This is a genomic window from Bradyrhizobium jicamae, assembly GCF_018130215.1.
GTDB classification, from domain to species: domain Bacteria; phylum Pseudomonadota; class Alphaproteobacteria; order Rhizobiales; family Xanthobacteraceae; genus Bradyrhizobium; species Bradyrhizobium jicamae_A.
Genome location: NZ_JAFCKQ010000051.1, coordinates 1 through 57671 on the forward strand (window position 1 = coordinate 1; position 57671 = coordinate 57671).

46 protein-coding genes (1 of these 46 running past the window's edge) are annotated in these 57671 nt (G+C 65.2%); 13 read left to right on the plus strand and 33 right to left on the minus strand.

Going from position 1 to position 57671, the window contains the following annotated elements:
* Window positions 1–533 precede the first annotated feature (533 nt).
* Complete coding sequence (gene flbT / locus JQ586_RS33705) at window positions 534–965, plus strand: flagellar biosynthesis repressor FlbT (protein ID WP_212398949.1); 432 nt, start codon at window positions 534–536, stop codon at window positions 963–965.
* A gap of 54 nt (window positions 966–1019) precedes the next feature.
* Here flbT and JQ586_RS33710 read toward each other — a convergent pair whose 3' ends face one another.
* From JQ586_RS33710 to JQ586_RS33730, 5 genes are all read right to left on the minus strand, one after another.
* Window positions 1020–2900, minus strand: coding sequence for a flagellar protein (locus JQ586_RS33710; RefSeq protein ID WP_212398950.1), 1881 nt, complete (start codon window positions 2898–2900; stop codon window positions 1020–1022).
* A gap of 7 nt (window positions 2901–2907) precedes the next feature.
* The gene (gene flgK / locus JQ586_RS33715; protein ID WP_212398951.1) at window positions 2908–4788 is read right to left on the minus strand and encodes a flagellar hook-associated protein FlgK; all 1881 of its coding nucleotides are present in this window, start codon (window positions 4786–4788) and stop codon (window positions 2908–2910) included.
* Between the two features lie 44 nt (window positions 4789–4832).
* Entirely contained in the window at window positions 4833–6641 is a 1809-nt protein-coding gene (locus JQ586_RS33720; protein ID WP_212398952.1) for a flagellar hook-basal body complex protein, read from the minus strand.
* A 182-nt stretch (window positions 6642–6823) separates the two neighbouring features.
* A complete protein-coding gene (msrB, locus tag JQ586_RS33725) occupies window positions 6824–7324 on the minus strand; it encodes a peptide-methionine (R)-S-oxide reductase MsrB (RefSeq protein ID WP_212398953.1) in 501 nt (166 codons plus the stop codon).
* Between the two features lie 59 nt (window positions 7325–7383).
* Complete coding sequence (locus JQ586_RS33730) at window positions 7384–8871, minus strand: FAD-binding oxidoreductase (RefSeq protein WP_212398954.1); 1488 nt, start codon at window positions 8869–8871, stop codon at window positions 7384–7386.
* A gap of 94 nt (window positions 8872–8965) precedes the next feature.
* Here JQ586_RS33730 and JQ586_RS33735 point away from each other — a divergent pair, with 94 nt between their 5' ends.
* Complete coding sequence (locus tag JQ586_RS33735) at window positions 8966–9499, plus strand: histidine phosphatase family protein (protein WP_212398955.1); 534 nt, start codon at window positions 8966–8968, stop codon at window positions 9497–9499.
* A 210-nt stretch (window positions 9500–9709) separates the two neighbouring features.
* Entirely contained in the window at window positions 9710–10135 is a 426-nt protein-coding gene (locus JQ586_RS33740) for a universal stress protein (RefSeq protein WP_212398956.1), read from the plus strand.
* Between the two features lie 82 nt (window positions 10136–10217).
* Here the strand turns inward: JQ586_RS33740 and JQ586_RS33745 are convergent, their stop codons facing one another.
* On the minus strand, window positions 10218–10463 hold the full coding sequence (locus JQ586_RS33745; RefSeq protein ID WP_249148517.1) for a DUF1127 domain-containing protein: 246 nt from the start codon (window positions 10461–10463) through the stop codon (window positions 10218–10220).
* 174 nt (window positions 10464–10637) lie between these two features.
* On the opposite strand from JQ586_RS33745, the gene JQ586_RS33750 reads away from it, so the two are divergent.
* The gene (locus JQ586_RS33750) at window positions 10638–11981 is read left to right on the plus strand and encodes a PLP-dependent aminotransferase family protein (RefSeq protein WP_212398957.1); all 1344 of its coding nucleotides are present in this window, start codon (window positions 10638–10640) and stop codon (window positions 11979–11981) included.
* Between the two features lie 90 nt (window positions 11982–12071).
* Here JQ586_RS33750 and JQ586_RS33755 read toward each other — a convergent pair whose 3' ends face one another.
* Both JQ586_RS33755 and JQ586_RS33760 read right to left on the minus strand, forming a co-directional pair.
* Window positions 12072–12686, minus strand: a complete 615-nt coding sequence (locus JQ586_RS33755) for a YdcF family protein (RefSeq protein ID WP_212398958.1) — start codon at window positions 12684–12686, stop codon at window positions 12072–12074.
* 68 nt (window positions 12687–12754) lie between these two features.
* A complete protein-coding gene (locus JQ586_RS33760) occupies window positions 12755–13381 on the minus strand; it encodes a hypothetical protein (RefSeq protein ID WP_249148518.1) in 627 nt (208 codons plus the stop codon).
* A gap of 70 nt (window positions 13382–13451) precedes the next feature.
* Between JQ586_RS33760 and JQ586_RS33765 the strand changes: the two genes are divergently transcribed.
* The gene (locus JQ586_RS33765; RefSeq protein ID WP_212398959.1) at window positions 13452–13886 is read left to right on the plus strand and encodes a hypothetical protein; all 435 of its coding nucleotides are present in this window, start codon (window positions 13452–13454) and stop codon (window positions 13884–13886) included.
* Between the two features lie 10 nt (window positions 13887–13896).
* Here JQ586_RS33765 and JQ586_RS33770 read toward each other — a convergent pair whose 3' ends face one another.
* The 4 genes from JQ586_RS33770 to JQ586_RS33785 form a co-directional block, all read right to left on the minus strand.
* Window positions 13897–16299, minus strand: a complete 2403-nt coding sequence (locus JQ586_RS33770) for an EAL domain-containing protein (RefSeq protein WP_212398960.1) — start codon at window positions 16297–16299, stop codon at window positions 13897–13899.
* Between the two features lie 150 nt (window positions 16300–16449).
* Entirely contained in the window at window positions 16450–18456 is a 2007-nt protein-coding gene (locus JQ586_RS33775) for a S9 family peptidase (protein WP_212398961.1), read from the minus strand.
* 84 nt (window positions 18457–18540) lie between these two features.
* Window positions 18541–19959 carry an MFS transporter gene (locus JQ586_RS33780; protein WP_212398962.1) on the minus strand — a complete coding sequence of 473 codons (1419 nt, stop codon included), beginning with the start codon at window positions 19957–19959 and terminating at the stop codon, window positions 18541–18543.
* A 271-nt stretch (window positions 19960–20230) separates the two neighbouring features.
* The gene (locus JQ586_RS33785) at window positions 20231–20737 is read right to left on the minus strand and encodes a ferritin-like domain-containing protein (protein WP_212398963.1); all 507 of its coding nucleotides are present in this window, start codon (window positions 20735–20737) and stop codon (window positions 20231–20233) included.
* A 399-nt stretch (window positions 20738–21136) separates the two neighbouring features.
* On the opposite strand from JQ586_RS33785, the gene JQ586_RS33790 reads away from it, so the two are divergent.
* Together JQ586_RS33790 and JQ586_RS33795 are read left to right on the plus strand one after the other, a co-directional pair.
* Window positions 21137–22213, plus strand: a complete 1077-nt coding sequence (locus tag JQ586_RS33790; protein WP_212398964.1) for a YbhN family protein — start codon at window positions 21137–21139, stop codon at window positions 22211–22213.
* An 89-nt stretch (window positions 22214–22302) separates the two neighbouring features.
* Window positions 22303–24258 (plus strand): hypothetical protein, encoded by a 1956-nt coding sequence (locus JQ586_RS33795; protein ID WP_212398965.1) that lies wholly within the window; start codon window positions 22303–22305, stop codon window positions 24256–24258.
* A 175-nt stretch (window positions 24259–24433) separates the two neighbouring features.
* Here JQ586_RS33795 and JQ586_RS33800 read toward each other — a convergent pair whose 3' ends face one another.
* Both JQ586_RS33800 and JQ586_RS33805 read right to left on the minus strand, forming a co-directional pair.
* The gene (locus JQ586_RS33800; protein ID WP_212398966.1) at window positions 24434–25015 is read right to left on the minus strand and encodes a DUF2147 domain-containing protein; all 582 of its coding nucleotides are present in this window, start codon (window positions 25013–25015) and stop codon (window positions 24434–24436) included.
* 125 nt (window positions 25016–25140) lie between these two features.
* Window positions 25141–26169 (minus strand): NAD(P)/FAD-dependent oxidoreductase, encoded by a 1029-nt coding sequence (locus tag JQ586_RS33805; RefSeq protein ID WP_212398967.1) that lies wholly within the window; start codon window positions 26167–26169, stop codon window positions 25141–25143.
* A 154-nt stretch (window positions 26170–26323) separates the two neighbouring features.
* Between JQ586_RS33805 and JQ586_RS33810 the strand changes: the two genes are divergently transcribed.
* On the plus strand, window positions 26324–26785 hold the full coding sequence (locus tag JQ586_RS33810) for a thioesterase family protein (protein WP_212398968.1): 462 nt from the start codon (window positions 26324–26326) through the stop codon (window positions 26783–26785).
* Window positions 26786–26932: 147 nt separating this feature from the next.
* Here the strand turns inward: JQ586_RS33810 and JQ586_RS33815 are convergent, their stop codons facing one another.
* Window positions 26933–27253 carry a 2Fe-2S iron-sulfur cluster-binding protein gene (locus JQ586_RS33815; RefSeq protein WP_212398969.1) on the minus strand — a complete coding sequence of 107 codons (321 nt, stop codon included), beginning with the start codon at window positions 27251–27253 and terminating at the stop codon, window positions 26933–26935.
* Between the two features lie 150 nt (window positions 27254–27403).
* Window positions 27404–27781 (minus strand): Hpt domain-containing protein, encoded by a 378-nt coding sequence (locus tag JQ586_RS33820; RefSeq protein WP_212398970.1) that lies wholly within the window; start codon window positions 27779–27781, stop codon window positions 27404–27406.
* Window positions 27782–28157: 376 nt separating this feature from the next.
* On the opposite strand from JQ586_RS33820, the gene JQ586_RS33825 reads away from it, so the two are divergent.
* Complete coding sequence (locus tag JQ586_RS33825) at window positions 28158–34283, plus strand: negative regulator of septation ring formation (protein ID WP_212398971.1); 6126 nt, start codon at window positions 28158–28160, stop codon at window positions 34281–34283.
* A 182-nt stretch (window positions 34284–34465) separates the two neighbouring features.
* Here JQ586_RS33825 and JQ586_RS33830 read toward each other — a convergent pair whose 3' ends face one another.
* The 3 genes from JQ586_RS33830 to JQ586_RS33840 all read right to left on the minus strand — a co-directional run bounded on the left by JQ586_RS33830 (window position 34466) and on the right by JQ586_RS33840 (window position 37349).
* The gene (locus tag JQ586_RS33830; protein ID WP_212398972.1) at window positions 34466–35335 is read right to left on the minus strand and encodes an MlaD family protein; all 870 of its coding nucleotides are present in this window, start codon (window positions 35333–35335) and stop codon (window positions 34466–34468) included.
* A gap of 107 nt (window positions 35336–35442) precedes the next feature.
* The gene (locus tag JQ586_RS33835) at window positions 35443–36213 is read right to left on the minus strand and encodes an ABC transporter ATP-binding protein (protein WP_212398973.1); all 771 of its coding nucleotides are present in this window, start codon (window positions 36211–36213) and stop codon (window positions 35443–35445) included.
* A 2-nt stretch (window positions 36214–36215) separates the two neighbouring features.
* The gene (locus JQ586_RS33840) at window positions 36216–37349 is read right to left on the minus strand and encodes an ABC transporter permease (protein ID WP_212398974.1); all 1134 of its coding nucleotides are present in this window, start codon (window positions 37347–37349) and stop codon (window positions 36216–36218) included.
* A gap of 126 nt (window positions 37350–37475) precedes the next feature.
* On the opposite strand from JQ586_RS33840, the gene dgcA reads away from it, so the two are divergent.
* On the plus strand, window positions 37476–38471 hold the full coding sequence (dgcA, locus tag JQ586_RS33845; protein WP_212398975.1) for an N-acetyl-D-Glu racemase DgcA: 996 nt from the start codon (window positions 37476–37478) through the stop codon (window positions 38469–38471).
* Here dgcA and JQ586_RS33850 read toward each other — a convergent pair.
* Window positions 38441–39640 (minus strand): MFS transporter, encoded by a 1200-nt coding sequence (locus tag JQ586_RS33850; RefSeq protein ID WP_212398976.1) that lies wholly within the window; start codon window positions 39638–39640, stop codon window positions 38441–38443. The two genes, dgcA and JQ586_RS33850, sit on opposite strands and share 31 nt — an antisense overlap.
* Before the next feature lie 75 nt (window positions 39641–39715).
* Between JQ586_RS33850 and JQ586_RS33855 the strand changes: the two genes are divergently transcribed.
* On the plus strand, window positions 39716–40963 hold the full coding sequence (locus JQ586_RS33855; RefSeq protein ID WP_212398977.1) for a hypothetical protein: 1248 nt from the start codon (window positions 39716–39718) through the stop codon (window positions 40961–40963).
* Window positions 40964–41088: 125 nt separating this feature from the next.
* Here JQ586_RS33855 and JQ586_RS33860 read toward each other — a convergent pair whose 3' ends face one another.
* The 8 genes from JQ586_RS33860 to thiD form a co-directional block, all read right to left on the minus strand.
* Window positions 41089–42078, minus strand: a complete 990-nt coding sequence (locus JQ586_RS33860; RefSeq protein ID WP_212398978.1) for a threonine/serine dehydratase — start codon at window positions 42076–42078, stop codon at window positions 41089–41091.
* Window positions 42079–42127: 49 nt separating this feature from the next.
* Window positions 42128–42892: a hypothetical protein gene (locus JQ586_RS33865; RefSeq protein ID WP_212398979.1), complete on the minus strand. Its 765-nt coding sequence runs from the start codon at window positions 42890–42892 to the stop codon at window positions 42128–42130.
* Window positions 42892–43095: a hypothetical protein gene (locus JQ586_RS33870; protein ID WP_212398992.1), complete on the minus strand. Its 204-nt coding sequence runs from the start codon at window positions 43093–43095 to the stop codon at window positions 42892–42894. The genes JQ586_RS33865 and JQ586_RS33870 overlap by 1 nt, the downstream gene beginning before the upstream one ends.
* Window positions 43096–43100: 5 nt before the next feature.
* Window positions 43101–43589, minus strand: a complete 489-nt coding sequence (locus JQ586_RS33875; RefSeq protein WP_249148519.1) for a hypothetical protein — start codon at window positions 43587–43589, stop codon at window positions 43101–43103.
* Complete coding sequence (locus tag JQ586_RS33880) at window positions 43586–46720, minus strand: CHAT domain-containing tetratricopeptide repeat protein (RefSeq protein ID WP_249148520.1); 3135 nt, start codon at window positions 46718–46720, stop codon at window positions 43586–43588. The genes JQ586_RS33875 and JQ586_RS33880 overlap by 4 nt, the downstream gene beginning before the upstream one ends.
* A 480-nt stretch (window positions 46721–47200) precedes the next feature.
* Window positions 47201–48277 (minus strand): glycosyltransferase family 1 protein, encoded by a 1077-nt coding sequence (locus tag JQ586_RS33885; RefSeq protein WP_249148521.1) that lies wholly within the window; start codon window positions 48275–48277, stop codon window positions 47201–47203.
* Window positions 48274–49086, minus strand: a complete 813-nt coding sequence (locus tag JQ586_RS33890) for a UDP-2,3-diacylglucosamine diphosphatase (protein ID WP_212398981.1) — start codon at window positions 49084–49086, stop codon at window positions 48274–48276. Before JQ586_RS33890 ends, JQ586_RS33885 begins: the two co-directional genes overlap by 4 nt.
* A gap of 292 nt (window positions 49087–49378) precedes the next feature.
* On the minus strand, window positions 49379–50176 hold the full coding sequence (thiD, locus tag JQ586_RS33895; protein ID WP_212398982.1) for a bifunctional hydroxymethylpyrimidine kinase/phosphomethylpyrimidine kinase: 798 nt from the start codon (window positions 50174–50176) through the stop codon (window positions 49379–49381).
* 176 nt (window positions 50177–50352) lie between these two features.
* Here thiD and JQ586_RS33900 point away from each other — a divergent pair, with 176 nt between their 5' ends.
* Window positions 50353–50598, plus strand: a complete 246-nt coding sequence (locus JQ586_RS33900) for an Lrp/AsnC ligand binding domain-containing protein (protein WP_016845986.1) — start codon at window positions 50353–50355, stop codon at window positions 50596–50598.
* 19 nt (window positions 50599–50617) lie between these two features.
* On the opposite strand, the gene JQ586_RS33905 is transcribed toward JQ586_RS33900, so the two are convergent.
* On the minus strand, window positions 50618–51547 hold the full coding sequence (locus JQ586_RS33905; protein WP_212398983.1) for a cytochrome c: 930 nt from the start codon (window positions 51545–51547) through the stop codon (window positions 50618–50620).
* A 164-nt stretch (window positions 51548–51711) separates the two neighbouring features.
* On the opposite strand from JQ586_RS33905, the gene JQ586_RS33910 reads away from it, so the two are divergent.
* Window positions 51712–52134, plus strand: a complete 423-nt coding sequence (locus tag JQ586_RS33910) for a CHRD domain-containing protein (protein WP_212398984.1) — start codon at window positions 51712–51714, stop codon at window positions 52132–52134.
* A gap of 68 nt (window positions 52135–52202) precedes the next feature.
* Here JQ586_RS33910 and JQ586_RS33915 read toward each other — a convergent pair whose 3' ends face one another.
* From JQ586_RS33915 to JQ586_RS33930, 4 genes are all read right to left on the minus strand, one after another.
* A complete protein-coding gene (locus JQ586_RS33915; RefSeq protein ID WP_212398985.1) occupies window positions 52203–52655 on the minus strand; it encodes a cytochrome c in 453 nt (150 codons plus the stop codon).
* A 115-nt stretch (window positions 52656–52770) separates the two neighbouring features.
* On the minus strand, window positions 52771–55080 hold the full coding sequence (locus JQ586_RS33920) for a xanthine dehydrogenase family protein molybdopterin-binding subunit (RefSeq protein WP_212398986.1): 2310 nt from the start codon (window positions 55078–55080) through the stop codon (window positions 52771–52773).
* 130 nt (window positions 55081–55210) lie between these two features.
* Window positions 55211–56740, minus strand: coding sequence for a murein biosynthesis integral membrane protein MurJ (murJ, locus tag JQ586_RS33925; RefSeq protein ID WP_212398987.1), 1530 nt, complete (start codon window positions 56738–56740; stop codon window positions 55211–55213).
* A 41-nt stretch (window positions 56741–56781) separates the two neighbouring features.
* Window positions 56782–57671, minus strand: the 3' portion of a protein-coding gene (locus tag JQ586_RS33930; RefSeq protein WP_212398988.1) for a DegT/DnrJ/EryC1/StrS aminotransferase family protein. The gene runs 262 nt beyond the window's last position; only the last 890 of its 1152 coding nucleotides appear in the window; its start codon lies off the right edge, out of view; the stop codon is at window positions 56782–56784.

The following is a 57671-nucleotide window of genomic DNA, read 5'->3' on the forward strand; positions in this document are numbered from 1 at the left end:
GCGCGGTTGTCGAGCGACTGGGCCGTGAAGAAGTTGGTCGGGTTGTCGAGCGCGCTATTGACCTTCTTGCCGGTGGCGAGGCGGTTCTGCGTCGTGGCGAGCAGATCGGCGGTCGACTGGAGGGAGAGCAGGTTCTGACGAACGGAAGCGGAGAGGACGAGATCGGACATTTTCATACCCTTCTGGTGTGAAACTGAGGAGAAAGCCGCTCCAATCCTTTCTGATCGGGCGGGTGGCCGATCATCACGAACAACGCTCGAAGAAAAGACGAAGCCGCGCGACGGCCTTTGATTCAAATGCAGGAGAAAGGATCTTCTCTGGCTTGGTGGGGCTTGCCGGAGAAATTGCTGAAACCCTTGTACATTCGCGGTACCCGCCCGGTACGCAGGCCCATTTACCAATCGTTAACCATCATGGGAAAGGATCGCAGCCGCATCGGCCCGTCCCGGCAACGGCGGCTGTAAGCAGAGCCGGCATCGATTTCGATTTGCTGCGACGACGTCTCGCGCGACTGCCGCCAAAGGAGAATGGTCATGGCCCTGAAGGTCGAGCTCAAACCGAACGAGCGCATCATCGTCGGCAATTGCGTGATCACCAACACGGATCAGCGTGCCCGGCTCCTGATCGACGGCGACCGCATCCCCATCCTGCGCGAAAAGGACATCCTGACGCCGGAGAGCGCCGACACGCCGGCGAAGCTGGTCTATCTGGCCGTGCAACTGATGTATCTGTCGCCGGATCCGATGGCGCACCACCCGACCTATTTCAGCCTGGTGCGCGATATCCTCACCGCGATGCCGAGCGCCTGGCCGTTCATCGAAGGCATCAACAACTGCATTCTCAATGGCGATGTCTATCACGCCTTGAAGGAATCGAAGAAGCTGATCGCGCACGAGGAGAAGGTGCTCGAGACCGCACGCAGCCTGCAGGCCGCGGCCCAGGACGAGCCCCGGAAGAGCGCCTGACGTTCCACCGCCATGGCGGCAAGAAGGCCTCCGCAGGGAGGCCTTTTGTTTGGCTCAACTGATCGGCAGGTATTTCAGCAACGTCGTCTGGTAGAGCATCGACGTGGTCTGGTAGGAGGCCTGCAGGCTCGTCTGCAGCGCCAGGATCTTGGTCGCGACCTCGTCCTGGTTTACGCCCTCGATGGAATCGAGCATGTTCTGCGCCATCCCCTTGAGCTGGGTCTGGCGGTCCGTCGCCGACTTGATCGACGTCTGGGCTCCGGCGAGCTCGGCCTGCACATCCTGGATCTGCTGCTGGCCGGTCTGCGGCGCAAGGTTCGCTGAAATCCGCTGCGCCAGTGCCGTCGCCTGCGCATTCGCATTCGGGTTGCTGGCGTTGGTCGTGACCGCCGCATAGACCGCGACGTTCTGCAGCAGATAGCGGAAAGCCTGCTCGTTGGCGCGCGCGCCATATTGCACCGAGATCGACTGATCAACCTGCGCGACTGCGGTGCCGCGCGCCGGATCGGTGCCATTCTCGCCGGTGTACCAGATCACGGTGTTCGCGGACGTTCCGGCCACGAGGTTGGTTGCGGTGTTGAATGGCGGGCCGCCGACGCGCAGCGGCGCCGGCGTCGCGGTCGTGTTGTTGGTGATGCCGACCGAGGCGAGCGCCGCCGGATTGGAGCTCGAGATCGACAGGCTCGCACCATCGGCGCCGTGCAGCGTGATCGCACCATTGCTGATGGTCGACGCATTGCCGGTCCCGGTGATCTGGTCGATCTTCGACATCAGCGCCTGGACGCTGTCGGTGACGTTGAGCTGGTTGCCTGTCGCGCCCGAGGCCACGAAGGTGATCGGCGTGCCGTTCACCGTGATGGTGTCACCGGCCGCGAAGCTCGTCGACAGCGAATCGGTTCCCGCCGCACCAGACAGCTGCGTCGCACCGGTGATCGGCGCCGCCGGAGCGGCCTGGCTGTTGACCGCCGAGCCGGAGATCGTCGCCACGGGGTTGAAGAAGTTGTTGGAGGCAGCGATCGCCGATGCTGCGACCAGCGAGGTGTCGCTCAAGGTCTGGATCGAGGATTTCAGCGCCGCCTGCAGGTTCGCGGTCGTGGCCGTGGTGTCGGCGCCGATCAGGAACGAGCCTGCCGGCGGTGGGTTCGTGGTGGTCGCCGTGAGCTGGATCGCTTCGGTCGTGCCGTCGGGCAGCGTGAAGTTGAACTTGATCGTGTCGCCATTGTTCGGATTGACGGCGCCGAGGTCGACCGAGGCCGCGGCCGGCGTGCCGGTCGGCTGCGTCACGGTGGCGCCTGATAGCGACGACTGCACCGACAGCAGCTTCAGACCGAAGGCCGATCCGTCCTGGGCGATGCTGGTCACCGTGGTCGTCGCTGCGGGTGACGAGACCGTCAGATGGCCCATATTGTTGACGCCCTGATCGGCCTGCTTGCGCTCATTGATGAGCTGGGTAAGACCGGCCTGCGTCGCGGTGCCGTTGAGCATGGTGTCGGCGGGAACCGTGGCCGTTGTATCGGTGGCGCGGCCGGAGAACAGATAGCGGTCTCCCGACTGGCTGTTCAGCATCGAAACCGCATTGGCGAACGCGGCCTGCGCCGTGATCTGGCCCGAGGTCTGGCCGCTGTTGTTGAGCGTCAGCGTCGCCGTTGTCGAGGCGTTCTTCACCTGGGCGCCGACGTCGGACAATCCCTGCAAAGCCAGGTTCATCACGCTGAGGCGCGTGTTGACGTTGGTCGCGGTGTCGGAGAACGCGTTGATGCTGCTGATCTGGCCGCGCAGGCTGAGCGCAAATCCACGATCCAGCCCCTGCCCTGCATAGGTCGTCGACACCTTTCCGCTCGCGAGCTGCGTTGTCAGGTCATCGAGCTGACTCCGCAGGTTCATGATCGCGGAACCTATATAGGACGTCCGCGCGCTAACGCCGTCGATCGACATGCAACCCTCACATCACCTGCATCAGCGTGTCGTACATCTGCTTGATGGACGACATCACCCTCGCGTTGGCGGAATAGGCATTCTGCAGCTGAAGCAGATGCGCCATCTCGTCGTCGATATTGACGCCCGAGGTCGCGCTCATCTTGCTCTGCAGCGTGTTGAGCACGACGTCCTGTCCGTCGGACAGCTGCTTGGCGGCGGTGGCCGCCTCGCCCTGCTGGCTGATGAACTGCCGCGCGAAATTCAACAGCGTGCCCGTGAACGGGGCGCTGGTGGTGCCGAGGCCGGTCTGCGGCGAATAGCTGTAGGACCCCGCCGACAGTTGCGACAGCATCATGTTGGCGCGCGTGGTATCGCCGGCCGCGGTGAGTGGATTGGTGGAGAACACGACGGTGCGCGAGGGATCTCCGACCAGCGCGGTGTTGACGCTGATCCGCGCGGCAAGGCCGGTCATCTGCGACCCGTTGGCGGTGATTGCGCCGGTATAGAGCCCGCCATTGTCGGTGAAGAGCGGCAGCTGCGGATCGCCCGACGTGAGCGAGGATACGGTCGACGTCACGGACCCCGATGTCACCGAGGAACGGCCGGTGCCGTCATCGAGCACACGCAGCGTCGATCCGGACGGGTTGGAGAATTGCAGTCCCGCGGCCGAGCCGAGTGCGCCGTTGAGCTGCGTCAGTACCGAGCTCATGCCGCCGGAGAAATCGATCCCGACCACTTCATCGTTCGGATCTGTTGTTGCGCTGTTGCTCAGCGGCAGCACGCTCGGATCGTCGACGCGGACGAGCGACAGATTGTGGGTGACGCCGGTCGTGTTGTCCTTGTAGCTGACATGGACGACGTTGCCGCTCTGCAGTCCCGAGAGATCGAGGTCGAAGCCGGATTGCGGCGCCAGCGAGGCAGGTGCCGCGGTCCCCGCAGTGGTCTTGTCCGACAACGCACTCGACATCGATGCGGCGAACTGGTCGATCTGGGTCTGCGCCTTGACCAGGGTATTGTCGCGCAGCTCGAGATACGCGGCGATCTTGCCGGAGCGGATCGAATTGGTCGACACCAGATCATAGCTGCCGCCGTGCGGGAACGTGACGGTGATGGTGCCGACATTGCTCTTGGTCGGATCGGAGTTGTACAGCGTGTTGGGCGTCATGGTGCCCTGCGCATTGAAGCTCAGCTGCGCCGCCTCGGTGCCGACCAGCTGCACGCCGGAATTGGTGAACACCGTCACCTGGTTCTGGTCATTGGTGACGGTGCGGATGTCCATCAACTGCGAGAGCTGCGTGATGTACTGGTCGCGCTGGTCGAGCAAGGCCGCGGTCGACGCGTCGGTCTGGCCGCCGGACTGCAGCTGCTTGTTGATGGTCGCGATCTGCGTCAGCGCATTGTTGGCGGTGTTGACCGAATCGCTGATGCCGGCCTCGGCGTTGGCGCGCAGGCTCTGGATGCCTTGGGAGGTCGCATTGAGCTGCTGCGCCATCGACTGCGCGGCGTTGACGACGCCGATGCGCGCCGACTGGGAGTCCGGGCTGGTCGAGAGGCCCTGAATCGCCGTCAGGAGCTTGTTGTAGGCGTCCTCGATCGTCCCCGTCGAGTCGGGATTGCCGTAGACGCTCTGCAGATTGGCGAGATAGGTCGAGCGGACGTCGGCGTAGGACGCTCCCGACGTCTCGGTGCGGAGCTGGCTCTGCAGATACTGGTCGAGCTGCCGGTTGACGCCGTTGAGGAGGACGCTCGATCCGTAGTCTCCGGTCGTGCCCGCGACCTGGTTCACCGTCTTCCTGACGTAGCCGGGCGTTTCCGCGTTGGCAACGTTCGACGACACGAGCGAGAGCGAGGCCTGCGTGGCTCGCAGGCCGGACATTGCGGTGGTAAGGGCTTGGCTCAAACCCATGACTTGCTACTCGCCTCTACTTCATGCCGGGTGCGCTTTTCGGATCAGCGCATGACGTTCAGGAGATCCTGCACCATCGAGTTGGTGGTCGTGATCACCTTGGTGTTCGCGGAATAGGCCTGCTGCGTGACGATCAGCTTGGTGAACTCGTCGGCGATGTCGGTATTCGAGGATTCCAGGGAGGACCCGACGATGGTGCCGCCGTTGCCGAACAGCGCCGCACCGGACTCGTCGGTCGCCTCGAACGCGCCGCCGTCGATGCGCTTCAGGAAATTGGTGCCATTGAACGTCGCGACCGAGATCTCGGCGAGGTCGACATTGCGTCCGTTGGTGTAGGTGCCGACGATGCGCCCGTTTGTGGACACGCTGACCGACTGCAATTGGCCGGCCGGGAAACCGTCCTGCTGGATCTGGTTGACCTGGACGTTGCCGTTGACATCGGCAAACTGGGTCACGCCGCCGCTGCCGAAATTGATCACGGGGTTGCCGAGCGACACGCCGTTGACCACCGCGTTGTTGAGTGTCACCGAGCTGACCGCCGGCGACATCTGGCCGCTCGCCGAGAACGTGAAGTTGACGTTGGCGTTCTGCCAGGCGACATCGGTGCCGGTCGCATTGGGATTGACCTGGTAGAACATGTTCCAGGTATCGGCATGTCCGGCCCCGAGCGAAGCACTGTCGGTCTTGGCCCAGCGTAGCTGCAGGTTCACCGGTGCACCCGACACGTCGTAGGCCGTGACCGAGCCGCCTGCGAGGCTCTCGTTGAGGAAGGTCGAGTTGTCGTTGCCGACGACCTGACCGGTGCCGACCGTACCGCCGCCGCCGCGGACCGCGGTGGCCGTGCCGCCGGCAAAGCCGAGTGCCGCGAAGGCGGTCGAGTTCGAGGTCGTGATCGAGAGATCGGCCGAGGTGCCCGAATGCAGGGTGATCGAGCCGCCCGAGATGGTGGAGGCCACGCCGGTGCCGGTGATCGAATCGATCTTGCTCAGCAGGGTCGAGATGTTGTCGGTGATGTTGAGCTGGTTGCCGGTCGCGCCGGAGGCCACGAAGGTGAGAACCGTGCCGTTGACGGTGATGGTGTCGCCTGCGGCGAAGCTGGCGCTGATCGAGTCGGTGCCCGCGGCACCCGACAGCGCGGTGTTGCCGGTGTTCGGCGCCGATGGCGAGGCCTTGTTGCTCTGCGCGCTGCCCGTCGTCGACGAATCGGTGTAGGGCGCGGCCGGCGTGCCCAGCACCAGCGGATTGTGACCGGCGCTGAACGAACCCGGCTGCAGCAATTCCGAACCGGGAACCGAGGTGTCGTGCTTGGTGGTCAGCGGATAGGACGCGAGGTTGACGCGGTAGTCGACCTTGGTGGTCGGCTGCGCGGGCAGGAAGTCGTTCTTGAAGCGGAGCGTTTGCGGCGAAGAGCCCGCCGGATTGCCGGTGGTCGGGTCGATGGGTACGCCTTCCAGATAGTAGCCGGCGCCGTTGACCAGATAGCCGTCCTTGTTGAGCTGAAAGTCGCCGCGGCGGGTGTAGCGGTCGACGCCGTCGAACACCGGCGAGCCGTCGCTGAAACTGGCGGGCTTCTGCACCGAAAAGAAGCCGTTGCCGTTGATCGCCATGAAGGTCGCGACCGACGCGGACTGCACGTCGCCCTGCACCGAGTTGGTGGAGCGGGACTGCGCCGTGACGCCGCCTGCCACCTGTGCCGTCAGCGCGGTTTGCGGCACGAGATCCATGAAGGAGGTGTCGATGCGCTTGAACGCGGTGGTCTGCGAGTTGGCGATGTTGCCCGAGATATTTTCGAGCGCATACGACTCTGCGCGCAAGCCGCCGACGGAGGTCGTAAGAGCGCCGAAGATACCCATGACAAAATCTCCAATTCGATTTTTGGCGGCGCCCACCCGAAAAATCTGCCGCATCGGCGGAGCATGTCGCAATTGCCGTGCCAGGAAACGAAACGTAACAAAATCATGCGCTTGAAAAAAAAGCCCCGGCCGTTAGGCCGGGGCACTTTTGCCGGGCGGGCAACAATTGCCGGGAAGAGTTGTCAGGTGGCCGATGGAGCGGCCGGATGAAACACCAGCGCGAAGCCGTCCATGCAGTAGCGCAATCCGGTCGGCTTCGGGCCGTCGTCGAAGACGTGGCCGAGATGGCCGCCACAGCGCCGGCAATGAATCTCGGTGCGCAACATGCCGAAGGTGCGGTCTTCCGTCTTGCCGACCGCGTTCTCCAGCGGCTGATAGAAGCTTGGCCAGCCGGTGCCGCTCTCATACTTGGTCTCGGACGAGAACAGCGGCAGGTCGCAGCCCGCGCAGGCGAAGATGCCCTTGCGATGCTCCTTGAGCAGCGGACTCGATCCCGGCCGCTCGGTGCCCTGCTTGCGCAGGATCTCATATTGCTCCGGCGTCAGCTGCGCGCGCCACTCGGCGTCGGTCTTCTCGATCTCGAATTTCTCGGCGGCTTGCGCCGGCGAGGCGCGGAGCCAGCGGAACGCGGCCAGCCCCAGCAGGCCGGCAGCGGACGCGAGCAGGATGCGGCGATCGATCATCATAATTCTCCGGGTTGGGCCCATTGTTCGCCATAAAATACGGGCGCCCGCGCCAGACGTTACATCGGTCCGCCGGAGATGTGCTCACTTTCCTGCGAGGAAGCCGGACGCGGCTCGGCTGCCTCCCGCACCGGAGCTGGCGGAGCCGGTCGCACGGCCCCCGGCGGTGGGCGGCGCCGCGGCGGCCCCCGGGTTCCCGCCTTCAGATTGGCCGCCGCCAGCCGCGCCTCGCGGACCCGCTCCTTGGCGCGCACCCCCTCCCGATAGCGGGCCAGCGCGCCTGCTGCGGACGAGGCGCCCCGCGCCCAAAGGCCGATGAAATGGCCGGCGATACGGCCGGTGGTTCCGCCCGCCCAGACCAGCTCGAACGGCGAAAACAGCCGCCAGCGATCGTCGCCCCACAGGATGCTGCGCGCGATCAACTGTCCGGCCATCGCCGAGGTGTTGAGCCCCTGCCGGCCAAAGCCGCTTGCGACCCACAGCCCTTTGCGGAGTTGCCCGATCTGCGGCATGCCGTGCACGGTGACGCCGAGCGCGCCGCCGAAGATTTCAGCGATCGGCACCTTGCCGAGCTGCGGAAACACCGTGGCAATCCGGCGCTGCACCGCGGCGCCGAATCGCTTCGGCCGCGCGTCCCAGGTGGTCTCAGGGCTGGCCCAGAGCAGGCGGTCGCCGTCGACAATTCGGAAATGGTCGATGCCGTCGCTGTCGGTCACCGAGCCGCGGAATGCGATCACATCCGCCAGCGCTGCGCCGAGCGGCTCGGTCAGCGCCGCATAGCGCCAGACCGGCAGCAGCGTATCCGACAGCCGCTTCAGCGGCGCGCCGAGATGGATGTTGCCCGCCAGCACGATATGCGTGGCGCGCAGCCGCGCCGACGGCGTGACGATGCGCTTGCGGATTCCCGAGAAGTCGATGTTGACGACGGGCGTCTCCTCGAAGATCCGGGCGCCCATCCGCGTCGCCAATGCCGCGAGGCCATGGACATATTTGCGCCCGTCGAGCTGGAAGGCCTTCGGATAATGGATGCCGTGGAAGTAACGGCCGGTCCGGAGCGCGCTGCGCACCCGGTCGACCTGCCAGCCTTCGACCTCGGTCGCGAAATCCCCGGCCAGGGTGTGCAGTCGCCTGATCAGGGTCTCGCCGGCATCGACATTGGAGACCTCAAGGACGCCTTCGCTCATGCCGATGCCAGGGATCAGTTCCTCTGTCGCCGTGGCGCGAACATATTCGGCACCCTGCTTCGACAGTGCCCAGAGCTCGCGAGCGCCCTCGAGGCCAACGCGCTCGATCAGGTCCGCGACCGGGAGGCCGAAACCCGGCATCACGGTACCGAGATGGTGGCCGGAGGCGTTCCAGCCGACCTGGCGGCCCTCGAGCACGGCAACGCTCGCGCCGAGCCGCGCCGCCTCGCGCGCCACCGTCAGGCCGGCCAGGCCCGCCCCGACCACGCAGATGTCGACGTCGAGGTCGAATGCCAGACGCGCACGGAACGGCGAGGTCGCCGCATCGGGGCCGTCTGCCGCACTTGTGGAAGTCTCGTCCATGGCGTTTCTTACGAACCGCCGCGGCGCTTGTCACCTTGTCCCGGACATGAGCCTGTAGAATTAATTCCGGTTGAACGAATCGAGATGGAAGTCCATGCGCCGTTTGCTGCTGCTGCGTCACGCCAAGACCGAAACTGACGCGCCGTCCGGGCAGGACCAGGACCGCCGCCTCGACGAGCGCGGCCACCGCGACGCGGCCGAGATCGGCGGCTGGATCGCCCGCCACAAGCCCCTGCCCGACCTGGTCCTGGTGTCGCCGGCGGTTCGTGCAGCGCAGACCTGGGAGATCGCGCACGAGGCGATGAAGGACGTCAGGCCGCGGCCGAAGGTCGAATTCCTGCCGGAACTCTATGGTGCCGATCCAGCGCAGTTGCTGATCACGATCCGGATGGCGTCGGCCATCGATCCGAAGCGGCTGATGCTGGTCGGCCATAATCCGGGGATGCACGAGCTCGCACTGGCCTTGGCCGGCAGCGGCGACGAGGCCGCGAAGAAAGCGCTGAGCCACAACCTGCCGACCTCGGGGCTGGCGATCATCGACTTCGCGACCGATGACTGGAATGAGGTGTCATTTCGCCGCGGCAAGCTGGTCCAGTTCGTCAGCCCGAAGCTGTTGAAGCAAGCGTGACGCGACCGACAGCGGGCGGACAGCGCAGCTCGGCCGTGCTATGTTGCGCCCGCGCGACAGGGGACCGTTCGCGCCGGAGCGGGTCAGGAAGCGACGCGAGACCGATGTAACGACATAAGACGGCAAGAGAAGACTTCAACAACGAGAAGGCACGCGCCCCCGCAACCGGGACGAAGCGGCTCCGGACCAATCGCGGACAGGAGGGCGCCGATGTACAAATCGATTCTCGTGCCGATCGACCTCGCCGACACCGATCTGGCGAAGCCTGCGATCGCAACCGCTGCGACGCTGTCGCAGACCTGGAGCGGCTCGGTCCGCCTGCTCAACGTGCTGCCGATGACGCCGGTCATGCTTGCCGAATACGTGCCGGCGGATTTCGACAGCCAGCAGCGCGAAACGTCGGAAGAGGCACTTGCGATCGTCGCCCGCGAATCCGGCATCGAGCCGGGACGTATTTCAGGCGTCGTTCGCCAGGGCGGCATCTATCACGAGATCCTCGAAGAGGCCGCCGCGATGAAGGCCGACTTGATCGTGATGACCTCGCACCGCCCCGCGATGCGGACCTATTTCCTCGGCTCGAACGCCGGGCACGTCGTGCGCTACGCCAAGTGCTCGGTGCTGGTGGTGCGGCACTGAACCGCTTTCATGCGAAGTGGATACCGGTTCGCGTGAAGAAGACGCGTCGAGACAAGTCGAGGCCGCACCACTGCTGACCGGGTCAGCGCAAACGCACCAGCTCCAGACCATCGACGTCACCCGCGACGGCGCTCTCGATTTGGCAGCGCGAAATCCCGATATCGTGCAGGGCCCGGTCGTCGAGCTGGCGCAGGGTCTTGATCGCATCGCGGCGCATCCAATAGGTGGCGAGTGCATCGGCCCATGATCGGAGCAATCGGAGCAATCCGCTCCACAGGCTGGGCCGCACGGGCAGCGACATGGCTGAATACAAGGTGGTCATTGTCATCTCCTTCCGGGCCCACGCGGCAACACGATGCCGTTGATACAGATGCTCTTTTCAGGATCCGATCTTGAGACCTCGGATCGCTTGCGCTGTCCTCGGTACAATCGCGGGCTTGTCCTCTCTTAAATGGTCCGGTACATTGCTCGGAGCAAGTAAAACATTGCTCTCGGTGCAATAATGTCGAAATTCGAGTATCTGAAGCTTGCCGATACCGTCGCCGCCGAGATCGCGAGCGGGGCGCTGAAGGCCGGCGACCGGCTGCCGCCGCAGCGCCATTTCGCATATGACCGCAAGATCGCCGTCTCGACCGCGAGCCGGGTCTATACCGAGCTGCTGCGGCGCGGGCTGGTGGTCGGCGAAGTCGGACGCGGCACCTTCGTGTCCGGCGAGGCACGCCGCGGCGTCGCCGCCTCGAGCGAACCCCGCGGCGCCCGCATCGACCTCGAATTCAATTATCCGCTGCTGCCGCATCAGGCGACGATGATCGCCAAGAGCCTGGAAGGGCTGGAACGGCCAGAGGTGCTCGAGGGCGCCCTGCGGCCGGGCACCAGCGTCGGCACGCGGGCGGCACGCACCATTTCGGCTGAATTCCTGGCGCGCAGGAGCTGGGCACCGAATCCCGACCAGATCGTGTTCACCGCCAACGGACGGCAATGCATCGCCGCCGCATTCGCAGCCGTCGTGCCGCCGGGCGGACGCTGCGGCGTCGAGGCGCTGACCTATCCGTTCGTGAAGGGCATTGCCGCACGGCTCGGCATCTCGCTCGTACCGCTCGCGATGGATGAGCACGGCGTGCGGCCCGACGCGGTGCAGAAGGCGCACCGCGAGGCGCATCTGTCCGCGCTCTACATCCAGCCAACGATCCAGAATCCGCTCAGCATCACCATGCCGGCCGAGCGCCGCGCCGAACTGCTGCGTGTGGTGGAGAAGCTCGGCCTCGTCATCATCGAGGATGGCGTCTACGGCTTCCTCGACGACGAGGTGCCGCTGGCCGCACTCGCGCCCGACAGCTGCATCGTGCTCGACAGCCTGTCGAAGAAGGTCGCGCCGGGACTCGCGCTCGGCTTCCTCGTCGCACCGCCGCGGCTGCGTGAGAACATCATGGCCGCGGTGCGCTCGGGCGGCTGGACGGCGTCGGGCTACGCCTTCGCCGCGGGGCAGCGGCTGATGGCCGACGGCACGGCCGCCGAATTGTCACGGCTGAAGCGGATCGATGCCGGCCGCCGCCAGCAGCTGGCGGCAAGGCATCTGGCCGATTTCGAGATTCAGACCAACGCCAAATCCTACCATCTGTGGCTGACCCTGCCGCAGCACTGGCGCTCCCAGACCCTGGTCGCGGCCGCAGCCCGACGCGACATCGCGCTGACGCCGTCGACGACCTTCGCCGTCACGCCCGGGCACGCGCCCAATGCTGTACGGCTCGCGCTCGCGGCACCGCCGATGGAGCAGCTCGAACTCGGCTTGCGGACGCTGGCGGGCATGTTGAGCGCGACCGAAGAGGATTTCGACTCGACCGAGTGACAAGCCTCAGAGCGCGTTTTTGAGCGACGTGGATACCGGTTCGCGTGAAGAAAAAGCGTCAAAACAGGAATCCGGAGCTTCGGTTCTGATTCAATCGGAACCGAAATTGCTCTGGTCAACAGGCCATTCGGCGATAAAGCCCTTCGCCTTGTAGGGTTCGATCTTGTCCCATTCGCTCAGGATGCGGCGGCGAAACTCCGGATCGGTGTGCCAGAGCGCACGCGGCGTCGCGAAACTGTCGACCATCACCAGCATCTTCTCGACCTCCGGCCAGTGCCGCTGCAAGGTCATCGGATAGCGCCGTGCCGTCCAGGTATTGCCGAGGCAGATCACGCTCCTGATCCTGGCGAGGCCGAGTGCGGCGTCGATCACCGGCAGCGAAAAGATCACGTTCTCGCCGGTGTTCTGCGCGCGGTGCTCCTCGAGGATTCGTTCAGCAGGCAAACCATGCGCGACCATCGCCGCCTTGATGACGGCACATTCGGTGCGGTGATCGCCCGCCGTCACGCCGCCGCTCACGATTGCCCACCGGGCGAGCCCGGCGCGCCAGAGGCGGACCGCCGCCTCGACCCGCTCGGCGACATCCACGCGGGTGCCGAACACGAACAACAGATCGGCGGGCCGAAGCGGCGTCTCGACCAGGTGCCGCGCATTGATCGCGCCGATCTCCTCGTCCGACGGTATCCGCAGACTTCGATCCTCCACGCCCCTGCTCCCCGGCCACGGCCTCGCGCGGACGATGCCGCGCGGTGGCGCAAGCACGAAGTCACATTTCATTGCGCTTGATTGCGCCCCGCCCTCGGCAGCAGCGCATCGGGCAGACCATCGAAGCTGTAGCGCCGCGGCCGGTTGCGCGTGACGAAGCCGCCGACCTGCCAGGCGAACAGCGCGGCGAAGCCGACCAGGAACAGCGCCCCCGTCCATTCGGCGGTCAGGAGCGCACGCAGCAACAGCCCGGCCATCGAGACGGCCAGCACCGCAAGCAGCGCCAGTGCGGCAGTGTAGGTCTTCGGCCCAAGCCCCGCTGTCAGCACCGCGTTACTGCCGGCTGCGCGCATCCGGCGATGCAGTTCGACGATGAAGTCGCGATAGAGCTGCCCTTGCGGGGCCATCAGCGTCGCGGTCTGCCAGGTGGTCGACAGGATCGCGATACGGCCGCCCTTGACGTTGTCGACGTCGGCGCGAAATCGCTGCTGCTGCATCGACACCGGCCGATAGGACAGTTTCACGGCGGAGATCTCGGTGTAGCTCCACACCCCCGACTGGCCGGCGATGCGCCACGACAGCCCGGCATCGGTCAACTCGAACGCATGCGCGGAACCGATCAGGGAGGCCTTGTAGGCATAGCTGACGACCGGGCCCCCGCCCTCCTCTGGCCGCTGCTGCAAATCTGTCGGCAATCCGCAGGTCCACCATAGAAATGCGCGTGCAAGGTTGCGCGGCAGGTCGGGCTTATCCTACAAGCGAAGCATGCCCGAGACGACCTATTTTCCGCGTCACCTCATTCTCGGCGGCGCGATGATCACAGGAGTGCTGCTCGCGCTCGCCGTGCACATGCTCGGCGCGCGTTACGGGCTTGATCTGGGCGGCCTGTGGCGTTCGGACACGCATGAATTCATGCCCGCAGGTGCTGCGATCGCGTGGTGGCTGATCGCGACGGTTGGATTCTCGGGCGGCTACTTCACGGCCAATCTGATGCACAGCGCGGTGGCTGGCCAGATCCCGCAGCGGATGCGTCAGTTCCTGATCGTGGTCGGCGTGCTGATCCTCGCCGGTGCCGGCCAGGCGGCATCGGCGCCGAGTCCGATCCCGACCATCTCGGGCGTGCTCGCAGGCCTCGCCGCACTCTGCCTCGGCGCGGTGATGGCGTTTTGCGGCGCCTATTTCGCCCTGCGCAAGGCCTGAGGCCGTTCGATCAGGCCACCGACCGTTCGGGGGCCGGGCGCAGCATCTTGGCGACGTCGGCGGCCGGCCGCGGCGGGCTGAACAGATAGCCCTGAGCCTGGGTGCAACCCTCCTGCCGCAGCAGATCGAACTGCGCGTCGGTCTCCACGCCCTCCGCCGTGGTCACGATGCCGAGGCTCTTGCCGAGACCGGTGACCGCACGCACGATCGCCATCGATTCATCGCGGGTCGCAAGATCCGTGACGAACGAGCGGTCGATCTTGATCTTGTCGAACGGGAAGCTGCGCAGATAGCTCAGCGACGAATAGCCGGTGCCGAAGTCATCGAGCGAGATGCGGACGCCGAAGCCGCGCAGCTCGTGCAGCACGGCGAGCGTGGCCTCGCTGTTCTGCAGCAGCACCGATTCGGTGATCTCGAGCTCGAGGCGGTCGGACGACAATGCGGATGCCTGCAGCGCCGCCTTCACCGACGTCACCAGATTTGGATTCTTGAACTGCACCGGGGACAGATTGACGGCAACCGCGACGTCGTCGGGCCAGCCTGCGGCATCCGCGCAGGCCTTGCGCAGCACAATCTCGCCAAGGGGCACGATGAGCCCGGTTTCCTCGGCCACTGGAATGAAATTGTTCGGCGCGATCAGGCCGCGCAGCGAGTGGTTCCAGCGCGCCAGCGCCTCGAATGCCACGATCCGGTCGCCCTCGAGATCGCGGATCGGCTGGTAGTAGACCTCGAACTCGTCCCGCTGCAGCGCCAGCCGCAGGTCGCGCTCCAGCACGCGCCGCGCCTGCGCGCGCGCATCCATGCCGGTCTCGAAGAAACGATAGGTGCCGCGGCCGTCGGCCTTGGCCCGATACAATGCGAGATCGGCCTTTTGCAACAGTTCGTCGGGACCCTTGCCGTCCTCGGGCGCGAGCGAGATGCCGATGCTGACGCCGATCACCAGCTGATGGCCGCCGATCTCGTAGGGAGCCGCGACCCGCTCGACCACCTGGCTGGCGAGCGCAGATACGACCGACGGCTCGCAATTGCTGCAGAACTGGACGATGGCGAATTCGTCGCCGCCGAGCCGCGCCACGGTATCGTGCTCGGTCACGCATTCGCCGAGCCTGCGCGCGACCTCGCGGAGCAGCGCATCACCGATCGGATGTCCCAGCGTGTCGTTGATCTCCTTGAAGTGGTCGAGGTCGAGGCAGAGCACGGCGAGCTGGTCGGCGCGCCTGGCAAGCCGCAGCGCCTTTTCGAGCTGCTCACGAAACAGCGTCCGGTTCGGCAGGTTGGTCAGCGCGTCGTGCCGCGCCATGTGCGAGATCTGGTCCTGGGCCTGCTGCCACTCGGTGATGTCCTCGAAGGTCGCGACCCATCCCCCGCCCTTCATCGGCTGGTCGACGACACGGATCGAGCGGCCGTGGCGATTGACGATCCGCGTCGCAGCGTTGCCCGCCTTCGCTTCCGCGATCAGGCCGGTGCAGAACTCGTCGGGATCGCCCTCCCACTCGCCGATCGAACGCAGATCCTGCAGCACATCGATCAGGAGGCGCCCATGCAACGGCATGCGGCTGCGGCCCATCATCTCGCCGTAGCGCTCGTTGAACAGCACGATGCGCCCGTCGGCATCGAACATGCACAGCCCCTGCGACATATTCTCCAGCGCGGTGTCCAGTACCATCTTCTGCTTGTGGATCTCGCTCTTGGCGCGGCGATCCAGGATCGTCGCGATCAGCGCAACACTGAGGATCGCGAAGGCCGCGACGGCCGTCATGAACGACAGCACCAGCGGCGAGATCGTCAGGGTGTCGAAGACAACTGTCGGATCGGGCACCAGCGTGATCGCACCCATGCCGGTGAAATGATGCGAGACGATTGCGAGCGTCATCAGGCCGGCTGCGGCCAGCGCGCGGCCGATGCTGTCGCCGCCGACGGCGACGACAAGCGCGGCAGCGCCGAATACGCTGCCGAACACGACCGAGGTCGCGACAATGCCTGGCGACCAGATGATCCGCGCGGGCAATTCAAGTCCGGACATGCCGGTGTAGTGCATGGCCGCGACACCGATGCCGACGATCGCTCCACCGGCTGCAACGGTCGACCAGCGCTCGTCGAGGCAGGCAACCGCAAGGCCAACGGCCAGGATCGCCACCGCAATGAGCAGCGACAGCACGGTGATGGGAATGCTGTAGCCGGCGCCAATGCCCGGGTCGTAGGCCAGCATGGCGATGAAATGGGTAGCCCAGATGCCGCAGCCGCCGACGCCGGCGTCGAGGGCGATCCAGATATCCCTGGAGCGTCCCTTCGCGGCACGCGCGCGATGAAACAGGCTGATCGTGACCGCGCTCGCCAGCGTGCAGATCACCCCGCCAAGGACGACCAGCCGCCAGTCATGTTCAAAAGTGAGACAGGTCAGAACGCGATACATTATAGGTCCCCGTTATGGACCTATAAAAGCGAGCCTAATCGTGTACCAACGGTAACCGGGGCATGCCGGGCCTGCCCGCATGGTGAAGAAGCGTTGAACGCACCGCAGGATTGCCGAAAAGAACGGCGGCTTCGGCACACATCATACAACTCATCCGCGCAACCCCGGCACCAGTTCGCCTCCGACCTCGATCTTCAGCGAGGAACCGGCGAAATCATTGCCGATCGGCTGGCAACGGCCGCCGAGATGCTTGGCAAGAAAAGCCTCGGTCACGCCGTAGCAGGCGAGCCGGTTTTCGGGCCGGACAAAGCCGTGCCCTTCGTCGATAAAGGTGATGTAGGTCACGGGCACATTGCGTGACTTCAGCGCCGCGACCATCTGCTCGGACTCGGCAGCAACCACCCTGACATCCCGCATGCCTTGCGCGATCAGGATCGGCTTCGTCGCGCGCTCGATATGCGTCAGCGGCGACCGGTCGACCAGGAAGGCGCGGCCGGCTTCGGTGCCGGGGTCGCCGAGCCGGTTCTTCCAGATACTGATCCACGGCCCCCAATAGGGCGGGATCGACGCCATGAAGGTGACGAGGTTCGAGATACCGAACAGGTCAACGATACAGGCGAACACCTCGGGCGTCTTGGTCGCAGCCATCAGCGCTGAATAGCCGCCGTAGCTGCCGCCGAAGAAGCCGACGCGCTTGGGATCGGCGATGCCTTGCGCGACCGCCCAATCGACCGCATCGATCAAATCGTCGTGCATCTTGCCGCCCCATTCGTGGTCGGCGGCGGTCACGAAGGCCTTCCCGAAGCCGGTCGAGCCGCGGTAATTGACGCTGAGCACCGCATAGCCGCGACTGGCGAGCCACTGGTGCACCGACATGAACCCCCAGTTGTCGCGCATATACGGCCCACCATGGATCACGAGCACCAGCGGCACGCGTCCCGCTTCGGCCTCCACCGGACGGGTCAGATAACCGTTCAGGCGCAGACCGTCGCGCGACGGGATCGCGACCGGCTCCAGCTTATGCAGCGCGACGCCGCCCAGTGATTTGCGCTGGATGAACAGCTTGTGCACGTCACGCGTCTGGCGGTCGAGCAGCGCGTATTCGCCGCTTTCGGTATCGCGTTCGTAGTAGATGGTTCCGAAGCGGAGATCGTCGCTGTTGCTGACGAAGGTGATGTCGCCGCCGCCATGGCGGGTGAGATCGGCGAGATCCCGCGTCACGGATGGATCGACCGCGTGCCAGCGCGCCCGGTCGGTCATGGCCATCGCGGCCAGCGGCCGCCGGTTCTCGTCGAAGATCGCGCGCGAGATGTCGGCGTCATCGTCCGCCGCGAGCAGCGTGGTCTCGTGCGTCGCCATGTCGAGGGCGAAGAAGGCCGCCTTGTCGCGGCCACGTGAATCGATCAGGTAAAGGGTCTTGCCGTCGGCGCTGAAATCCAGAAGGTCGGTCGTATCGCTGTCGGCAATCGGCACCGTCGCGAATGCCACCCAATCACCGTCCTTGCGCTCGAACACCTCGGTGGTGCCGTCCGCCGCGATGCGCGCAGCCAGCCGCAACTGAAAGGCGCTGTCGGTGACGAAGCCGATATACTGGCTGTTCTCGTAGACGAGTTCGCTCTTGCCCGTCACGATATTGACGCGGAACAGATCGAAGTAGCGCTTGTCGCGCTGGTTGTGCCGCAGCAGCATCTCCTCGGGAAACTTGCGGTCGGCCTCCTGCACGGACGACGAGACGCCCTCCTCCGGCGTCAGCGGCACAATCGCCCCGCTCACGATGTCGACGCTGGCGGCGCGCCAGTTCTCGTCGCCGTCGTGATCGCGGAAGAACACCAGATAGCGGTTGGTGTAGCCCCATCGATGGTACGTACTGATATTGCGATCGGTGGCTCGGGTCACCGGTCGCGCCGCGGTGAGATCGGCAATCGGCGCGACCCACAGATTGTTCACCCCGTCGACCGGCGCGATGTAGGACAAATGCGTGCCATCCGGGCTGAGACGAACATTGAGGTAGTCGGGATTGTCGAAGAAAACCCGGCGCGCAACCAGATCGGGCGCCTGCGCACCGGCTGCTGCATCGCCCAGGTTGATGAAAGGCAGGCACAGGCCGAGCCTGGCGGCGCGGGACAGCAACAGGCGACGGTCGATCGGCGCATGCATCTGATCAGCCCTCCGCCGGCGACAACAGTCGCCGGCGGCGGGACAATAGATGTGCGTCAGCCCTTCCGCAATCGACGGCTCACGTCACTGCCGGGCATGTGATCGGCCGCCGATCCAGATCATCGTGGCCGCGGCGATCAGCACGCCCGCCGAGATGCCAAGCGCTGCGTGAAGGCCGGCGATGAAGGCCGAGGACTGGCCGACCAGCGACCCGAACAGCGCGACGCCGAGCACGCTGCCGGTCTGCCGTGTCGCGTTCAGCACGCCGGCCGCAATGCCGGCGCGCCGTGGCTCGACGCTGCCGAGCAGCGTCGACGTCAGCGGCGGCACCAGGAGGCCGAGCCCTGCGCTCATTGCGATCAGTTGCAGGCAGATCGCTGGGTATCCGGTGTCGCGGTCGACGCCGAGCATCGCCAGACACCCGGCGGCCGCGATTGCGGTGCCGAGCGCGATGGTCGCGGGCGCCCCGAACCGTTCGGCGACACGCGGCGCGATCAGGTTGACCGGCAGGACGGCGCCCAGCATCGGCACGAAGGCGAGGCCGGTCTCGAACGCCGAAAGGCCGTTGACCTGCTGGAAGTAGAGACTGACCACGAAGATCAGCCCGTAGAAGGCGACATTGACGAGAAGGCCGACCAGCGAAGTCAGCGCGAACATGCGCTGCCCGAACAGCGACAGCGGCAGCATCGGCTGCGGTGCGCGTGCCTCGCGCCAGACGAACAGCACCGCGAAGACGGCCGACCCGACGAAGCCCGCGATCACGAACGGATGGCCCCAGCCGAGCGCGCCGCCCTCGATCAGCGCGCCCGCGAGCGTACCAAGGGCTGCGATCGCCGTGACCTGGCCGGGCAGATCGACCTCCCGCTGCGCGCTGCGCGGGGTCTCGTCGGCGAAGCGCCAGGCCAGCCAGAGGCCGGCGAGGCCGATCGGCAGATTGACCAGGAAGATCGCGCGCCATCCGACCAGCGTGATCAGCCCGCCGCCGACGAACGGGCCTGCGGTCAGGGCCAGACTGGCGCCCGCAGCCCAGATGCCGACGGCACGCCCCCGCGCCTTCTCGTCGACATAGGCATGACGGAGCAGCGCGAGCGAATTCGGCACCAGGATCGCCGCCGCAAGACCTTGCACACAGCGCGCCGCGATCAGCGTCACGGCATCGGGCGCGAGCGCGCAAGCAACCGAGGCCGCGGTGAAGATCGCAAAGCCGGACATGAAGATGCGCTTGGCACCGATGCGGTCGCCGAGCGCGCCCGCGGTCAGGATGAAGGCGGCAAAGGCGACGGTGTAGGCGCTGACCACCCATTGCAGTTCGGCAATGCCGCCACCAAGCGAGGTACCGATCGCATTGAGCGCGGTGTTGACGATGGTGACGTCGAGTTGCACGACGCCGTAGCCGAGGCTCATCGCGGCGAGGGTCAGGGTCGTGGCCAATCCGGTCCGTTCGGGGCGGGCAGCCGCCCGTTGATCGAGCGCCGGCAGGATGTTCGTCGATGCCTGTCGCATGGGTTCCACTCCGTGTGCCAATCCAATGCGAGAGATAGGCGCGCATTTCGCTCTGACACTTCGTTTCAGGTCGAACTGTGATGTGAAGAGCCTTGGTGCCAAAACGCCACGCGGAGGGCCCGCGCGGCGTTTTGTCTCAATAGACCTACTGACTAGCGGGCCGCCCTTTGACCAGTGCGTCTGGCGCGAAGCGGATACCCGTTTCGCGTCAGGAAAACGCCTCAGAACAAGAGCTTTGAGCTCGTTCCAATTCCATCGGAACGAACAGGCTCTAGCCGGCGGCGTGCATGTTGACCTGCCCCTCGGCGAGCGAGGTCAGCTTCTGGTCGGTCTTGCGCTCCTCGTCGAGAGTCTTCTGCAGAACGGCGGCGCAATCGCTGCGGCCGAGCTGACGCGCCCAGGCGATCAGACTGCCATAGCGGGTGATCTCGTAGTGCTCGGCGGCCTGCGCTGCGTTGATCAGCGCTGCGTCCAGCACGCGCTTGTCCGCGACCTCGCCCGCGACTTCGTCCGCTTCTTCGATGATACCGTCGATCGCGGGACAATTGACCGCCTTGACCTCGGCATTGTGCATCTGGAAAACCTGCTCGAGCCGCTGGACATGGGTTTTGGTCTCGTCGAGATGCTTCAAAAAGCCTTGTTTGAGCTGTTGGTCGGTCGCCTTGTCGGCCATCTTTGGCAACGCTTTCACGAGTTGCTTCTCGGCGTAGTAGATATCCTGAAGCTGATGCACGAACAGGTCGTTCATGGTTTTGATGTCTTTGGTAAACAGTCCCATCGAGTTGCCTTTCGTTCCAGGAACAGGTGCAAGCCTTCTTCGCCCCGCTGCGCGCAGCCATGTCCGATTGCCGATGCCGGCTAACCGGCGCCGGCGGCAGCCGTTCCTGTGAAACCCGTGAAATCCCGGAAAACGCATCGGGAACGGCGGTGTCCCGGAGCGGGAATGTCAGCAATGCCGATCGGGAATGCCTTGGGTTGCGACTCACAATGGCTGCTGCCCGCACCATATGTAGGCCGTATGACAATGACCATCGACGAGGACTGAAGCTTGGCTTGTCAAGGGCTGCACAACGCATCGGTTTTGCCTTATGGGTCATTGCGCACGGTGCGTTTGCCCGTCACCCGTCGCCATCCGTGACCGGGTCTCACTGAAATCGCCGCCCTGCCGGGAGGATGAATGCATCGACTGCTGACCACGCTCGGGCGTGGCTTCAAGGGAAAGATCGGCTGGAAACGGCTCGGTATCGCTGCGAGTGTGCTGATTATCGTGTTTGCGGTCACGACGCTGGTCCGGACGCTGAAGGGCGTCGACACCAGCATCATCCTTACCGCGCTGACCGATATCGCGCCGCACCGGATCGCGCTCGCGGCGCTGTGCGTGGTCGGAGCCTTCTGCACGCTGACGTTCTATGATTTCTTCGCGCTGCGCACGATCGGCAAGAACCACGTCCCCTATCGCATCGCGGCATTGTCCAGCTTCACCAGCTACACGATCGGCCACAATATCGGCGCCACCGTGTTCACCGGCGGCGCAATCCGCTTCCGGATCTATTCCGACTACGGCCTGAGCGCGATCGACGTCGCCAAGATCTGCTTCCTGTCGGGGCTGACCTTCTGGCTCGGCAATCTGTTCGTGCTCGGGTTCGGCATGGCCTGGCATCCGGCTGCCGCATCGGCGATGGACCTGCTGCCGCCGGCGATGAACCGGCTGATCGCGCTCGGCTGTCTTGCCGGCATCGTCGCCTATTTTGTCTGGCTGCTGACCGGCGAGAAGCGCCGCGAACTCGGCCAGAACGGCTGGAAGGTGGTGCTGCCGTCCGCCAACCTGACGCTGCTGCAGATCCTGATCGGCGTCGTCGATCTCGGCTTCTGCGCGCTTGCGATGTACCTGTTGATGCCGACCGAGCCGCATATCGACTTCGTGTCGCTCGCTGTCGTGTTCATCCTGGCCACCCTGCTCGGCTTCGCCAGCCATGCCCCCGGCTCGATCGGCGTGTTCGACGCCGCGATGCTGGTAGCATTGCCGGAGTTCAGCAAGGAACAGCTGCTGGCGACCCTGGTGGTGTTCCGCATTCTCTATTTCCTGATCCCGTTCGGGATTTCGATCTCGATCATGGGCATGCGCGAGCTCTGGCTCAACGTGGTGCAGCCCTGGCAGGAACGAAAGCGACTAAGCATGGCCTGCACGGCTTCGGCGACCGTGCGGCAACCGATCGATAGCCGGCAGCAGCGTATCAAGCAGCTGAAACGGTAACAGCGACGTTATCGACCCACGGCGCGGATTTTCGGTCCCACCACACCCCATTCTCATATTTTCGCCTTACCGCTGACGTGAAACGCGCCATGCTTAGCTCTTTGGCTCGATTTTCGTTTCGCTTGATGGTCTGCGGTGCGCTGCTCGGCTGCGCACTGCTCGGGGTATCGGCATCCACTGCGCACGCCCAGGAGACGCTGCAGATCTCCTGGGAGGTGAAGAACCGCTTCCGCCTGTTCCGCGAGGAACGCGACTTCCGCCTCCATGTCGAAAGCGGCCTCGGCCGCAGCGTGCTGGCCTCCGAGCAGGCGCTGGAAGTGCAGAGCGACGGGCGCGGCTGGGCGCGCAACATGGTCAATCGGCTCTGCATCGACACCCAGGGCCGCGTCAGCGAGCCCTGCACCCGCGACAACGTCAAGGAAAGCTACCTGACGCCGATCGATCATCCGATCGTGGTTCGCCTCACCGGCCCGGTGCCGGTCGGCGCGACATGCGCCTGGTCGTTCGACGACGGCGACGGTCCGCAAGCCTCGACCTTCGATTGCGCCGAACCGGTCAATCTGCGCGTCCGCTACGGCCGTACCACGGTTGCAACGGTCGACGTCGCCAGCGGCTCGGAGGCAAACCAGCGCGTCTCGACGCAAATCGCGGTGCGCGATCTCTTGATCGCCGGGCTCGGCGACAGCATCGCCTCCGGCGAGGGCAACCCTGACCGTGCGATCGCGCTGTCCGACGAGGGCTTCTGCTTCCGCTCCTATCTCGGCGGCGCGCAATACTACCGGCCGAGCCGCGCCGGCTACAAGGGCGGACGGGCCTGCGAAGCGCCGGACACCCTGTCGAACTGGCAGCGCCACAGCGCGCTGTGGTTCAATTCGGCCTGCCATCGCTCGCTCTACAGCTATCAGACCCGCACGGCGCTGCAGCTCGCCGTGCAATATCCGCACATCGCGGTCACCTATTTGCCGCTGGCCTGCACCGGCGCCACCATCGCCGACGGCCTGTTCGGCGCGCAGCAGGCGCGCGAATGCCTGCCGACCAAGTCGGCCAACACCTGCGCCGGCACCGTCAATGGCCAGCTTACCGAGCTGCGTGCGGCGCTCGCCGCTGCCAAGCGCCGCCAGCCGGACCGCACGCTCGACCTCGTGCTGCTGTCGGTCGGCGCCAATGACATCTACTTCTCCGGGCTTGTTGCCGACGTCATCGTCGACACGCCGACCGAGCGCACCTTGTTCAAGCGCGGCGGCTCGATGGCGACCGTCGACGATGCGCGCTCTGCGCTGACGCGCGATCTGCCGTCGGGCTTTGCCAGGCTGCGTGATGCGCTGAAGCCGCTGGTCGGCGGCGACCTGTCACGCGTCATCTACACGACCTACGCCAACCCGGCACTGACCGATGGCGGCGCGCCCTGCCCCGGTGGCCGTGCCGGCTTCGAGATCCACCCGTCCTTCAATGCCGATCCGCAGCGCCTGGCGGCGGTTTCAGGCTTCGTGCAGAACGAGTTCCTGCCGCAGCTCAAGGCGCTCGCGCTGTGCCAGTCCGGCGTCATCTGCGGCCATCCCGACAGCGACCGCATGACCTTCGTCGATGCGCATCAGGACGCGTTTGCCAGCCACGGATTCTGCGCGCGCGCATCGACCGATCCGGAGTTCGACCGCGAATGCTTTGCCGCCAACGGCGACAGCTTCGACCCGGATATCGTCACCGCGGCCAACCAGCCCCTCAAATGCGGTCGCAGCGCCGGCGAATATCGCGCCTATCTGCCGCGCGCGCGCTGGATTCGCGACGCCAATGACAGCTATTTCGCGGCGATGACCTACCCGCAGGCCCTGCCCTCGTCGATGCAGCCGACCGACATTCACGACGCGACCTGGGGCATCCTCTCGGCAGTCTACGGCGGCGCGGTGCATCCGACCGCCGAAGGACACGCGGCGATGGCCGACGCCGCCGTGCCCGCGGCCGCCGGCGTGCTGCAGCTGGACACCGTTGGCCCGGAGGTGCTGTCGCAACCGGTCGCGCCGCTGCCGGCAGCGCCGGGGCAGCGCTGAACTGCGTTCGCGTCAAAACAGGAACCTGGAGCTTCGGTTCTGATTCAATCAGAATCCAAATCGCTCACCAAAGCGCGACATCGCGCTAAAGTGCCTTGTTTGACATGATCTCCGCGCAAACGCGTTCCGCGCTTGTCACGAGGGAAACCCGCTACAATTTTTTCCGGATCATGCTCTAGTGCCGCTTCGTCGCGGGCACGGGCGCAGCTGCCGCCGGCGCCGGCTTGATCGCAGCGGCCTGTGACGGCAGGTATTTGGCGATGATCGCGGGGTCAACCTGCGCAATCATGCTGTCCGGCAGCCGGGTCCAGACCTCGTCCTTGCCGAACAGCGAGATGCCGAGATAGCCACGCATGGTCAGTGTCTGCCCGTCGGCGCTCAGCGTCATCTTCGCGCGGTAGACCTTGCCGTCGCGCGGATCGAGCACGTTGCCGTTCTCGTATTTCAAGCCTTCGCGCTTCATGTCGCGGATGAACGACAATCCAAGCCACGGCGCGTTCTTGCGATCATCGGTGCATTTCGAGCAGATCGGGTTGGGCGGATCACTGGGGTCCGAGAACATCTTGGCGATCACGCCTTCGAAAATGCCGCTGTGATCGATCACCAGAAACCAGCCGTCAGGCCTGCCGTCCACGGTCTTCTGCCAGAGGCCGGCCGCGCTCGGCTCAGCGGCCCTGCTGGCAGCAAGCGGGGCCGCAACAACGAGCGTCATCGCGATCGCAAGGATCAGCCGAAATTGGGATAGCGTGTTCCGCATCGTCATCACCTGATCAATCAACAAAACGAAAGCCGGAGTCTAAGGCCATTTCACGACGTATGAAAGTACCCGCGTGACACCGGACACGGCGGCGCCACGCGAGATTGGCCATAATTCGGTTGGAATTAGTTGACTCCGAGCTTCTTCTGCAGGCTCGACGACGACGTCGTATACTGGAACACCAGTCGTTTGTCCGGATAGACATATCGGTGCGCCTTCTGCGCCATCAGCGCGCCCTCGTGGAAGCCCGACAGGATCAACTTCAGCTTGCCCGGATAGGTGTTGATATCGCCGATCGCGAAGATGCCGGGAACGTTGGTCTCGAACGCCGCGGTGTCGACCGGGATCAGATTGTTCTCCAGCGCCACGCCCCAGTTCGCGACCGGACCGAGTTTCATCGTGAGGCCGAAAAACGGCAAGATCGTATCGCAGTCGACCTTCGACATTGCATTGTCGTTGCCCTTGACGTGAGCGCCGGACACCTGGCCGCTCGCGCCTTCGAGGCCCGTGACCTGGCCGATTTTCAAGTCCATCTTGCCGTCGGCGACCAGCGCGCGCATCTGCTCGACACTGTGGGGAGCGGCGCGGAAATCATCGCGCCGGTGCAGCAGCGTGATGCGCTTGGCGATCGGATGCAGATTGAGCGTCCAGTCGAGCGCCGAATCGCCACCCCCGACGATCAGGATGCTCTTGTCGCGGAACTGCTCCATCTTGCGCACGGCATAGAACACCGAGGTGCCCTCATAGGCCTCGATGCCCGGCACCGGCGGCCGCTTCGGCTGGAACGAGCCGCCGCCCGCGGAGATCACCACGACCTTGGCCTCGAACTCCTTGCCGGCGTCGGTCTTCACGCGGAACAGCGGATCGCCGATCTTCTCGATCGTCTCCACCATCTCGTTGATATGGAAAGTCGGATTGAACGGCTTGATCTGCTCCATCAGCTGGTCGGTGAGGCCCTGGCCGGTGACGAAGGGAATGCCGGGAATGTCGTAGATCGGCTTCTCCGGATAGAGCTCGGCACACTGGCCGCCGATCTTGTCGAGGATGTCGACCAGATGCGTCTTCATATCCAGCAGGCCCAGTTCGAACACGGCGAACAGTCCGCAGGGACCTGCGCCAATAATCAACACATCGGTTTTGATCGCTTCGCTCATATCCGCTTCTTTTCAGTTGAGGTCGACCGGCTTTCGCCTGTCCAGCCAGGGTGCCGGATCGGGTCATGCATAATAGGGGCAGAGGCTGGCGCGGCAACCCCTTGCCGAGATCAGGCAAGTCGGCTGTATGGACGGAAACCGACGGAGATCCCTCTTGAACGCCCCTGTCAGAGCTGACGATACGCCGCGCCTGGAAGACTTTCCCTACCGGCTCTCGGACAATGTGCGCTTCGCCGATCTCGATCCGAACGGCCACGTCAACAATGCGGTCTATGCCACCTATTTCGAGACCGGCCGCGTCACGCTGGTGAAGGACCCCAGCATGGGGCTGATGCCGCCGGGACTCGGCTGGATCATGGTACGCCTCGATATCCATTTCCGCGCAGAGTTGCACTGGCCGGGCCAGATCGAGCTCGGGCTCGGCCTCGTCAAATTCGGGCGGACCTCGACCGCATTCGACCAGGTGGTGTTTTCGGAAGGCAGATGCGTGGCGTCGGCGCGAGCCGTCACCGTGATGATCGATGAAGCCACGCGCAGGCCGGCGCCGCTGCCGGCCGAGGTCAAAGAAAATTTTCGACGCTGGGTTCGCCGCGGGGTCAATCCCGACAGCGACTAGCCCACGATCCGGACCTGCAACGCAGCGTCAACGCGAGCCCAATGCGGCGACCCTTCGCGACGAGCGCGAGGCATTCGCAACGAAGATCATGGTCGAGCAGGACGGCTAGGCGCGACGACGATCGAAGCCTCATCGCGCTTGAAGGCTTCAGGCCTGCCGCTCCGGCGTCGACACGACGAGGCCGTCAAGCTCGTCGGTCACCTTGATCTGGCACGACAGCCGCGAGTTCGGCCGGACGTCGAATCCGAAGTCGAGCATGTCCTCTTCCATCGGCGAGGGGGCACCGACCTTCTCGCGCCAGGCTTCATCGACATAGACGTGGCAGGTCGCGCAGGCGCAGGCGCCGCCGCATTCGGCTTCGATGCCGGGGACGGCGTTGCGGATCGCCCCTTCCATCACGGTCGCGCCGTTCTCGATCTCAATTGTGCGTTGCTCGCCGGAATGGTCGATAAAGTGGATTTTGGCCATGATCGCTCGTGCTGCCGGAATACGCCGGGCTTTAGATGGAAGGTCCCCGGCAGTCCTATAACGGGTCGATCCGCACAGCGCCAGCGTCGGGCGGGCGAAAACCTGCCGACCGTTCGGATCGGGACAAGAGCCTGTGGAGGCGCCCGGAGTCTAGGACCGGCGTACCATCAGGTCGATGGCCGCCCGCGTGTTGGCGATCGCAGCCCCGAGCTCGGCGAGCGCCTGGGACGGGTCGGAACCGCTGGAAAAAACCGCCTCCAGCCGTGCCGCCGCGTCGGCCACTGCGAATGCGCCGATCGCGCGGGCCGATCCCTTGAGAGTATGGGCGTGCATTGCGCCCTCGGCCGGCAAGCCGGCCAGTTCGCCGATAATTCGGGCCGACTGGGCCGAAAACATCGCCAGGACCTCCTGCTCGAGGCCGGCGTCGCCGAGCGTCATGCGCCGGAGGTGGTCAAGATCGATCGGACCGTCATCGGGGGCGAGTGGCGGCGATGGCATCCATTCAATCCGTTCGAGATGAAGCGACATGACCTGTCCCGGTTATCCCGCCCGGAGACGCATTTGGCGGTTGTTGGGACTAGCCAATCACGAAACTGGTTAACGGATTCTTGTCGGGAAGAACTGGAAATCCGCCCGATTTCAGACAAGATCCCGACACATTCGGCCTGACGGCGCGGGAATTTCGTGTACCCATAAGGCCTTATGGCTTAAAGCTGTTAACGATGATTAAGAAAGTCTTAATCGCAAGCATTTCATTCGCTTCGCTCAGCCAATAGGATGTTTGCGGATGTAGCGGACAAGCCGCCGACGGGCAGCTTGCGCTCCGCTGTGGGCACCGGCTTCGAGCTTGCGGGGGACGTTCGCAAGGTCGCCGACGCGTAGATAGTAAGAGGGCTTAGGGAACATGGCGAACACTCCCAAGAAGGTCAAAGATCCCACCGAAGTCGCGCTTTCTGCCATCCAGGAAGCCCTCAACATCAGCGAACAGGGCACGGAGAACCGCAGCCCCGACAACGAGGAGGTCGCTTCGCCGGGCCTTCCGCCCGGCGCGTCCGATTTCTCGGCAAGTTCCTTCGAGCCTCGCCCCGCGGCGGACCGTGCAGTGTTCGAACCGATCGAGGAGACGCGCAGCCCGCGCCGCCCCGCCAACGATGATCGCGCCACCATCGGCCAGCTGCTGCAGACGCTGCAGAACGGACGTCCGGCCCGCAACGCCTTCACGCTCTTCTTCATCTGCTCGGGTGTCTGGCTGATCGGCTGCGGTATCCTCACGCTCGCCTTCCTGCCCTCGCTGCAGGCCGCGATGGCCCAAGGCACCGCGGTGCTCGTGCTCGCCGGCCTTTGCGCCCTCTTCCTCGCGCCGATCCTTCTGTTCTACTTCCTCACCAGCCTCGCCTCGCACGGTCAGAGGATGCAGGCGATCGCGCAATCGATGGCGCAGATCGCGATCCGCTTCTCCGAACCGGAAAACGCCGCCGCCGATTCCATGGTGACGGTGGGCCAGGCGATCCGCCGCGAGGTTGCGGCGATGGGCGACGGCGTCGAGCGCGCGATCGCGCGCGCCGGCGAACTCGAGACCCTGGTCGCCAACGAGGTCGCCGCGCTGGAGCGCGCCTATTCCGACAACGAGGTGCGCATCCGCGCCCTCCTGCAGGACATCGCCCACCAGCGCGACAATCTGGTCGGCCAGGCCGAGCAGGTGCGCAGCGCGATCTCCGGTGTGCAGATCGACCTGCGCCACGACATCGCGCTGATCTCGGACGCGATCGCCTCGCGCGTCGACGAAGTTGCCAAGAGCATCACCGGCGCACTGGAAGAACGCGGCCAGCACATCACGACCGCGCTGAGCCATGCCGGCGACAACATGATCCTCGCGCTCGGCGAGCGCGGCGGCGACCTGCTCGACCGCCTCGAGGAAGCCAGTGCCGAAACCACCCGGGCCGTGCTCGATGCCTCCGAGCGGCTGACCACCAGCCTCAACTTCAAGACCGGGCACGTCCACGACGAGTTCGTCGATCTCGCCGACCGCGTCCACGAGATGCTGAACGAGCGCATCGACCGCATCACCGGCGAGTTCGAGCAGCGTTCGTCGACCATCGTCGACGGCATCTCCGACCGCACCGAGCAGATCCACGACTCCCTGAAGAACTCCTCGGACTCGCTGCTGCTGGAGCTCGAGCTGCGCAGCAACGATCTCGTCGGCAAGATCGACGACGCCGGCAACCGCCTCGCCGGCCAGATCATGACGAGCGGCGACAGGGCGAGCGAAGCGCTCGACGTCACCGTCAACTCGCTGGTCGCCAAGGTGGTGAGCCAGACCGAGACTGCGCACGACTCGCTGTCGCTGCAGATGAGCGCCTTCGACGAGCTGGTGAAGAACCACGGCAGCGAGCTTGCCGAGAAATTCGCCCGTGACTCCGGCACGCTCGGCGCGCTGATCACCCGCCACATCTCGGAGTTCGACCGCACCGTCAAGACCTTCGGCGGCGACATCGTCGAGCGCATGGGCCAGCGTACCCAGGACATCGCCGACAGCCTGAAGAACTACGTCGAAACCTTCGACCATCGCGTCAGTTCGAACGGCGGCGAGATCACTGCATCCCTCGACCAGCGCCTGCTGCAGTTCGAGACCACGCTGGGCAGCCGCGTCACCAATCTCGACTCTTCGCTCAACGACAAGCTCTCGACCTTCGACAGCTCGCTCGCCGGCAGGATCGGCTCGCTCGACGGCCGGCTCCAGTCGCTGGATGAAGCGATCGATGGCCGCATGCAGACGCTCGCAGTCACGTTCGAGAGCCGCGCGAAATCGGTCACCGACACGATCGACGGCCACCTCGGCACGCTCGTGACCTCGCTGACCGATGGCGCCAGTCAGGCGATCCAGTCGATCGACTCGCGGCTCGGCCTCCTCACCACGACCCTGACCGATGGCACCGTGCAGGCCATCGCCGCGATCGACCACCGCATCAACAATGTCACCGAGACGATCGACGGCCACAGCGCGCGCCTTGCCGAGACCATCAACGGCCACAGCACGAACCTCGCCGAGACCATCAACGGCCACAGCGCGCATCTGGCCGAGACCATCAACGGCCGCAGCGCGCACCTGACCGACACCATCTCGGCGCGCTTCGTCGACATCCAGCAGGGTATCGAGACCCGCGTCGGCGCCGTCGCCAGCGACATCGACACCCGTGTCGCGCAGTTCGAGGACCTGCTGGGATCGCGCGTCGAGGCCGTCGCAGGCCGCATCGAGAGCAGCGGCCGCCATGCCAGCGAAGACCTCATGGCCCGCGCGGAGCTGTTGTCCTCCGGCATCAAGTCGCATGTCGAGGATGCGGAGCGCTCGCTGACCAACCTCGTGGTCAACACCAGCGAGACCATCCAGACCGGCGCGCGCACGGCTCAGCAGGCGCTGCTCGGCGTGTCCACCGACGTCAGCGCACAGCTCAAGCTGACCTCTGCCGAGGTCGAAGGCGTGCTGACGGCCGTCGGCACCAGCGCCGCCAATTCGATCCTCACCAGCGCCCGCGATGCGCAGGCCTCGCTGGTCTCAGCCTCCGGCGACGTCACCTCCCAGATCAAGGCCCTGTCGGCCGATGTGGAGCGCACGCTGCAGGCCGCCGGCAGCGCCACCGCCGCTTCGGTGGTCTCGGGGGCCCGAGAAGCGCAGACCACGCTGGTCAGTGCATCCACCGATGCCGCAAGCCAGGTCAAGTCCCTGGTCGCCGACGTCGAGCGCTCACTGACGATGACCGGCAGCGCCACTGCGGAAGCCCTGATGAACGGCGCACGCGAAGCCCAGACCACTCTGGTCAGCGCATCCGCCGATGCCGCGAGCCAGGTCAAGTCACTGGCCGTCGATGTCGAGCGTTCACTGTCGATGGCCGGCAACGCCACTGCCGAAGCCCTGACGACCGGCGCACGCGAAGCCCAGGCGACGCTGATCTCGGCGTCGACCGACGTCACGAGCCAGGTGATGTCGCTCGCCAGCGACGTCGAGCACTCGCTTTCGATCGCCGGCACGGCCACTGCCGAGGCCGTCGTCGCCAGCGCCCGCGAGGCCCAGAGCACGCTCGCGCTTGCCTCCACCGAGGCTACCAACCTGGTCCGCTCGCTGGCCGCCGACATGCAGCACTCGCTGTCGACCGCCGGCACGGCCACCGCCGAATCCCTCGTGGCCAGCGCGCGCGAGGCCCAGAGCACTCTGGTCGGCGCGTCCACCGAAGCGACCAACCTGGTCCGCACGCTGGCGGCCGACATGGAGCGCTCGCTGTCGATCGCCGGCGCCGCGACCGCGGAAGCGATCACATCAGGCGCCCGCGACGCTCAGACCACCCTGGTCAGCGCGTCCAGCGACGCCGCAAGCAAGGTGACGGCGCTTGCCGCCGACATCCAGCGCTCGCTGTCGATCGCCGGCAGCGGCACCGCCGAGACGCTCACGGCCGGCGCCCGCGAAGCCCAGAACACCCTGGTCGCCGCCTCGTCCGATGCCGCCAACCACGTCAAGTCGCTGGCGGTTGACGTCGAGCGGGTGTTGATCGCGGTCGGCACCAGCACGGCGCAGACCATTCTCGGCAGCGCGCGCGAGGCCCAGACCTCGTTCGCGGCCACCTCCGCGGATGCGGCCAGCCAGATCCGCGCGATCTCCGCCGATATCGAGCGCTCGCTGACCACCGCCGGTGCCGACACCGCGCAGACCATCCTCGGCAGCGCGCGCGAGGCCCAGAACTCGTTCGCGGCCACCTCCTCCGAGGCGGCCAGCCAGATCCGCGAGCTCTCCATCGAGATCGAGCGCTCGCTGACCACCGCCGGCGCCGACACCGCGCAGACCATCCTCGGCAGCGCCCGCGAGGCCCAGAGCTCGTTCGCGGCGACCTCGGCCGACGCCGCCGGCCAGATCCGCTCGCTTTCGACCGACATCGAGCGTTCGCTCGGCGCGGTCACGGCGAAGACCACCGACAACATCCAGACCTCGGCGCTGGCCGCGCAGGCCGCACTGGTCAGCATGTCCAACGAGGTCACGACCAAGGTCAAGACCACCTCGGCCGACATCGAGCGCTCGGTCATGGCTGCGTCCAGCACCTTCGGTTCGACGATGACCGGCAAGACCGACGAGATCGTCACCTATGTGCAGCAACAGGCCGATCGACTCTCGCAGATGGTCGACAGCCGCCGCGGCTCGCTGGTCGATGCGCTGACCACCAAGTCAATGCAGCTTGTGACCGACATCGATCGCGCCACCGCTGACGCGCTGAAGGCGATCGAAACCCGCGGCCAGGCTTACTCGCAGTCGATGGCGGCGCACGGCAACGACGTCGCGCGCAACATCACCTCGGCCGGCGACCAGGCGACCGGTGCGGTGGCGAAGTCGCTCAGGGATCTCGAGCAGGCCTCGCGCGCGGCGATCGACCAGTCGCGCCAGGTGTCGATCTCGGCGGTCACCGAAATGCAGGAGACCAGCAAGATCCTGCGGACCGACACGGTGGCACTGTTCGAGCGGCTGCGCGAGGGCAACATCCTGCTGCAGGAGGTGTTGACCGGCGCCCACGACAACCTCAACTCGCTGGAGCGCGCGCTGGTGACCCGCGTCGCAGACTTCGTGTCCGCGATGAACGACGTCACGTCGCGCAACGGCGTGGCGACCCAGACGCTGGAAGACCAGCTGTCGGTGTTCAACAGCAAGACCGGCAAGGCGCTGGAGGATCTCGGCGAGCTGTCGAGCCAGTTCGAAACCCACGGCAAGGCGCTGATCGAGGCGGCGGCCGTGGTCGAGCAGGCCAACCGCTCCACCACCGCCTCCGTCAGCGAACGCAGGTCCGCGCTGGAATCGCTGGTCACGACCATCGACCTGCGCACCACCGATCTCGACCAGCGGCTGTCCCGCTTCACCGGCCTGCTCGATGAATCGCTCGCCGCAGCCGAGGAACGGGCACGCGACATCGCCCGCGTGGTGGCCGAGACCGCCGGCGCCGGATCGGCGGCGATCAGCCGGCAGTTCGAGGCAGTGCGCCAAGCGGCGGAAAACGAGCGCCAGCAGACCATCGACGCGATGAACGACCTCTATCAGCAGAGCAACGCCGAGACCGACTCGATGTTCAAGGAATCGACGGAGAAGTTCTCCACGATGGTCACGGCGATGAAGCAGATGGCCGCCGAAATGCACAACGAGCTCGAGGCGACGCGCAACGAGCTGCGACGTGGCGTGCTCGAAATGCCGCAGGAGGCCGCCGAGAACACCGCGCAGATGCGCAAGGTGATCGTCGACCAGATCGAGGCGCTTGCCGAGCTGAACCGCATCGTCGCCCACCATGGCCGCGGCCTTGACGTGGTCAGCGCGGGCCGCAGTGGCGTCCGCTCGGAGGAGTCGGTGGTGGCGGCCACCGGCGGCCGTGGCGAGGCGCGCATGCGCGATACCGGCATGCGGGACACCGGGATGCGCGACACTGGCGTGCGCGATACCGGCATCCGCGATACCGGCATCCGCGACAACGGCAACAGCGCCTCGACGCTGCCGCCGCCGGATCTGGGCATGCCGAGCTCGCGCCGCACCGAGGCGCCGCCGGTGAGCCCGGCGGGCTCCGACAATGGCCGTGACGGCTGGCTGTCCGACCTGCTCAACCGCAGCGATGCGCAGCCGCCGGCGCCGAGCCGCGAGGCCCCGCGGCCGCGCCCCGCGCCGCAGGCTGCCGCCAATCCGCTGGAGTCGCTGTCGCTCGACATCGGCCGGCTGATGGACCGCAACCTCGCGGCCGAGATGTGGGACCGCTACCAGCGCGGCGAGAACAAGGCGTTCTCCAAGCGCCTCTACACGCCGGCCGGCCAGAAGGCGTTCGACGAGGTCGCACGCAAGTATCGTTCCGACCGCGGCTTCAAGCAGACGGTCGATCGCTACGTCGCCGAGTTCGAACGCCTGCTCGACGACGTGGCCCGTGACGGCCGCAGCCCGCAGGAACTGCGCAACCACCTGACCTCGGAGACGGGCCTGGTGTACACCCTGCTCGCGCACGCGGCGGGGCGGCTCGGGTAAGTTGGCGAGTAGCCAGTGGCGAATATAGAAAACGGAGGCCGAGAGGCCTCCGTTTTTGCTTGTGCGAGATTGACCCGCAGATTCTGCGTCGCAAAGGACTGGATAGTTTCAACTGCATTATTCCGGGGCGTTGCGAGCAGCGACGCCAATTCGCTATTCGCCACTCAACATGCACAATCAATTCACTGCCGCCGCCTCGGCCCTGGCGCTGCTGGCGGCGCGGGCGCCGGCTCCGGCGCGCTGTTGTTGCTTCCGCCGAAGATCACCCGGCTTGGGTTGCGATCGAAATTGTTCACGGCGCGGCTGATGTCGGACAGCGTCTTGCGGCCGTCGGTAATCAAGGCGCCCGAGCGCTTGTCGAGGTCATCGGCGAGTTCGCGGATCGACTTCACCATCAGACTGAGCTCGCTGCCATTGTTACCGCCGGCGATCGCGTTGAGCCCGAGCATCAGATTGTCGGCCTTGCCCATCACGCCGTCGACCTTGAGCATGACGTTGTCGATCTTCTCGGAATTGCGCGCCAACGCCTGGGTGAAGGTCTCGAGATTGCGCAGCGAGTTCTTCACCGATTCCTGATTGTCAGCCACGATGCGGTTGACGTTCTGCAAGGTGGCGCGGATCGCCTCGGTGACGTCCTGCAGTGCGTTCGGGTCGGCGGTCAGCACCGGAATGCCGTCCTCGTCCAACGGCACCGGCGGAGCGGATTCCTCGCCGCCCTTCAGCGATATCGCGGCGACCCCGGTCAGGCCCTGGAATTCGAGGCCGACGAGGGTGTCCTTGCGGATCGGCGCGTTGTTCTCGATCATCGCCAGCGCGACCACCCGCCGCGGGTTGTCGAGCTTCACCGAGACGACCTCCCCTATCCTGATACCATTAAAATTGACATTGCCGCCATTGCGAAGGCCCGAGGCCGGCCCCTCGAAGATCACCCGGAGCGGGCTGCGCTGCTTGGTCGTGTGCAGGCTCTGGAACCAGAGCACGAAGCCGAAAGCCGCCGCGATCACCGCCAGCGTGAAGGCTCCGATCAGCACGTAGTTCGCCCGCGTTTCCATCAATTGCTCCTAGGCTCTGTTGCCACTGCGGGCACAAGAGCCTGCCGAATTTCCTGTTGGCTCATGATCTCGTCCGAGAACCGGTCTCCACTTTGCGGGATCATTCGCTAGCCCGTAACGGCCCGGGCGCGCTTGCCGTTGAAATATTGTTGCAGCCATGGATGCTGAGACGCCTTCATGTCGGCGATCGATCCTGCTGCAATGATCTTACCGCTCCCCAAGACGGCGATACGGTCGCAAGCGGTATAAAGACTGTCCAGGTCGTGGGTTACCATGAAAACGGTCAGCCCCAAAGTACGCTGCAGCGTGCGTACCAGCTCGTCGAAATCGCCGGCGCCGATAGGATCGAGGCCCGACGTCGGCTCGTCGAGGAAGACGAGTTCCGGATCGAGGGCGAGCGCGCGCGCCAGCGCGACGCGCTTGATCATGCCGCCCGACAGCTCCGACGGATAGCGGTCGGCGACCTCGGGCTTCAGGCCGACCATCACGAGCTTGGCGACCACGATTTCGTCGAGCAGCCGCTGCGACACGCGCAGATATTCGCGCACCGGAAACTGGATGTTCTGCCGCACCGTAAGCGAGGAGAACAGCGCGCCCTGCTGGAACAGGATGCCCCAGCGCCGCTCGACGGCGCGGCGCTGCGCCGAGTTCGCGGCATCGAGATCGACACCGAACACCTCGATGCTGCCTGCGACCTTCGGCACCAGTCCGATGATGGTGCGCGTGAGCACGGACTTGCCGGCGCCGGACGGGCCGACGAAGCCGAGTATCTCGCCCCGCTTCACGTCGAGGTTGAGCCCGTCGAGCACGCGTGTCTTGCCGAACTGCACGGTGATGTCGCGGACCCGGATGATGGCGTCGGAAACCTGCTCCGCCATGGTCACATCCCGATCGAGGCGAAGAAGATCGCGAACACACCGTCCATCACGATCACGAAGAAGATCCCCTTCACCACTGACGCGGTGGTGTGCTGTCCGAGCGACTCCGCGGAGCCCTGCACCGCGAGCCCCTCGACGCAGGCGACGATGCCGATCACCGCGGCCATGACCGGCGCCTTGACGATACCGACGATGAAATGATCGATCGAGATCGCATCGCGCAGCCGCAGCAGGAACGCCTCCGGATCGACGCCGCCATAGAGCCAGGCCACCAGGCCGCCGCCATAGAGCGCGGCCATCGCGCCGAGGAAGGCCAGGATCGGCAGCGCCAGCACCAGTGCGAGCATCCGCGGCAGGATCAGGACCTCGATCGGATCGAAGCCCATGGTGCGAAGCGCATCGATCTCCTCGCGCATCTTCATCGAGCCGAGTTCGGCGGTGTAGGCCGAGCCCGAACGGCCCGCGACCATGATCGCGACCAGCAGCACGCCGATCTCGCGCAGCACCAGCACGCCCAGCATGTCGACCACGAAGATGTCGGCGCCGAACTGCCGGAAATGGAAAATGCCCTGCTGCGAGATGATGCAGCCGATCAGGAAGGTGATCAGCACCACGATCGGCACCGCGCGCCAGCACACCTGCTCGAGATGATGCACGGTCGAGGCGAGCCGGAAGGTGCGCGGATGGATCAGCACGTTCCCCGCCGCGGCGATCACGGCACCAAGCATGTCGACCAGGCTGACGATGGTGCCGCCGATGCCGACCACGGTGAGGCCGATCTGCTCGAGCATGCCGCTGAGCGACAGCGACGTGCTGTCGACCGTGGGCGCAGGACCGACGCGGCTGACCTCGTCGACCAGGCTGGAATAATTCGCCGAGAGACCGGCGATCTTGGCTTCCGCACTGGCATCGCTGAGGCTGCGGCGCAGGCGCTCGATCAGCCATGCGCCGAAGGTGTCGAGGCTCGCGACCTGCGAGACATCGATGAAGAAGTGCGTACGGCTGCCGCGCAGTTTCTCGGCATCGGAGACGATCCGCTCCAGCGCGGGAGCAAAGCGGGCGGTCCAGTTGCCGGCCGCGCACAATGCCAATCCCTCGCCTTGGGCTATCCGCTCCAGTGTCGGGTCACCGTTCACGTCTGCCCATCCCTCGGCTGGCTGGCCGTCCGGTCCCCGGTATGCCCCGATCGCCTTGTCGAATCTGTCATTAACCAGCCATAGTTGGTTGCGGGTCGCAAGCATACGGAAATAGTAGACTTTAAAATGACTTCCAGCCCCTCTCGAGCCCTGTCCGCCGGTATCGAGCGCTGGCCGATCGCAGGCAGCTTCACGATCAGCCGCGGCGCCAAGACCGAGGCATTGACTGTGGTGGCCGAGATCAGCCAGCACGGACTGACCGGGCGCGGCGAATGCGTGCCCTACCCGCGTTATGGCGAGACGCCGGAGGCGACGCTCGCCGCGATCCAGGCGATGCAGGGACCGCTCGCCGCCGGCATGGACCGGACCGCACTGCAAGCCGCGATGCCCGCTGGCGCCGCCCGCAATGCACTGGATTGCGCGCTGTCGGACCTCGAGGCCAAGGTCGCCGGCCAACGCATCTGGAACCTGCTCGGCCGCCCGGCGCCCGCGCCCTGCACCACCGCCTACACCATCTCGCTCGCCGTGCCCGAGGCGATGGCCGAGGCGACCGCCAAGGTCGCACACCGTCCGCTGCTCAAGATCAAGCTCGGTGGTCACGACGACGGGGCGCGGATCGCCGCCGTGCGCAAGGCCGCGCCGACATCGGAGTTGATCGTCGACGCCAACGAGGCATGGACCGAGGCCGATCTTGCGGCCAACTTCCGGGCATGCGCCGATGCCGGCGTCACGCTGATCGAGCAACCGCTGCCGGCCGGCAAGGACGATGCGTTGTCGCGAATCGAGCGACCGGTCGCGGTCTGCGCCGACGAAAGCGTGCATGACCGCGCCTCGCTCGCCGGCCTGCGCGACCGCTATGATGCTGTCAACATCAAGCTCGACAAGACCGGCGGGCTGACCGAGGCGCTGGCGATGGCTGATGCCGCCCGCGCGCTCGGCTTCGAGATCATGATCGGCTGCATGGTCGCCACCTCACTGTCGATGGCGCCGGCGATGCTGATCGCACAAGCCGCGCGTTTCGTCGATCTCGATGGCCCGCTTCTCCTGGCGCGCGACCGCGACAACGGCCTGCGCTACGATGGCAGCCTCGTCTATCCACCGGATGCCGCGCTCTGGGGGTGATGAATGAACTTGTGCCGCGCCAGCCACATCACGACCCCGCTGGTCGCAGCCATCGCTGCCATCATGTAGTAGACGCCCTGCCCGTAGCGCGCATAGACCATGCCACACAGGATCGAGGTCGCGCTCGCGACAATTCCGCCGCAAGCCGTGAGGTAACCTTGCCCGCGTGCGATCATGTGGCTCGGAACCTGGCGCACCATCAGCCCCATGATGGCGACCTGGGTCAGCCCGAAGGTCAGGCCGTGCGCAAGCTGCACCACGGCAAGGATCGGAAGCGGCGGATCCTGCGCGGTGACGGTCCAGCGCGCCACAGCGCTTGCCGCGGCGATCACGACCAGTAACGCCGACGGCAGCGTGAAGCGTGGCGAGAGCGCGAACAACACGATCTCGGCGATCACGCCGAGCGTCCAGAGCACGGCGATGGTGAGGCCGCTGAAGCCGGCCTGCTGCCAGGCGATCGAAGCGAAGATGTAATAGGCCGAGTGGCTGCTCTGAATCAGCGCCGAGCAGGCGATGATGATGAGGAAGCCGGGATCGCGCAGCAGCCTGCCGCCGCCCGGCGCAGGGGTTGCGGCGCCGGAGGCCTGCTCCAGCGGCCGCAACGTCAGCCCGACGAGCGCTCCGAGCACGGTGACGCCGGCGATGATCCAGATCAGGTGAACCGGCACGACATAGCCGAGCGCAAGCCCGGCACCGAGCGCGCCGACCACGAAGGCCGCCGAGCCCCACAGCCGCAGCGGCCCGTAGTTCAGCCCGTGGTGGGCGACGCCGCGTAGCGCATAGGCGTCCGTCAGCGGCACCATCGGGGTCCAGACGCAGCAGGTCAGCGCATAGACCGCGAGCACGGCGAACACCTCGCGCTGGGTACCGATGATGAGGAAGCCGACCGCGGTGGCAAAGCCCGTGAGCATGATCGCGCCGCGCAGCATCTTGTGCCGTTCGGCCGCGCCGGTGATCAGCGGCAGCACGGTGAAACGCGTCACCGCCGGCACCGCCGTGATGGTGCCGATCCAGGCGGAATCGATGCCGATCGCCTTCAGCCACACCGTGAAAAACGGCAGATGAACCCCGGTCATCCCGAACAGCGTGGCGTAGAACGCCGCCAGCCGTCTCGCGAATCGCCTCGCTGCAACCTCGGCAGCAATGGGGATTTGTGATTCGATAGACATCAATTCAATTGCGATTCGCGCGATATCGTGATGATCGTTAGCCTAACGCGCAGTGATTTGCGCGAAGAGATTGTGATGGCCGAAGAAGCATTCGCCCTGTCGCCAATTTCCGCCCGCGCCGCCCAGCCGAGCGAGGAGGATTATGCCGCGATCAGCCAGGCGTTCATGGAGACGTCGCGCGGCCGCTGGTTCCTTGGCGAATATGCCAAGCGCAACCGCAACGCCGACACGCGCATGGTGCTGGACGCAGTGGCGCGGATCGAGGAAAGCCTTGCCGCGCAGCGGCTGTCCGCCGCAGAGGCGTTCAGGGACGAGCAGCTGGAACAGGCGCTGAACGCCCTGCGCGGGGCGGTCGAGGCCGTGCAGGCCTCCGCCGTCGCCGCATTGGACGATCTCGGATTCGAGCAGCGACTGGCGCCGCTGCGCAGGGGCGTGCGGGTGATTCGGGAAATCTCCTGGCGGCTGCGCGAGATCGGCAATGATGGCCGGATCTGCGACATCATGGATTCGCAGGCCGGCGCGATCGAGGCGAGCGCCGCCCAGCTCTCGCTCGACGACGCCAAGACCGTGCTCGACAACGCCTTCGCGACGCTGGCGCGTCGGCTGGCCGGGTTCAGCATGGACGAGGCGACGCAGCTTGAAGCGGACGCGCCCCAGGCCACAGCGCCGATTGCAGAAGCGGCGGTTGCAGAGCGGCCTGCGGCGCCTCCCTCGCCCGTTCCGAGCGTCGCCGTTGCCGAGACCATGCTTGCGCAGGAGGAGGCCCCTGCAGCGCCCAGCGCCGAAGCCTCCGCGGCCACGACGCTCCGGGCGGACGACGCAGCGCTCGCGGCAGCCGAGGCCGCATTGGCCGAGGCGGAGGCCGCGGAACTTGCGCACGTCGCCGACGAGGCGGCAGCCGACGCGCATGATGAGGCCGTGCTCGACCTTATCGCGATGGAGATGGGCGCGCCCGATCCGATCGACGACGAGATGATCGCCGAAGAGACGCGAATCGCAGCGGCCATGGCCGCCGAGCCGGAGACCGCGAGTCAGCCCGAGCCCGTTGCCGAAGTCGCGCCGCAGGCGGCGGACATCGCACGCGTTCCCGAGCCGGTCGCGTCGATCGAACCGCCGGTCGAGACGCCGGTCGCCGCAGCACCGGCGAGTGAGCCGGCGCCGCAACCCGATCCCGCTGCCACGCCCGAGCCGCCGATCGAGGTATCGCTCGGCTCAACAATCATCGCGAACGGTCTGGTCAAGAAGCCAAGCCCGGCGGCCAATGATCCACTGGCCCCGATCCGCCGCATGAGCCAGGCCGAAAAGATCGCGCTGTTCTCGTGATCATCAGTCATTGCCGGGTGTGCCCCCGCAATCCATCAATCATCAGGCGTTCTGTTTTTGACGGATGCGCGGGTCAAGCCCGCGCATGACAGGGGCCGCGGTCGTTCACCGCATCCGCGTGTGGTTCAAGCCACCAGCTTTGCAAACAGGTCGGCGTCGACATTGCCGCCCGAGAGCACGATCACGACATTCTTGCCCTTGGCATCGATCCGCCCGGCGAGCAGCGCGGCGAGCCCGATGGCACCGCCCGGTTCGACCACGAGCTTCAGCTCGCGATAGGCAAAGGCAACAGCCGCGCCGACCTCTTCGTCGGTGGCGTTGACGCCGTCGGCCAGAAGCTTGCTGTTGATCGCGAAGGTGAGCTCGCCCGGCATCGCCGCCATCAGCGCATCGCAGATGGTGCGCGCGGCCACCGGGTGCGGCTCGCGGTGCCCGACCTTCAGCGACAAGGCGTGATCGTCGTAGCCAGTGGGCTCGGCCACGATCACCTGCGCCTGCGGAAATTTCACCTTCACCGCGGTGGCAACGCCCGCGATCAGCCCGCCGCCGGATGCCGGCGCCACGACGATGTCCGGCGCAAGACCGAGCGACGCCATGTCCTCGGCGATCTCGCGACCGGCGGTGCCCTGACCGGCGATCACGAAGGGATCGTCGTAGGGACGCACAAGGGTCGCGCCGCGCCTGTCGGCGATGCCGTTGGCGATCGCCTCGCGGTCGTCGCGCTCGCGGTCGTACAGCACCACCTCGGCGCCATACGACTTGGTGCGCTCCCGCTTGGTGAGGGGCGAATCGGCAGGCATCACGATCGTGGCCTGCATGTTGAGGATCTTCGCCGCCGCCGCGACGCCCTGGGCATGGTTGCCCGAGGAGAACGCGACCACCCCGCCGCCGCGCCTCTCTTGCGGGATCGAGGCCAGCTTGTTGAAGGCGCCGCGGAACTTGAACGATCCGGTCCGCTGCAGCATCTCGGGTTTCAGGAAGACCTGGGTGCCGATCCGTTCATTGAGGACCGGGAAGGTCAGGAGCGGCGTGCGCACCGCGAACGGCGCGACCACCCTGGCGGCGGCATCGATGTCCGCGGCAGCGACGGGTGGATTGAGAGCGGTGTCCGTCATCCGCATTTTCTATCGCGGCAGTGGGTTGCTCGGCAAGACCCGCGGCGGCTCAGCCGAGAATGCCCTTGAAGCCGGCATACAGCGAACCAAACACGGTTACCGCCACGCCGGCCAACGGCCCCACGGTCTGGATCAGATCCTGGATCAGGCGAGCGCGACGCCGGAGTTGCTCTTCCCCGACATGTTGCCCCAGCAGGCGTGCGATCCTGTAGGCGGCCGCATTCGGTCGTCCGCCCTGCGCCAGCGTCTTCGGCAACGCGTAAAACACCACCAGCCCCAGGATGTTACCGGATACGAAGGCGAGGAAGATGCTGGAACTGTATTCGAGCACTTCGCGCCATTCGACCCACGGCCCCGGCAGGATCGGAACATGGTCGTGCAGCCCCGTGACGGTCAGCATCGCGCTTACGCTCAGGGCCGCCGTTGCAACGCCGAGAACCAGCGCGCCCGTGACGCCGAACTTGCCTACGCGAAAGCTGGCAAATCCGAACAAGACCGGCACGATCACCGAGGCGAGCCGCAACCCGATCTGGGAGACATCGAGTACGATAGTAACAAGGATGTGCGCGAAGACGAGCAGGACGGACGGAACGACCACGTAAAGCAGGATCAGGGAGGCAAAATAGCTGATCGGACGTTTGTGCCGCTCCAGGCGGACGTTCACGCGGTCGAGTTCCTGCCGCAGCCTGTCCAGGTCGGCAACGATATCCTGAATCTCAAGCAGGATGGGACGAACGACGCGCAGATCGCGCGAACAGTGCTTGCATGCGATCGCCTCGTCCTTGATCGTCTCGGCGCAAAAGGGACATTCCATCAGTGTTGCCGTCGCTGACGGCGCTTGCTGATTGCATCAAGCTCCCGTCGCGCCTCCTGTAACTCCGCCCTGATCTGCTCGCGCTTTCGAACCAGGTTGTCACGCTCGACGATCAGGGATTCGGGCACCGCAATATCGCGTGCACAGCCGATGCAGACGAGCGCGCCCTCGCAATTGCCGGACATGCAGAAAGGACAGTTCATCGCGTTCAAGGTGCAATCTTGAGAGCAAAGATCGTACTGCCGATTCGACCGTCGCTATCCTTCAGATCGACTCGGACGAGAAAATCGCCGGATGGAACTTCCGCATCGGGCATGTCGACGCCTGACGGCTGCAGATACGCCTTGACGCGAGGCGTCAGGTCGACGTTCGGGGTTCGAAGAAAGGTGATCTTGACCGAGTCGACATCGATTCTAGCGCCGCCGAAGGCCTCGAACTTCAGCTGAAGGTGTACCGGCGACCGTGTGGGTTGGGCGGGCGAGATAACTTCGATCTTCGGCGACCGGAGAATTCCCCGACGGTCGGCAACGACGGCTCCTTTCGGCGGCGGGAGCTTCGCTTCGTCGTCCGAAATCAGCCGCGTTGCCCATGCAGGGTCAAGGCCGAGCAACGTGATGGCCACCAGCACCACCACCCCCGGCAGCCGCAGCCTCCCTGACGTCTTCACGCGTGCTCGCTGCAGATTGGCAACCATCATCGAGCGCCTCCATCCCCGATGATCGAATATGGCGCCCAGAACAAGGGATGGGCATAGGAGAATTCGGTCTTTCCCCCGTTCACGTAGCCGGGCCCGTCGACCAACGCCATCATGGCCTGTCGCAATGCTTCGCCACGCGTGATCGCCTTGTCCTGCGCCTGCCGCCGGAAAAGGTCAGTGACGAGTTCGCGGGCAGATTGCGAGTGGACCGACCAGTTCGTCACCAGCAAGGCACGCGTGCCGGCGTAGAAGAACGCCCGACCCAGCCCGGACGCAGCCTCGGCGCCGGCAGATGCCGCCGAGCCGCTGTTGCAAGCCGACAGCACGACCCAATCGGCATTGAGCTTCAGCGAAAGAATCTCATCCATTGTCAACAGGCCGTCGCCGTCGATGTCCGCGACCGACGGTGCCGAGAGTGCCAGCGCCGGCTGGGTCAGACCGTCCAGATCGCCAGGCAGCAGCCCGTGAGTCGCAAACGCTATCACCTTGACGTTCGAAAGATCGCTGGTCTCGACCTTCCGTTCATTGGCGTCCTTGCCAAGGTTGAGCACCTTCTCCGGATCGGCGTGCAATGCCAGCGCGATCGACCTGAGCTCCTCGGCGGTATCCGGAAGGCGCGGCAACATTCCGAGCTGCGCGCTCTCAACCCCTTCAAGATTTGGCTTGTTGCGCAGCTTCAGCATGACGCCGCGCGTGGTGCCGGAGGCGCTCGCCTCCTGGACCCAACTTGTGTCGGCTTCATCCGCCAATTGCTGGCGACTGAATATCGGATCGCCAAAGCCGACGAATTCCTGCCGCTGGCTCGTGACCGCCGGCAGTTTGCGGAGCGTCACCAGCGACGACGTGGACGGCACGCTGGTGACCGCATGTGTTCGCGCCAGCCACGGCACCTTCCTGTAGCTCGAGAACAGGGGATCGTCGTTCTGGTCCACCTCGGACGGTGCGGTCGGCAGCAGCGACATCGGCAACAGGCCAAGCGCCCCGTTGGTGATGACGATCAGGTTCTTCGCGGGCTTCCAGTCCGCTTCGGACGGCTTCAGCAGGGTTGAATAGAGCCCATAGGCCCGCTTCAGATCGAACGGTGGAATGTCGGAAATGATTGCGGCATTCGGCTCGAGGCTCTCGCGCAGCTTCGCTACCGTCGCATTGACATCGCCGAGCGTCGTGTCAAGGGACGAGAATTGCACCGCCTTGTCCCTGGACAAGACCCACAGGAAGCTACTGAACCTCCCGAAGTAGAAGGAGAGGATCACCTCATCGTCGCGCAGAAGTTTTTGCGTTTCCGACGGTGTCGAAAGCGGTGGTCGCGTCAGGCTGCTGTATTCAGGGAATTTTTTCGCGATCTGCTGCAGCGTTTGCGACCTGGTTTGCTTCAACCGCGCGATTTCTGCCTGCGTTCGTGCAAGCGCGGATCCGTCGCGCTCGGATGCGGGCAAACTCAAAAGGTTGTTCAGCGTTCCGACGGCAGCGCCGATCTCCTTTTCACTATCCTGCGCCGATCTCACCAGTTCCGCGAGAGCGCTGTCCTTTGCCCTCTCACGAAGGGATGAGGCCTGCAGCGCCCTCTGCACGGCCTGCCCACGCAAGACATCCGCATAGCCGAACGTCTGATCGATCTCGGCCGCAGTCGCGAGCGATGGGTTGCGGCTCAGAACCCGGAGATAGATTTCGATGATCAGCCGGACCCGGCCCTCCTGGGCCGCGGCGGTCGCTCCGCTATCGTCGTCGCCCGGCGGATTGTCGGAACTCAGCAGCGCCGGTATCACGGCCCGGAAATCCGTCAGAGCCCCACTGGTGTTGTTGGCGCGCGCCTCGGCGATCGCGACGAACCCGCGCGCCGTGAGCGTATTCAGGCTGTTGTCGCCTGATCTCTGTCGCTCACGTTCATAGGATCGCTGGGCGATATCGAGGGCATCTCCCGCCTTTCCCTCCATGAGCAAAACCGAAACGCGCGCCAGCCCGCCCGATACGAAGGCGCGCCGAGCCGGTTCCCATTTGGCGGTCAAGGCGTCGATCTGGTCGTACAGGCGCGCGGCCGCGGCGTAGTTTCGTTCCATATTCAGAATCTGTGCAAGGAACAGCTGCGCATGGACCAGTTGCGCCGAGTCGGTCGCGTAACCGAGCCCCGCAAAGATCGCGATCACCTCTCGCTGCAGCCTCTCCGCTTCGGCGTACCGACCTTGCTCCTGCAGGACGTACACGAGCACTTCGAGCACCCCGGCGGTATCTGCGTGAAACTTACCGGACTTGCTCAGCCGACTGAGCAGGGCGCGCCTCACATCGGCTTCGCCCTCGCCGACCCGCCCTTGCTTGACCTTGACCCGCCCTTCAAGAGCGAGCGCCCAATCCGAAAACCTTTCCAGTTCGCCTTCGGACGGCTTGGACTCCCATTGCGCAACGGTCTTCAGCGCGCTGAGATAGAAGATCGAAGCCTTGTGATAGGCGGCCTCCGCATCCGGATAGCGGCCGCGAGCCTCGTCGACCCGGGCGTTCCCGTCCTCGACAAGGGCTTGCCAGCTCATTCCATAGACGGGAAAAACCGGCCATCGCTGCGCTTCCGCCAGCAACGCGCGATTCTTGGCGACATAGCTTTCGGCGGTGCCGAGATCGCCATTTCTGAGAGAGCCGACGGCGATTGCATAATGCAGGCCGAACAACTTGCCCTTCTTTTGCTTTGCGAATGCCGAAAGCTGCTTCGCAAGCAAGGCGTTGGCGCGCTTGTGCTGGCCGACGTCGCGCAGGCGACGCATCAGAAGTTGTTCGTAGCGACTGCCGAGATTGGCATAGTCTGCGCCCGCCTCGTTGCTGACCGCCAGCTCTGCATCATCGAGGGCGTCGGCGCGACCAAGCAGCGTTCTTGCCTGGGCACGCTTGTAATAGAAGGCGGCCAGGTCAGGTCCCTTCAGATTTGCCGGAACCGGCTCGTCGGCGGTCGCCGCCTGGGTCGCAATCGCGGTGGGATCCGGCTTTTGCTGATCGAGGATCGCGGTGATGTCGTCGACGTTTCGCGGCGGCGCGACCAGCGCAGGGGCACCGCTTTTGGCGGAGCCAGGGTCCGGCTGTGCGGGGACGGGAACGGTCGACAGCTTGTCGGCAGAGAACAGCGGCGCTTTCGGGTGGGCCGCGATCATCGCACTCTTGGCGCAGGCGCCGACGATCGACCTCGCCCTCGAGAAACAGGCCTCGTGTGTTCCGCCGTTCTGCCGACAAGCCATATAGGCGGGCCTGCCGGAGCTGTTGCGGCAGTTTTCAATCGCCTGATTGAGCTCCAGCGCGCGGCTTGTTTGCGGAAGCAGCACTTGTCCGGCAATGAACACTGCAATGACAAGACAAAAGCGGGCAGCGATGAAACGCATGACCAGCCCCATCAATGAATTGATTATGCGACCGTCTTGAGCTCTTTCCAGCGCCGGCGTCCACGCTGGAGCGCCTGACTTATTCCTTCAAAAACAGCATCTTGCTCCGAAATACAGCCCATCAAACCGCATTGGATGAGCGAAAGCAAGCCGGGTTTGACCGGTGTCGGGCCCAGCTTTCGTATAACCGGACGCAGACAGGGGGACCGCGAGTGTCGTTGCGTGCTGCAGGGAGAATCTGCGACCGCCGCGCCGTCAGGCGATGAAGTGAGGATCTTCGGCGATGAAGTTCATCGCCGTGACCTCGCGCTCGTGCTCCGACTCCGGATCGACCGGGCGATTGTTGGTAGCGCGGTCGATGAACACCCGTGCCGAGGCCTGCCAGGTGTGGAGGGCGGCGAAATCGACACAGGCCTGCCGCGGGATGCTCAGCGCTTCCATGCAGGCATGCTGCAGATCGTCGTCGAGCACGCCAACCGGCGCGGCACCGATCACGTCGCGGGGACCGGTGACCGGAAAAGCGGCAACCGGCAATCCGCTGGCCAGCGCCTCGAGCAGCACGAGGCCGAACGTGTCGGTCCGGCTCGGGAAAACGAACACATCGGCGGCGGCATAGATTTCGGCCAGCTCCTCGCCATGACGCGCCCCGAGGAACACGGCTTCCGGAAACTTCCGCTCCAGTGCCGCACGCGCCGGCCCATCGCCAACCACGACCTTGGTGCCCGGCAGATCGAGCGCAAGGAAAGCCTCGAGGTTCTTTTCCACCGCGATGCGGCCGACGCTCAGATACACCGGCTGCGGCAAGCAAAGATCGACATCACGCGGATGGAACAGCGTGGTATCGACGCCGCGCGACCACAGCACCACGTTGCGGAAGCCGCGCTGACGGAGCTCGGCGGCCAGCGCAGGGGTTGCGGCCATCACCGCCTGGCCCGGCTTGTGGAACCAGCGCAGCATGCGCCACACCCAGCCCTCCGGGATCGGCGACCGCGCCGAGACGTATTCGGGAAAACGGGTGTGGAAGCTGGTCGTGAACGGCAGGCCGCGCCTGCGGCAGTAGCGACGGACCAAAAGGCCGATCGGACCTTCGGTCGCGATGTGGATACTGTCGGGCTTCGCCGCCTCGATCAGTTTCGCGATCTTCGCTGGGCTCGGCAGGGCCAGCCGCAGATCGCGATAGCTCGGCATAGCGAAGGTACGGAACGAGTCCGGCGTCAGGAAAGTCACCTCGACGCCGAGCGACTTCGCCGCCTGTGCCATCGTGGTCAGCGTGCGGACAACCCCGTTGACCTGGGGATGCCACGCATCGGTCGCGACCAGGATGTGCGTCATGCAGCGCGTGCCGTCACTCGCGGAACCGGGGCAATGCTGCGCACCGGATCGGTCCAGGTGATGATCTCGAAGTGACCGTCCTCGTGCTCGGCGAGCGCGGTGCAGCTCTCAACCCAGTCGCCGCAATTCATGTAGCGGATGCCATGCTCGTCGTGGATGGTCGCGTAGTGGATGTGGCCGCAGATCACGCCATCGCAGCCATGGCGCCGCGCCTCGCCGGCGAGCGTCGATTCGAACGCGCCGATATAATTCACCGCCTTCTTGACCTTCAGCTTGGCCCATTGCGACAGCGACCAGTAGGGCACGCCGAACATCTTGCGGAAGAAGTTGACGAAGCGGTTCATCTGGATCGCGAAGTCGTAGGCCTTGTCGCCGAGATGGGCGAGCCAGCGTGCGTTCTGCACCACGAGGTCGAAGATGTCGCCGTGGATCACCAGATAGCGCTTGCCGTCGGCGCCGGTGTGGACCGTGTTCTCCACCACGTCGATGCCGCCGAAATGCGTGCCGTAGTACTTGCGGAGGAACTCGTCGTGGTTGCCGGGGACGTAGATCACCTTGGCGCCCTTGCGCGCCTTGCGCAGCATCTTCTGCACGAAATCGTTATGCGTCTGCGGCCAGTACCAATTCGACTTCAGCGCCCAGCCGTCGACGATATCGCCTACCAGATAGATCGTGTCGGCATCGTGAGAGCGGAGGAAATCCAGCAGACGGTCGGCTTGCGAACCGCGGGCTCCGAGATGAACGTCGGAGATGAACAAAGTGCGAAAGTGCCGCTCGGGGCTCTCTTCGCTCAAGGAGTCACTTCCCATGCCTGTGCACCTACAAGATTCCTGTGACAAGGCGATGACGATCCCCGCGACCCAAGGCCCCACAAAGAGTTAACGAGAATCAGTTGCACGCCCCATCACTGCCGATAACAGCGCGATGCGACAATCTGGCGACATGGGACCCGCCCTGTGTGCGGAACATGTGACGTGTTGCGCGAAACCGACGCGTTATGCGTAGCCCGGATGGAGCGAAGCGCAATCCGGGACTGTATCCGCGGATCAACATCGGGCGCGCGGGCGCGTGACCCGTCGGCTCCATCCGGGCTACGGAGCCTCAATAATACTTGTGAAAATGATGCACAGGTCCGTGACCATGCCCGACAGCGAAACGATCTGCCGCCGCGATCGCATCCGTGATCCACGCCTTGGCGTTGCGCACAGCGCTCTCGAGCTCGTCGCCCCTGGCAAGGCCCGCGGCGATCGCCGACGACAACGAGCAGCCGGTCCCGTGCGTGTTTGGCGTAGCGACGCGCGGCGCTGACAGTGCGACAACGCGCGCGCCGTCGAACAGATAATCGATGCTCTCGGCGCCCGTGCCGTGGCCGCCCTTGATCAGCACCGCGCGACAGCCCAGCGCCAGCAGGCGCCTGCCCTGGCTCTCGACAGCGGCCTCGTTCCCGGCGACGGGCTCGCTCAGCAGCGCCGCCGCCTCGGGCAGGTTCGGCGTGATCAACGACGCCAACGGAAACAGCCTCGTCTTCAGTGCATCGACCGCCCCGGCTGCGAGCAGGCGATCGCCCGAGGTCGCAACCATCACCGGATCGAGCACGACATGCCGCGGTGACCAGCGCGCCAGCCCGTCGGCGATGGCCGCGATGGTCTCGGCCTGCGCCACCATGCCGATCTTGACCGCACCGACGGCAAGGTCTGCGAAGACTGCGTCGATCTGCGCGGCGACGAAGACGGCCGGAACCGGGTGAATGGCGCTGACACCGGTGGTGTTCTGGGCCGTCAGCGCCGTGATCACGGAGGCGCCGTAGACGCCGAGCGCGGCAAAGCTCTTCAGGTCGGCCTGGATGCCCGCGCCTCCAGAGGAGTCCGAGCCCGCAATGGTCAGCGCGATCGGCGTCATTTCGCTGCGCCCATGGCTGGTGGGAACGGGATCATGACCTGTCCTAGCGCGGGCGCCTGCCGGCGGCAAGTTTGCTTGGATTTGCCGTGACTTGCCTCTCGTTCTTCCTGCACTTGGCCTTGCCTTGGTGGCCTGTTTTTGGCCTATAGTCGCGGAAATCCCCGGAGACGACAGCGATGGTTCCCTTCTTCGTCCAGATCAAATGCAAGCTAGGCCAGTCCTACACCGTCGCCAACGCTTTGGCGGAGGCCGAGATTGCGTCGGAGATCTATTCCACCGCGGGCAACTACGATCTCCTCGTCAAGTTCTATGTCGACCACGACACCGACATCGGCCATTTCATCAACGAGAAGGTGCAGGTGATCCCGGGTATCCAGGACACCCTCACCATCATTACCTTCAAGGCGTTCGGCGCGAAGTAGCCGCCCGGACTCGTCGGCCTCAGGATTCCTTTTCCGGCTTCTTCGGCTTCGGCGGTCCCTCGACCGGCGGCAGCGACTTAATGTAGTCGGCGATCGCGTCGCGATCTTCACCTGAAAGCTGAGAGGTGTTGCGGATCACGCGCACCATCGATCCGCCCGCGCTGTCGCCATCCGGCGTCTGCCCGGTCTCGAGGAAATAGGCGATATCCTTCGCGCTCCAGTCCGACAGCCCCTTCTGCGTGATGTTGGGCACCCAGCCCTCGCCTTCCGGATTCGGCCCGCCGGCAAAGCGCTGCGCGCTGATGATGCCGCCGAGAAAATTCCGCGGGCTGTGGCACTCGGCGCAATGGCCGAAGCTGTTGACGAGATAGGCACCGCGATTCCACTGCGCCGAGCGGCCGGCATCGGCGACGAACGGCTTGCCGTCCATGAACAGCCATTTCCAGACACCGATATCGCGGCGGATGTTGAACGGAAACGGCACGTCATGGTCACGAACCTTGCCGGCGACCGGTGGCAGCGTCTTCAGATAGGCAAACAGGTCCCTGACGTCCGCGAGCCTGGCATGCTGATAAGAGGTATAGGGAAACGCCGGGAAGAAATGCGTCCCCGCTGGCGACGTGCCCTTCATCAGCGCGGTCACGAAATCGGCCTCGCTCCAGCGGCCGATACCGTCATCGGGATCGGGCGAGATGTTCGGTGCGTAAAAGGTGCCGAACGGCGACGGGATCGCGAGCCCTCCGCCGAGCCTCAAGCGATCATCCTGCTTCGGCACGGCATGGCAGGAGGAACATCCTCCGGCGTTGAACGTTGTGAGGCCGTTGGCGGGGTTGGGCTGGTAGGCGGGCAGCGCGTCAGCCGCAATGGTCGCGGGGATCGTCAACCACCAGAACAGGCCGAAGCCGGCGGCGCCGGCCGCCACGGCGAGGAGGAGGATTCGTCGCAGCATTCACTGATCCGTCATTGGCGCTTTCAAGGGTGCGGCCAGTATGACCACAGGCGGGCGGATAAGCTTCCATGAAATTTCTCGCCTTCACCGCCATTCCGGGAATAAATCCGCAAGTCTGCTGTTTTGAGACTGACACAACGCGTGACGTCAACAGGGAGAGACCCATGTCGAACAAGACCATGCTTGCCGCGCTGACGCTCGGCGCCGCGATCGCATTCGCCGGCCCGGCGTTCGCCGAGAAGCTGAAGGCAACGCTCAACGGCAAATCCGAAGTGCCGCCGAATACCAGCGCAGGCACCGGCACGGCCGACATCGACTACGACGCCGCCACAAAAAAGCTGACCTGGAAGCTGACCTATTCCGGTCTCAGCGGCCCCGCTACCGCTGCGCATTTCCACGGTCCCGCCGAGCCCGGCAAGAACGCCGGCGTTGCCGTCGCCATCCCGAATGCAAGCTCGAGCCCGGCGGATGGCAGCGCAACGCTGACCGATGCGCAGGCCGCCGATCTCATGGCCGGCAAGTACTATGTCAACGTCCACACCGCGGCCAATCCCGGCGGCGAAATCCGCGGCCAGGTCACCAAGTGATTCCAGCGAAATAATTCCAGAAAGAAGGGCGGACGCAGCAGAGCGTCTGCCCTTCTTGTGTCGCGCGGCTATTTCAGTTTGAGGCGATACGTCTCGTGGCAGTCGCTACAGCGGTCGTTGATGGACTTGAAGGCGACTTTCAACCCATCGATGTCCTTGATCTTGCCCTTGACGTCGGCGATCGCCTTCTGAACCGGCGGGATCTTGGAATCGAAATCCTTCTTGTTCTCCCAAATCTTCTGCGACGATCCGTACGTTGCGTCCTTCACCTGTTCCTTCGGATTCGGCGTAAACACGGTCGCGATCTTGGCTACGTTTTGCTCGAGGTCGGCGATGGCATCGTCCACTGCCTTTTGCTCGTAGGGAATGTCGCCCTTCACCATCTTGCCGATAATGGCATACATGCTCTTCCCCTGAGCCCTCATCAGATTGTCCTGCTCCACGGCGATCTTCTGATCTGCCATGACCGCACTCGCACCGAGCAACAAGAAGCCTCCCAGGGCAGCCGCAACCCGCTTCATGGACGAATTCTCCCTTTCAAATGCATTCGATATGCCGAAAGCCGGCTCGCGCGGCCCGCGGCTTCCACTATAGAACCCGCGCGCGGGAGGTTATTCCCGCGCGCGAGGGTTGATCTTAGAGCTTGTGCAGGCGCTGCGCCTCGCGGATCGCGACCCAGACCCGTTCGGGCGTTGCCGGCATGTCGATGTGGTCGATCTTGTACTCGCGCCACAGCCCCTCGATGATCGCATTGACCACCGCGGGGCAGGAGCCGATCGCGCCGGCCTCGCCCGCCCCTTTCACGCCGAGCGGATTGGTTGTGCAGGGCACGTTGTGGGTCTCGAACGTGAAGGACGGCCCGTCAGCGGCGCGCGGCATCGCGTAGTCCATGAACGTGCCGGTGACGAGCTGGCCATCCGCCGAGCTGTAAACCCCCTGCTCCATCAGCGCCTGGCCAATGCCCTGCATCGCGCCGCCATGGACCTGGCCGGCCAGCAGCAGCGGATTCAGCGTAACGCCGAAATCATCGACGATCACGTAGTTGACGACCTTGATGATCCCGGTGGCGGGATCGATCTCGACCTCGGCGAGATGCGTGCCGTTCGGATAGGTGCCGTCGGCGCTGGCGAACGTCGCGCTCGCATTCATCTTCGATGGATCGCCGCCCGGCCGCTTCGCGAGATCGGCAAAGCTGACGGAACGGTCGGTGCCGGCGATGCGGACGCGGCCATCCGAGATCTCGAGGTCGCCGGCGCCGGCTTCGAGCGCCTGAGCCGCGAGTTCCTTGAGCTTGTTGCCGAGCTCGCGCGTCGCACGCTCGACACTGACGCCGCCGGAGGGGATCGATGCCGAGCCGCCGGTGCCCAGCCCGGTCGCGATCTTGTCGGTGTCGCCTTGCAGCACATGGACACGCTCCGGCGGCACGCCGAACTGCTCGGCGACGAGTTGGGCATAGGCCGTCTGGTGGCCCTGCCCGCTCGACTGCGTGCCGATCAGAATCGAGATGTCGCCGTTGGGATCGAGTGCGACATTGGCGGTCTCCTCGCCCATGGTACCGCAGACCTCGACATAGCTCGCCATGCCGATGCCCCGCACCAGACCATCCTTCTTGGCGGCCTTGGCGCGCTTGGCAAACTCCTTCCAGTTGGCGATCTCCATCGCGCGCTTCATATGCGCGACGAAGTCACCGGAGTCGTAGACCTTTCCCGTCGCGGTCGTGTAGGGCAGCGATTTCGGCGGGATGAAGTTCTTCCGCCTGATTGCATCGGGCGTCATGCCGAGTTTCCGCGCGGCGGCGTCCACCAGCCGCTCGATCACATAGGCGGCCTCCGGGCGGCCGGCGCCGCGATAGGCATCGACCGGCACCGTATTGGTGAACACGGTGCGGACGCGGCAGTGGAAGGCCTGGATGTCGTAGAGCCCCGGCAGCATGCCGGCGCCGCCATGCGGGATGTAGGGCGCAAAGGTCGAGAGATAGGCGCCCATGTCGCCCATCAGGTCGACGTCCATGCCGAGGAACTTGCCGTCCTCGGCGAGCGCCATCCGCGCGGTGGTAAGATTGTCGCGGCCCTGCGCATCGCCCATGAAGTGGTCAGAGCGCTCGGCGGTCCACTTGATGGTCTTCTTCAGCCTGCGCGCGGCGACCGAGATCAGCGCATATTCCCGATACGGAAACAGTTTCGTGCCGAAACCGCCGCCGACGTCGGGGCAGACCACCCGCATCTTCTCTTTCGGGATCTTCAGGATCATGTCGCAGAGGATCTCGCGCAGCCGGTGGCTGCCCTGGCTGCCGATCGTCAGCGTCAGGTGATCCTTCTTGGCATCGTATTCGGCGACGGCTGCGCGCGTCTCCATGAAATTGGTGATGACGCGCGGATTGATGATGGTGATCTCGGCGACCGCATGCGCCTTGGCAAATGCGTCTTCCGCGGCCTTCTTGTCGCCGATCGAGACGTCGAACAGCACATTGCCGGGCTTGTCGGGCCAGACCTGCGGCGCGCCCGTCTTCACGGCATTGGCGAGACCGGCGACAGCGGGCAGTTGCGTCCATTTGACATCAACAGCCTCGATCGCGTCGCGCGCATGATCGACGGTGTCGGCGACCACGAATGCGACGGCGTCGCCGACATGGCGCACCTCGTTCCTGGCGAGGATCGGATAAGGCGGTGCGGTGAACGGATCGGTTTCGAGGTTGAACAGGCACGGCAGGCCACCGAGATCGGCGACATCTTCGGCCGTCAGGACCAGCGCCACCCCGGGCATGCCGCGCGCCCTGGTCGCGTCGATGGTGAAGGTCGCATGCGCATGCGGCGAGCGCAACATCAGCGCTTGCAATGCGGGAGACGGTGCGACGTCGTCGGTGTAGCGGCCCTTGCCGCGGATCAGGGCGTCGTCCTCCTTGCGCCGCACACTTTGTCCGACGCCGAACTTGATGGGAGCTGCCATCGTCTCTCCAATTGGCTTGGTTTTGTTGGTCGCATATTGGCGTGGTTGTCAGGGAAGCGCAAACCGCTTTCCAGGCGCTGTGGCGCGGCGTGCAAACGCGTCCCTATGCAATTGATTCAACAGAGTAAAACTATCCACGCCGGAGCGCGAACAGCCAGCCGCGGCCAAACAGCACGAGGATCGAGAAGCCGTAGACGAACATGCCGACCGCGACCAGGAGCAGGAGGATCAGCGCGTCGCGAATCACCTGAACCGGCGCGAACCACACTGCGGCGAAGTGCGAGGTCAGCCACAGCGCGATCGCCAGCAGGAGGCCGCAGAGCGCGAACGTGCCGAATGTCCGCACCAGCGTGCGATCGAACTCGAGATAGCCACGGCGCACCGCGAAGAACAGCACCAACAGGAGGTTGATCCAGGCGCCGACCGCCGTCGCGAGCGCGAGCCCGACCTGGGCCAGCGAGCCCATCAGCAGCACCTTGAGCAGCACATTGACGGCAAGCCCCGTCAGCGATGCCTTTACCGGCGTCGCGGTGTCCTTGCGGGCGTAGAAGGTCGCGACTGCACTGCGGATCATCACGAACGGGATGAGACCGACCGCATAGGCCGCGAGCGTGACCGCCGCCTCGGCCGCGTTCGCCGCCGTATAGGCACCGTGCGCGAAGACCGCACGAACGATCGGATCGGGCACCGCGATGAAGGCCGCCACGAACGGGACGGTCGCGAGCAAGGTCAGGTCGAAGGCGCGGCGCTGCGCGGCGGCGGCGCCGGCGACGTCACCGGCCGACAGCCGCCGCGACATCTCGGGCAGCAACACGGTGCCGACCGCGATCCCGATCACGCCGATCGGCAACTGGTAGAGACGCTCGGCGTAATAGAGCGCCGACAGCGCTCCCGCCGGCAGGAAGGTCGCGATGATGGTATCGGCGAACACCGCAACCTGCGTACCCATCGAGCCGAGCGTGGCCGGCCCGATCGCACGAAAGAAGGCGCGGACGTCGTCGTCGAGCCGCGGCATCGCAAACCGAGGCAGGCCGCCGTGACGCGAGAGGTCGCCGGCGAGCAGGAAATATTGCAGGAAGCCCGAGATCAGCACACCCCAGGCCGCGGCGTGGCCGGCTGTCGGGAAGAACGCCGCGAGCGCCAGGGTCGCCATCATCGACAGATTGAGGAAGATCGATGCGGCCGCCGCCGTCGCGAAGCGCTGCATCACGTTGAGGATGCCGCCATAGAGCGTCACCATCGTGATTAGCAGCAGATAGGGAAAGGTGATCCGGGTCAGCTCGATCGCAAGCCTGCGCTGCTCAGCATCGTCGCTGAACCCGGGTGCAAGCAGGCGCAGCGCCTGCGGCATAAAGGCCCATGCGAGCATCAGTAGCACGAGCTGGGTCAGGAACAGCAGCGTGAAGATGCGGTCGGCGAACAGGCGCGCCGAGGTGCCGCCGCCCTTGCCATGGACATGGGCATAGGCCGGGATGAAGGCGGTGTTGAACGCGCCCTCGGCGAAGATCGCGCGGAAATTATTCGGCAGCCGCCAGGCGACCAGGAACGCATCGGCAATCGGCCCCGCGCCGAGGATCGCCGCGAGCATGATGTCGCGCGCGAGCCCGGTGAGTCGCGAAAGCAGGGTATAGCCGCCGACAGTGAAGATACGCCCGAGCATGCGCTGCTTCTAGCGCATGCTCGCCATACGCGAAAGCTGCGTTAGGACGAAAGCGCGCTGCGCACAGCCGCGATCACGCAGTCCTGCGTTGCCTCGTCGAGATAGGGGTGCATCGGCAGAGCGATGACGTCCTTCGACAGGCGCTCGCTGACCGGCAGGCCGCCGTCGGCAACCGGATAGTGGCTGTAGGCCGTCTGCTGGTGGACCGACTTTGGATAGTAAATCATGGTCGGAACGCCCAGCGCCTTCAGGGTCGTCGCGAAGGCGTTGCGATCGATGCCCTCGTAGAGACGGATCGTGTACTGCGCCCACACCGAGGTGCAGCCGGGCGCAAGGCGCGGCACGGCGACGAGGTTGCCGAGCGCGCGCGAATAGCGCTCAGCCACCCTGTTGCGCGCGGCAATCTCGTCGTCGAAGATCTTCAACTTCTCGATCAGGATCGCCGCCTGCATGGTGTCGAGCCGCGCAGTGAGACCAAGCCGCACGTTATCGTACTTGTCCGAGCCCTGGCCGTGCACGCGGATACTGCGCAACGTGTGGGCGAGTTCGTCGTCATCGGTGAAGATCGCGCCGCCGTCGCCGAAGCAGCCGAGCGGCTTGGCGGGGAAAAAGCTTGTCGCAGTCGCAAGACCGAAGGTGCCGAGCTTTCGGCTCTTGTAGCTCGCGCCGAACGCTTGCGCGGCGTCGTCGAGCACGAACAAGCCCTCAGCCTTCGCGACGACAGCCACGGCATCGTGATCGGCGCTCTGGCCAAACAGATCAACCGGGATGACACCGACCGGCTTAAGCCCACGCCCCCGCGCGGTCGCGATGCCGCGCTTGAACGAGTTGACGTCGATGTTGAAGGTCACCTCATCGACGTCGACGAAGACTGGCGTCGCACCAGTCAGCGTCACGACTTCGGCGGTCGCGCAAAAGGTGAACGACGGAC

Excerpts from the sequence above, each read along its gene's own strand:
- JQ586_RS33825 (WP_212398971.1), top strand. The coding sequence starts at position 28,158 with ATGGCGAACACTCCCAAGAAGGTCAAAGATCCCACCGAAGTCGCGCTT.
- JQ586_RS33745 (WP_249148517.1), bottom strand. The coding sequence starts at position 10,463 with ATGACAATGACCACCTTGTATTCAGCCATGTCGCTGCCCGTGCGGCCC.
- JQ586_RS33790 (WP_212398964.1), top strand. The coding sequence starts at position 21,137 with ATGCATCGACTGCTGACCACGCTCGGGCGTGGCTTCAAGGGAAAGATC.
- JQ586_RS33710 (WP_212398950.1), bottom strand. The coding sequence starts at position 2,900 with ATGTCGATCGACGGCGTTAGCGCGCGGACGTCCTATATAGGTTCCGCG.
- JQ586_RS33900 (WP_016845986.1), top strand. The coding sequence starts at position 50,353 with ATGGTTCCCTTCTTCGTCCAGATCAAATGCAAGCTAGGCCAGTCCTAC.
- JQ586_RS33835 (WP_212398973.1), bottom strand. The coding sequence starts at position 36,213 with ATGGCGGAGCAGGTTTCCGACGCCATCATCCGGGTCCGCGACATCACC.
- JQ586_RS33815 (WP_212398969.1), bottom strand. The coding sequence starts at position 27,253 with ATGGCCAAAATCCACTTTATCGACCATTCCGGCGAGCAACGCACAATT.
- JQ586_RS33730 (WP_212398954.1), bottom strand. The coding sequence starts at position 8,871 with ATGGACGAGACTTCCACAAGTGCGGCAGACGGCCCCGATGCGGCGACC.
- JQ586_RS33735 (WP_212398955.1), top strand. The coding sequence starts at position 8,966 with ATGCGCCGTTTGCTGCTGCTGCGTCACGCCAAGACCGAAACTGACGCG.
- JQ586_RS33750 (WP_212398957.1), top strand. The coding sequence starts at position 10,638 with ATGTCGAAATTCGAGTATCTGAAGCTTGCCGATACCGTCGCCGCCGAG.
- JQ586_RS33780 (WP_212398962.1), bottom strand. The coding sequence starts at position 19,959 with ATGCGACAGGCATCGACGAACATCCTGCCGGCGCTCGATCAACGGGCG.
- JQ586_RS33775 (WP_212398961.1), bottom strand. The coding sequence starts at position 18,456 with ATGCATGCGCCGATCGACCGTCGCCTGTTGCTGTCCCGCGCCGCCAGG.
- JQ586_RS33785 (WP_212398963.1), bottom strand. The coding sequence starts at position 20,737 with ATGGGACTGTTTACCAAAGACATCAAAACCATGAACGACCTGTTCGTG.
- JQ586_RS33885 (WP_249148521.1), bottom strand. The coding sequence starts at position 48,277 with ATGACGCACATCCTGGTCGCGACCGATGCGTGGCATCCCCAGGTCAAC.
- JQ586_RS33850 (WP_212398976.1), bottom strand. The coding sequence starts at position 39,640 with ATGTCTATCGAATCACAAATCCCCATTGCTGCCGAGGTTGCAGCGAGG.
- msrB (WP_212398953.1), bottom strand. The coding sequence starts at position 7,324 with ATGATCGATCGCCGCATCCTGCTCGCGTCCGCTGCCGGCCTGCTGGGG.
- thiD (WP_212398982.1), bottom strand. The coding sequence starts at position 50,176 with ATGACGCCGATCGCGCTGACCATTGCGGGCTCGGACTCCTCTGGAGGC.
- JQ586_RS33915 (WP_212398985.1), bottom strand. The coding sequence starts at position 52,655 with ATGAAGCGGGTTGCGGCTGCCCTGGGAGGCTTCTTGTTGCTCGGTGCG.
- JQ586_RS33805 (WP_212398967.1), bottom strand. The coding sequence starts at position 26,169 with ATGAGCGAAGCGATCAAAACCGATGTGTTGATTATTGGCGCAGGTCCC.
- JQ586_RS33770 (WP_212398960.1), bottom strand. The coding sequence starts at position 16,299 with ATGTATCGCGTTCTGACCTGTCTCACTTTTGAACATGACTGGCGGCTG.
- JQ586_RS33860 (WP_212398978.1), bottom strand. The coding sequence starts at position 42,078 with ATGACGGACACCGCTCTCAATCCACCCGTCGCTGCCGCGGACATCGAT.
- JQ586_RS33875 (WP_249148519.1), bottom strand. The coding sequence starts at position 43,589 with ATGATGGTTGCCAATCTGCAGCGAGCACGCGTGAAGACGTCAGGGAGG.
- flgK (WP_212398951.1), bottom strand. The coding sequence starts at position 4,788 with ATGGGTTTGAGCCAAGCCCTTACCACCGCAATGTCCGGCCTGCGAGCC.
- murJ (WP_212398987.1), bottom strand. The coding sequence starts at position 56,740 with ATGCTCGGGCGTATCTTCACTGTCGGCGGCTATACCCTGCTTTCGCGA.
- dgcA (WP_212398975.1), top strand. The coding sequence starts at position 37,476 with ATGACTTCCAGCCCCTCTCGAGCCCTGTCCGCCGGTATCGAGCGCTGG.
- JQ586_RS33820 (WP_212398970.1), bottom strand. The coding sequence starts at position 27,781 with ATGTCGCTTCATCTCGAACGGATTGAATGGATGCCATCGCCGCCACTC.
- JQ586_RS33870 (WP_212398992.1), bottom strand. The coding sequence starts at position 43,095 with ATGAACTGTCCTTTCTGCATGTCCGGCAATTGCGAGGGCGCGCTCGTC.
- JQ586_RS33855 (WP_212398977.1), top strand. The coding sequence starts at position 39,716 with ATGGCCGAAGAAGCATTCGCCCTGTCGCCAATTTCCGCCCGCGCCGCC.
- JQ586_RS33910 (WP_212398984.1), top strand. The coding sequence starts at position 51,712 with ATGTCGAACAAGACCATGCTTGCCGCGCTGACGCTCGGCGCCGCGATC.
- JQ586_RS33865 (WP_212398979.1), bottom strand. The coding sequence starts at position 42,892 with ATGGAATGTCCCTTTTGCGCCGAGACGATCAAGGACGAGGCGATCGCA.
- JQ586_RS33890 (WP_212398981.1), bottom strand. The coding sequence starts at position 49,086 with ATGGGAAGTGACTCCTTGAGCGAAGAGAGCCCCGAGCGGCACTTTCGC.
- JQ586_RS33765 (WP_212398959.1), top strand. The coding sequence starts at position 13,452 with ATGCCCGAGACGACCTATTTTCCGCGTCACCTCATTCTCGGCGGCGCG.
- JQ586_RS33740 (WP_212398956.1), top strand. The coding sequence starts at position 9,710 with ATGTACAAATCGATTCTCGTGCCGATCGACCTCGCCGACACCGATCTG.
- JQ586_RS33800 (WP_212398966.1), bottom strand. The coding sequence starts at position 25,015 with ATGCGGAACACGCTATCCCAATTTCGGCTGATCCTTGCGATCGCGATG.
- JQ586_RS33720 (WP_212398952.1), bottom strand. The coding sequence starts at position 6,641 with ATGGGTATCTTCGGCGCTCTTACGACCTCCGTCGGCGGCTTGCGCGCA.
- JQ586_RS33905 (WP_212398983.1), bottom strand. The coding sequence starts at position 51,547 with ATGCTGCGACGAATCCTCCTCCTCGCCGTGGCGGCCGGCGCCGCCGGC.
- flbT (WP_212398949.1), top strand. The coding sequence starts at position 534 with ATGGCCCTGAAGGTCGAGCTCAAACCGAACGAGCGCATCATCGTCGGC.
- JQ586_RS33795 (WP_212398965.1), top strand. The coding sequence starts at position 22,303 with ATGCTTAGCTCTTTGGCTCGATTTTCGTTTCGCTTGATGGTCTGCGGT.
- JQ586_RS33920 (WP_212398986.1), bottom strand. The coding sequence starts at position 55,080 with ATGGCAGCTCCCATCAAGTTCGGCGTCGGACAAAGTGTGCGGCGCAAG.
- JQ586_RS33830 (WP_212398972.1), bottom strand. The coding sequence starts at position 35,335 with ATGGAAACGCGGGCGAACTACGTGCTGATCGGAGCCTTCACGCTGGCG.
- JQ586_RS33880 (WP_249148520.1), bottom strand. The coding sequence starts at position 46,720 with ATGATCGCGGCCCACCCGAAAGCGCCGCTGTTCTCTGCCGACAAGCTG.